The 55,896-nt window shown below is 70.5% G+C and carries 57 protein-coding genes (2 of these 57 cut by a window edge); 20 read left to right on the forward strand and 37 right to left on the reverse strand.

Translation table 11 applies throughout. The annotated features are described in order from the left end of the window. The 4 genes in view from tal to pgl are tightly spaced (at most 4 nt apart) and all read left to right on the forward strand, a layout consistent with a single transcriptional unit that may run on beyond the window. Positions 1-54 carry the end of a transaldolase gene (gene tal, locus NGF19_RS02465; RefSeq protein ID WP_252421813.1) on the forward strand. The gene continues 1,065 nt to the left of window position 1, outside the view, so the window shows 54 of its 1,119 coding nt (coding positions 1,066-1,119); its start codon lies beyond the left edge, outside the window; it ends in the stop codon at positions 52-54. A 4-nt stretch (positions 55-58) separates the two neighbouring features. Next, complete coding sequence (gene zwf, locus NGF19_RS02470; protein ID WP_252421814.1) at positions 59-1,591, forward strand: glucose-6-phosphate dehydrogenase; 1,533 nt, start codon at positions 59-61, stop codon at positions 1,589-1,591. After that, a complete protein-coding gene (gene opcA / locus NGF19_RS02475) occupies positions 1,588-2,658 on the forward strand; it encodes a glucose-6-phosphate dehydrogenase assembly protein OpcA (protein WP_252421815.1) in 1,071 nt (356 codons plus the stop codon). The genes zwf and opcA overlap by 4 nt, the downstream gene beginning before the upstream one ends. Next, positions 2,655-3,437 carry a 6-phosphogluconolactonase gene (gene pgl / locus NGF19_RS02480; RefSeq protein ID WP_252421816.1) on the forward strand — a complete coding sequence of 261 codons (783 nt, stop codon included), beginning with the start codon at positions 2,655-2,657 and terminating at the stop codon, positions 3,435-3,437. The genes opcA and pgl overlap by 4 nt, the downstream gene beginning before the upstream one ends. Before the next feature lie 86 nt (positions 3,438-3,523). Here pgl and NGF19_RS02485 read toward each other — a convergent pair whose 3' ends face one another. From NGF19_RS02485 to NGF19_RS02540, 12 genes are all read right to left on the reverse strand, one after another. After that, positions 3,524-4,369 carry a hypothetical protein gene (locus NGF19_RS02485; protein ID WP_372505552.1) on the reverse strand — a complete coding sequence of 282 codons (846 nt, stop codon included), beginning with the start codon at positions 4,367-4,369 and terminating at the stop codon, positions 3,524-3,526. A 95-nt stretch (positions 4,370-4,464) separates the two neighbouring features. Continuing rightward, positions 4,465-6,117 carry a glucose-6-phosphate isomerase gene (pgi, locus tag NGF19_RS02490; RefSeq protein ID WP_252421818.1) on the reverse strand — a complete coding sequence of 551 codons (1,653 nt, stop codon included), beginning with the start codon at positions 6,115-6,117 and terminating at the stop codon, positions 4,465-4,467. 210 nt (positions 6,118-6,327) lie between these two features. Then, a complete protein-coding gene (locus NGF19_RS02495) occupies positions 6,328-6,663 on the reverse strand; it encodes an RNA polymerase-binding protein RbpA (RefSeq protein ID WP_079060169.1) in 336 nt (111 codons plus the stop codon). A 218-nt stretch (positions 6,664-6,881) separates the two neighbouring features. Next, on the reverse strand, positions 6,882-7,118 hold the full coding sequence (secG, locus tag NGF19_RS02500) for a preprotein translocase subunit SecG (RefSeq protein ID WP_252421819.1): 237 nt from the start codon (positions 7,116-7,118) through the stop codon (positions 6,882-6,884). Positions 7,119-7,287: 169 nt separating this feature from the next. Then, the gene (gene tpiA / locus NGF19_RS02505; RefSeq protein WP_252421820.1) at positions 7,288-8,064 is read right to left on the reverse strand and encodes a triose-phosphate isomerase; all 777 of its coding nucleotides are present in this window, start codon (positions 8,062-8,064) and stop codon (positions 7,288-7,290) included. A gap of 6 nt (positions 8,065-8,070) precedes the next feature. After that, positions 8,071-9,282: a phosphoglycerate kinase gene (locus tag NGF19_RS02510; protein ID WP_252421822.1), complete on the reverse strand. Its 1,212-nt coding sequence runs from the start codon at positions 9,280-9,282 to the stop codon at positions 8,071-8,073. 145 nt (positions 9,283-9,427) lie between these two features. After that, positions 9,428-10,435 carry a type I glyceraldehyde-3-phosphate dehydrogenase gene (gene gap / locus NGF19_RS02515; RefSeq protein WP_252421824.1) on the reverse strand — a complete coding sequence of 336 codons (1,008 nt, stop codon included), beginning with the start codon at positions 10,433-10,435 and terminating at the stop codon, positions 9,428-9,430. Positions 10,436-10,722: 287 nt separating this feature from the next. Continuing rightward, positions 10,723-11,712 carry a DNA-binding protein WhiA gene (gene whiA / locus NGF19_RS02520; protein WP_252421825.1) on the reverse strand — a complete coding sequence of 330 codons (990 nt, stop codon included), beginning with the start codon at positions 11,710-11,712 and terminating at the stop codon, positions 10,723-10,725. Further along, positions 11,703-12,770 carry a gluconeogenesis factor YvcK family protein gene (locus NGF19_RS02525; RefSeq protein WP_252421827.1) on the reverse strand — a complete coding sequence of 356 codons (1,068 nt, stop codon included), beginning with the start codon at positions 12,768-12,770 and terminating at the stop codon, positions 11,703-11,705. The genes whiA and NGF19_RS02525 overlap by 10 nt, the downstream gene beginning before the upstream one ends. Then, positions 12,767-13,771 (reverse strand): RNase adapter RapZ, encoded by a 1,005-nt coding sequence (gene rapZ, locus NGF19_RS02530; RefSeq protein ID WP_252421829.1) that lies wholly within the window; start codon positions 13,769-13,771, stop codon positions 12,767-12,769. Before rapZ ends, NGF19_RS02525 begins: the two co-directional genes overlap by 4 nt. Further along, the gene (gene uvrC, locus NGF19_RS02535; protein WP_252421831.1) at positions 13,768-15,801 is read right to left on the reverse strand and encodes an excinuclease ABC subunit UvrC; all 2,034 of its coding nucleotides are present in this window, start codon (positions 15,799-15,801) and stop codon (positions 13,768-13,770) included. Before uvrC ends, rapZ begins: the two co-directional genes overlap by 4 nt. Positions 15,802-15,921: 120 nt before the next feature. Then, entirely contained in the window at positions 15,922-16,344 is a 423-nt protein-coding gene (locus tag NGF19_RS02540; RefSeq protein WP_252421833.1) for a Rieske (2Fe-2S) protein, read from the reverse strand. Positions 16,345-16,541: 197 nt separating this feature from the next. Here NGF19_RS02540 and NGF19_RS02545 point away from each other — a divergent pair, with 197 nt between their 5' ends. Both NGF19_RS02545 and NGF19_RS02550 read left to right on the forward strand, forming a co-directional pair. After that, positions 16,542-17,453 (forward strand): carbohydrate kinase family protein, encoded by a 912-nt coding sequence (locus NGF19_RS02545; RefSeq protein ID WP_252421834.1) that lies wholly within the window; start codon positions 16,542-16,544, stop codon positions 17,451-17,453. Between the two features lie 149 nt (positions 17,454-17,602). Next, positions 17,603-18,175 carry a YceI family protein gene (locus tag NGF19_RS02550; protein WP_252421835.1) on the forward strand — a complete coding sequence of 191 codons (573 nt, stop codon included), beginning with the start codon at positions 17,603-17,605 and terminating at the stop codon, positions 18,173-18,175. Positions 18,176-18,243: 68 nt separating this feature from the next. On the opposite strand, the gene uvrA is transcribed toward NGF19_RS02550, so the two are convergent. After that, the gene (gene uvrA, locus NGF19_RS02555) at positions 18,244-21,390 is read right to left on the reverse strand and encodes an excinuclease ABC subunit UvrA (RefSeq protein WP_252421836.1); all 3,147 of its coding nucleotides are present in this window, start codon (positions 21,388-21,390) and stop codon (positions 18,244-18,246) included. A gap of 223 nt (positions 21,391-21,613) precedes the next feature. On the opposite strand from uvrA, the gene NGF19_RS02560 reads away from it, so the two are divergent. Both NGF19_RS02560 and NGF19_RS02565 read left to right on the forward strand, forming a co-directional pair. Then, positions 21,614-22,303: a maleylpyruvate isomerase family mycothiol-dependent enzyme gene (locus NGF19_RS02560; RefSeq protein WP_252421837.1), complete on the forward strand. Its 690-nt coding sequence runs from the start codon at positions 21,614-21,616 to the stop codon at positions 22,301-22,303. Positions 22,304-22,340: 37 nt separating this feature from the next. Then, positions 22,341-22,997 carry an MBL fold metallo-hydrolase gene (locus tag NGF19_RS02565; RefSeq protein ID WP_252421838.1) on the forward strand — a complete coding sequence of 219 codons (657 nt, stop codon included), beginning with the start codon at positions 22,341-22,343 and terminating at the stop codon, positions 22,995-22,997. A gap of 42 nt (positions 22,998-23,039) precedes the next feature. On the opposite strand, the gene aroQ is transcribed toward NGF19_RS02565, so the two are convergent. Further along, the gene (gene aroQ, locus NGF19_RS02570; protein ID WP_252421839.1) at positions 23,040-23,513 is read right to left on the reverse strand and encodes a type II 3-dehydroquinate dehydratase; all 474 of its coding nucleotides are present in this window, start codon (positions 23,511-23,513) and stop codon (positions 23,040-23,042) included. 106 nt (positions 23,514-23,619) lie between these two features. On the opposite strand from aroQ, the gene NGF19_RS02575 reads away from it, so the two are divergent. Both NGF19_RS02575 and NGF19_RS02580 read left to right on the forward strand, forming a co-directional pair. Continuing rightward, entirely contained in the window at positions 23,620-24,666 is a 1,047-nt protein-coding gene (locus tag NGF19_RS02575; protein WP_252421840.1) for a S66 family peptidase, read from the forward strand. Between the two features lie 88 nt (positions 24,667-24,754). Next, on the forward strand, positions 24,755-26,065 hold the full coding sequence (locus NGF19_RS02580) for an MFS transporter (protein WP_252421841.1): 1,311 nt from the start codon (positions 24,755-24,757) through the stop codon (positions 26,063-26,065). On the opposite strand, the gene NGF19_RS02585 is transcribed toward NGF19_RS02580, so the two are convergent. From NGF19_RS02585 to NGF19_RS02605, 5 genes are all read right to left on the reverse strand, one after another. After that, a complete protein-coding gene (locus NGF19_RS02585) occupies positions 26,055-27,155 on the reverse strand; it encodes a calcium:cation antiporter (protein ID WP_252421842.1) in 1,101 nt (366 codons plus the stop codon). The genes NGF19_RS02580 and NGF19_RS02585 overlap by 11 nt on opposite strands. 341 nt (positions 27,156-27,496) lie before the next feature. Next, the gene (locus NGF19_RS02590; RefSeq protein ID WP_252421843.1) at positions 27,497-29,449 is read right to left on the reverse strand and encodes a TerD family protein; all 1,953 of its coding nucleotides are present in this window, start codon (positions 29,447-29,449) and stop codon (positions 27,497-27,499) included. Between the two features lie 40 nt (positions 29,450-29,489). Beyond that, positions 29,490-30,068, reverse strand: a complete 579-nt coding sequence (locus NGF19_RS02595) for a TerD family protein (protein WP_252421844.1) — start codon at positions 30,066-30,068, stop codon at positions 29,490-29,492. 152 nt (positions 30,069-30,220) lie between these two features. After that, positions 30,221-32,353 carry an excinuclease ABC subunit UvrB gene (uvrB, locus tag NGF19_RS02600; protein ID WP_252421845.1) on the reverse strand — a complete coding sequence of 711 codons (2,133 nt, stop codon included), beginning with the start codon at positions 32,351-32,353 and terminating at the stop codon, positions 30,221-30,223. A 40-nt stretch (positions 32,354-32,393) separates the two neighbouring features. Further along, entirely contained in the window at positions 32,394-33,263 is an 870-nt protein-coding gene (locus tag NGF19_RS02605; RefSeq protein WP_252421846.1) for an MHYT domain-containing protein, read from the reverse strand. A 278-nt stretch (positions 33,264-33,541) separates the two neighbouring features. On the opposite strand from NGF19_RS02605, the gene NGF19_RS02610 reads away from it, so the two are divergent. Both NGF19_RS02610 and NGF19_RS02615 read left to right on the forward strand, forming a co-directional pair. Further along, on the forward strand, positions 33,542-34,414 hold the full coding sequence (locus NGF19_RS02610) for a glycerophosphodiester phosphodiesterase (protein ID WP_252421847.1): 873 nt from the start codon (positions 33,542-33,544) through the stop codon (positions 34,412-34,414). Between the two features lie 73 nt (positions 34,415-34,487). Beyond that, on the forward strand, positions 34,488-35,042 hold the full coding sequence (locus NGF19_RS02615; RefSeq protein ID WP_252421848.1) for a methylated-DNA--[protein]-cysteine S-methyltransferase: 555 nt from the start codon (positions 34,488-34,490) through the stop codon (positions 35,040-35,042). A gap of 17 nt (positions 35,043-35,059) precedes the next feature. On the opposite strand, the gene NGF19_RS02620 is transcribed toward NGF19_RS02615, so the two are convergent. The 3 genes from NGF19_RS02620 to NGF19_RS02630 all read right to left on the reverse strand — a co-directional run bounded on the left by NGF19_RS02620 (position 35,060) and on the right by NGF19_RS02630 (position 36,814). Then, the gene (locus tag NGF19_RS02620) at positions 35,060-35,422 is read right to left on the reverse strand and encodes a cupin domain-containing protein (protein WP_252421849.1); all 363 of its coding nucleotides are present in this window, start codon (positions 35,420-35,422) and stop codon (positions 35,060-35,062) included. A 68-nt stretch (positions 35,423-35,490) separates the two neighbouring features. Then, positions 35,491-35,925, reverse strand: a complete 435-nt coding sequence (locus NGF19_RS02625; protein WP_252421850.1) for a VOC family protein — start codon at positions 35,923-35,925, stop codon at positions 35,491-35,493. Between the two features lie 94 nt (positions 35,926-36,019). Next, the gene (locus NGF19_RS02630; RefSeq protein ID WP_252421851.1) at positions 36,020-36,814 is read right to left on the reverse strand and encodes a methyltransferase domain-containing protein; all 795 of its coding nucleotides are present in this window, start codon (positions 36,812-36,814) and stop codon (positions 36,020-36,022) included. 184 nt (positions 36,815-36,998) lie between these two features. Between NGF19_RS02630 and NGF19_RS02635 the strand changes: the two genes are divergently transcribed. After that, a complete protein-coding gene (locus tag NGF19_RS02635) occupies positions 36,999-38,123 on the forward strand; it encodes a magnesium and cobalt transport protein CorA (RefSeq protein WP_252421853.1) in 1,125 nt (374 codons plus the stop codon). Between the two features lie 169 nt (positions 38,124-38,292). Here the strand turns inward: NGF19_RS02635 and NGF19_RS02640 are convergent, their stop codons facing one another. Next, a complete protein-coding gene (locus NGF19_RS02640) occupies positions 38,293-38,721 on the reverse strand; it encodes a CBS domain-containing protein (protein WP_252421854.1) in 429 nt (142 codons plus the stop codon). A gap of 126 nt (positions 38,722-38,847) precedes the next feature. Next, positions 38,848-39,489, reverse strand: a complete 642-nt coding sequence (locus tag NGF19_RS02645) for a nucleoside/nucleotide kinase family protein (protein WP_252422213.1) — start codon at positions 39,487-39,489, stop codon at positions 38,848-38,850. A 133-nt stretch (positions 39,490-39,622) separates the two neighbouring features. On the opposite strand from NGF19_RS02645, the gene NGF19_RS02650 reads away from it, so the two are divergent. The 3 genes from NGF19_RS02650 to NGF19_RS02660 all read left to right on the forward strand — a co-directional run bounded on the left by NGF19_RS02650 (position 39,623) and on the right by NGF19_RS02660 (position 42,568). Further along, positions 39,623-40,318: a DUF2293 domain-containing protein gene (locus NGF19_RS02650; RefSeq protein WP_252421856.1), complete on the forward strand. Its 696-nt coding sequence runs from the start codon at positions 39,623-39,625 to the stop codon at positions 40,316-40,318. 185 nt (positions 40,319-40,503) lie between these two features. Then, entirely contained in the window at positions 40,504-40,983 is a 480-nt protein-coding gene (locus NGF19_RS02655; RefSeq protein ID WP_252421858.1) for an anthrone oxygenase family protein, read from the forward strand. A 94-nt stretch (positions 40,984-41,077) separates the two neighbouring features. Next, complete coding sequence (locus tag NGF19_RS02660) at positions 41,078-42,568, forward strand: glutamate synthase subunit beta (protein WP_252421860.1); 1,491 nt, start codon at positions 41,078-41,080, stop codon at positions 42,566-42,568. Between the two features lie 106 nt (positions 42,569-42,674). Here the strand turns inward: NGF19_RS02660 and NGF19_RS02665 are convergent, their stop codons facing one another. The 3 genes from NGF19_RS02665 to NGF19_RS02675 form a co-directional block, all read right to left on the reverse strand. Next, positions 42,675-43,490, reverse strand: a complete 816-nt coding sequence (locus NGF19_RS02665) for an SAM-dependent methyltransferase (RefSeq protein WP_252421861.1) — start codon at positions 43,488-43,490, stop codon at positions 42,675-42,677. A gap of 108 nt (positions 43,491-43,598) precedes the next feature. Further along, positions 43,599-43,853, reverse strand: coding sequence for a DUF397 domain-containing protein (locus NGF19_RS02670; RefSeq protein WP_252421863.1), 255 nt, complete (start codon positions 43,851-43,853; stop codon positions 43,599-43,601). Next, on the reverse strand, positions 43,854-44,714 hold the full coding sequence (locus tag NGF19_RS02675) for a Sco1979 family transcriptional regulator (RefSeq protein ID WP_252421864.1): 861 nt from the start codon (positions 44,712-44,714) through the stop codon (positions 43,854-43,856). A 286-nt stretch (positions 44,715-45,000) separates the two neighbouring features. On the opposite strand from NGF19_RS02675, the gene NGF19_RS02680 reads away from it, so the two are divergent. Then, positions 45,001-45,813: an ATP-binding protein gene (locus NGF19_RS02680; protein WP_252421865.1), complete on the forward strand. Its 813-nt coding sequence runs from the start codon at positions 45,001-45,003 to the stop codon at positions 45,811-45,813. A gap of 5 nt (positions 45,814-45,818) precedes the next feature. Beyond that, positions 45,819-46,262 carry a hypothetical protein gene (locus tag NGF19_RS02685; RefSeq protein ID WP_252421866.1) on the forward strand — a complete coding sequence of 148 codons (444 nt, stop codon included), beginning with the start codon at positions 45,819-45,821 and terminating at the stop codon, positions 46,260-46,262. On the opposite strand, the gene NGF19_RS02690 is transcribed toward NGF19_RS02685, so the two are convergent. The 4 genes from NGF19_RS02690 to NGF19_RS02705 all read right to left on the reverse strand — a co-directional run bounded on the left by NGF19_RS02690 (position 46,252) and on the right by NGF19_RS02705 (position 49,805). After that, entirely contained in the window at positions 46,252-46,953 is a 702-nt protein-coding gene (locus tag NGF19_RS02690) for a DUF899 domain-containing protein (protein WP_252421867.1), read from the reverse strand. The two genes, NGF19_RS02685 and NGF19_RS02690, sit on opposite strands and share 11 nt — an antisense overlap. 543 nt (positions 46,954-47,496) lie before the next feature. Next, a complete protein-coding gene (locus tag NGF19_RS02695; RefSeq protein ID WP_252421868.1) occupies positions 47,497-48,228 on the reverse strand; it encodes a DUF7873 family protein in 732 nt (243 codons plus the stop codon). 41 nt (positions 48,229-48,269) lie between these two features. Next, positions 48,270-49,058: a nucleotidyltransferase domain-containing protein gene (locus tag NGF19_RS02700; RefSeq protein WP_252421869.1), complete on the reverse strand. Its 789-nt coding sequence runs from the start codon at positions 49,056-49,058 to the stop codon at positions 48,270-48,272. Between the two features lie 42 nt (positions 49,059-49,100). Continuing rightward, a complete protein-coding gene (locus NGF19_RS02705; RefSeq protein WP_252421870.1) occupies positions 49,101-49,805 on the reverse strand; it encodes a uracil-DNA glycosylase in 705 nt (234 codons plus the stop codon). 70 nt (positions 49,806-49,875) lie between these two features. On the opposite strand from NGF19_RS02705, the gene NGF19_RS02710 reads away from it, so the two are divergent. Continuing rightward, the gene (locus tag NGF19_RS02710) at positions 49,876-50,574 is read left to right on the forward strand and encodes an RNA-binding S4 domain-containing protein (protein ID WP_252421871.1); all 699 of its coding nucleotides are present in this window, start codon (positions 49,876-49,878) and stop codon (positions 50,572-50,574) included. A gap of 238 nt (positions 50,575-50,812) precedes the next feature. Here NGF19_RS02710 and NGF19_RS02715 read toward each other — a convergent pair whose 3' ends face one another. Further along, entirely contained in the window at positions 50,813-51,268 is a 456-nt protein-coding gene (locus NGF19_RS02715; protein ID WP_252421872.1) for a DoxX family protein, read from the reverse strand. 132 nt (positions 51,269-51,400) lie between these two features. Continuing rightward, a complete protein-coding gene (locus NGF19_RS02720; RefSeq protein WP_252421874.1) occupies positions 51,401-52,081 on the reverse strand; it encodes a class I SAM-dependent methyltransferase in 681 nt (226 codons plus the stop codon). Positions 52,082-52,277: 196 nt separating this feature from the next. Between NGF19_RS02720 and NGF19_RS02725 the strand changes: the two genes are divergently transcribed. Then, positions 52,278-52,550, forward strand: a complete 273-nt coding sequence (locus NGF19_RS02725; protein WP_252421875.1) for a DUF6343 family protein — start codon at positions 52,278-52,280, stop codon at positions 52,548-52,550. 31 nt (positions 52,551-52,581) lie between these two features. Here NGF19_RS02725 and NGF19_RS02730 read toward each other — a convergent pair whose 3' ends face one another. The 4 genes from NGF19_RS02730 to rpsA form a co-directional block, all read right to left on the reverse strand. Further along, the gene (locus NGF19_RS02730) at positions 52,582-52,962 is read right to left on the reverse strand and encodes a tetratricopeptide repeat protein (RefSeq protein WP_252421876.1); all 381 of its coding nucleotides are present in this window, start codon (positions 52,960-52,962) and stop codon (positions 52,582-52,584) included. 86 nt (positions 52,963-53,048) lie between these two features. Further along, a complete protein-coding gene (coaE, locus tag NGF19_RS02735) occupies positions 53,049-53,711 on the reverse strand; it encodes a dephospho-CoA kinase (protein WP_252421877.1) in 663 nt (220 codons plus the stop codon). A gap of 63 nt (positions 53,712-53,774) precedes the next feature. Beyond that, a complete protein-coding gene (locus NGF19_RS02740; protein WP_252421878.1) occupies positions 53,775-54,713 on the reverse strand; it encodes a PAC2 family protein in 939 nt (312 codons plus the stop codon). Between the two features lie 250 nt (positions 54,714-54,963). Further along, a protein-coding gene (gene rpsA, locus NGF19_RS02745; protein WP_252421879.1) for a 30S ribosomal protein S1 crosses the window boundary here: on the reverse strand, positions 54,964-55,896 show its 3' portion. Its footprint extends 561 nt past the window's final position; 933 of the gene's 1,494 nt are visible here — the last part of the coding sequence; its start codon lies off the right edge, out of view; it ends in the stop codon at positions 54,964-54,966.

Genomic DNA, 55,896 nt, shown 5'->3' on the forward strand with positions numbered 1-55,896 from the left:
CTGCTCAAGTCGACCGAGGCGGTTCTCGAGCGCCTCGCCCCCACGGAGGGCTGAACCCGTGACATCCGTACACGGAGCGAATCCGCTTCGTGACGCCGCGGACCGACGGCTCCCGCGTATCGCGGGGCCGTCGGGCCTGGTCATCTTCGGCGTCACGGGCGATCTGTCACGTAAGAAGCTGATGCCCGCCGTCTACGACCTGGCGAACCGCGGTCTGCTGCCGCCGGGCTTCTCCCTCGTCGGCTTCGCCCGGCGTGAGTGGCAGGACGAGGACTTCACCCAGGTCGTCCACGACGCCGTCAAGGAGCACGCCCGTACGCCGTTCCGCGAGGAGGTCTGGCAGCAGCTCATCCAGGGGATGCGCTTCGTGCAGGGCACCTTCGACGACGACGACGCGTTCGAGCGGCTGCGCGGCACGATCGAGGAACTGGACAAGGCACAGGGCACGGGCGGCAACTTCGCGTTCTACCTCTCGGTCCCGCCGAGTTCCTTCCCCGTGGTCATCCAGCAGCTCAAGAAGCACGGCCTGGCCGAGCAGACCGAGGGCGCCTGGCGGCGCGCGGTCATCGAGAAGCCGTTCGGGCACGACCTGAAGTCGGCCGAGCAGCTCAACGCGATCGTGCACGAGGTGTTCGCCCCCGACCAGGTCTTCCGGATCGACCACTACCTCGGCAAGGAGACCGTCCAGAACATCCTGGCGCTCCGCTTCGCCAACCAGATGTTCGAGCCGATCTGGAACCGGTCCTATGTCGACCATGTGCAGATCACCATGGCCGAGGACATCGGCATCGGCGGCCGGGCCGGGTACTACGACGGCATCGGCGCCGCCCGGGACGTCATCCAGAACCACCTGCTCCAGCTCATGGCGCTCACCGCCATGGAGGAGCCCGCCTCTTTCGACGCGGACGCGCTGGCCGCCGAGAAGACCAAGGTGCTCGGCGCCGTCCGGCTGCCCAAGGACCTGGGCCGGGGCACGGTGTTCGCGCAGTACGCGGCCGGCTGGCAGGGCGGCGAGAAGGCGGTCGGCTACCTCCAGGAGGAGGGCATCGACCCCCAGTCGAAGACCGACACCTACGCCGCGATCAAGCTCGGGATCGACAACCGCCGCTGGGCGGGCGTCCCGTTCTATCTGCGGACCGGCAAGCGGCTCGGCCGCCGGGTCACGGAGATCGCGGTGGTCTTCCAGCGCGCCCCGCACTCCCCCTTCGACACCTCCGCCACCGAGGAACTCGGGCAGAACGCGGTCGTCATCCGGGTCCAGCCCGACGAGGGCGTCACCGTGCGCTTCGGTTCCAAGGTGCCGGGTACGTCGATGGAGATCCGGGACGTGTCCATGGACTTCGCCTACGGCGAGTCCTTCACGGAGTCCAGCCCTGAGGCGTACGAGCGGCTGATCCTGGACGTCCTGCTCGGCGACTCCAACCTGTTCCCGCGCACCGAGGAGGTCGAGCTGTCCTGGAAGATCCTCGACCCGATCGAGGAGTACTGGGACAGGCACGGCAAACCCGCGCAGTACCCGGCTGGCACGTGGGGCCCCGTCGAGGCGGACGAGATGCTGCAGCGAGACGGACGGAGCTGGCGCAGGCCATGAAGATAGACCTTACGGACACCACTGCCAGCAAGATCAACAAGGCGCTGGTGCGCGGGCGTCGCGCCGTCGGCACCCCGGCCGTCGGCATGGTGCTCACCCTCGTCATCGTCACCGACGAGGAGAACGCGTACGACGCCCTGAAGGCCGCCAACGACGCCTCGCGCGAGCACCCCTCGCGCACGCTGGTGGTCATCAAGCGCGTCTCGCGTTCCGCGCGCAACCGCACCTCCTCGCGTCTGGACGCCGAGGTGCGGGTGGGCGTGGAGGCGGGCACCGGTGAGACGGTGGTCCTTCGGCTGTACGGCGAGGTCGTCGACCACGCCCAGTCGGTGGTACTGCCGCTGCTGCTGCCGGACGCCCCGGTCGTCGTCTGGTGGCCGGTGAACGCGCCGCTCGACCCGGCCAACGACCCGCTCGGCGCCCTCGCGCAGCGCAGGGTCACCGACACCTACGCGGCCGAGGAGCCGGTGCGGGAGCTGAACGCGCTCGCCCAGGCCTACACGCCCGGCGACACGGACCTGTCGTGGACCCGCATCACGCCCTGGCGCTCGATGCTGGCCGCGGCCCTGGACCAGGTCACCTGCAAGGTCGACGCGGTCGAGGTCGAGGGCGAGGAGTTCAACCCGAGCTGTGAGCTGCTGGCGATGTGGCTCGCGGACCGCCTCGACGTACCGGTGAAGCGCACGCTGTCGGCGGGCCCCGGCCTCACCGCCGTACGGATGGGCACGAGCTGCGGCTCGATCGCCCTGGACCGCGCGGACGGCGCCCTGGCCACGCTGTCGATCGAGGGCCAGCCCGACCGTGCGGTGGCGCTCAAGCGCCGCGAGACGGCCGAGCTGATCGCGGAGGAGCTGCGCCGGCTCGACCCGGACGACACCTACGCCTCGGCGCTGCGCTACGGCGTGGACCGGCTGACCGCCTCGGCGGCGGCCACGGCGGCGAAGGCCCCGGTCGAGGAGAGCGCGGACGAGGACGCCGTCCCGGCCGAGGCATCCGAGCAGGACGCCCCGGCGCCCGCGAAGAAGGCCGCCAAGAAGGCCGCGGCGAAGAAGGCGGCCACGAAGTGAGCGCGCCCCAGCTCGTCGTGCACCGCGACAAGGAGCTGATGGCCCAGGCCGCCGCGGCCCGGCTGATCACGAAGGTCGTGGACGCGCAGAGTTCGCGTGGCTCCGCGTCGGTCGTGCTCACCGGGGGCCGCAACGGCAACGGCGTGCTCGCCGCGCTCGCCGCGGCGCCCGCCCGTGACGCCGTCGACTGGGGCCGGATCGACCTGTGGTGGGGCGACGAGCGCTACCTGCCGGAGGGCCATCCGGAGCGCAATGTCACCCAGGCCCGTGCGGCGCTGCTCGACGCCGTGCCCCTGGACCCGAAGCGCGTGCACGCCATGCCCGCGTCCGACGGCCCGTACGGCACGGACGTGGAGGCGGCGGCCGAGGCGTACGCGGCGGAGCTGGCACGGGCCGCGGGTCCGGAGAACCACGGCGCGGTGCCGTCCTTCGACGTCCTCATGCTGGGCGTCGGCCCGGACACGCACGTGGCCTCGCTCTTCCCCGAGCTGCCCGCGGTGCGGGAGAGCGAGCGGAGCGTGGTCGGCGTGCACGGCGCGCCCAAGCCGCCGCCGACCCGCGTCACGCTCACGCTGCCCGCGATCCGCGCGGCGCGCGAGGTGTGGCTGCTGGCGGCCGGTGAGGACAAGGCGCAGGCCGCGGCGATGGCGCTGTCCGGCGCGGGCGAGGTCCAGGCCCCGGCGGCGGGCGCCTACGGCCGGTCGCGCACGCTGTGGCTGCTGGACGCGGCGGCGGCCTCCGCGCTGCCGAGGTCGCTGTATCCCCCGGCGTCCCCCTGAGGGGCGACCCGGACCGAGCGCACCGTCGAACGCCGGGCGGGCCGGGGCTTCCCGGCCGTCCGGCGTTCGTCTTCACCGCTGCGTCTTCACCGCTGCGGCTGATACGGCGACGGGCCCGGCGCGTACGGATTGCCCGCGTACGGGTTGTTGCCGAAGGGGTTGCCCTGCGGCGGCATCGTCGGCCTGAGCGGGGGCAGGGTCGCCGGGTGCGCGCTCAGCCGTATGCCGTACCGGCTGCGCAGCCGGTGCATCTCCAGCAGGGCTATCGCCGTGACCGTCACGGGCGCGCCCAGGATGAAGACGATGCCCAGGGTGAGACTGAGCCCGTGCAGATCCCCGGTGAGCAGATCAGGAAGGGCCATCAGCCAGGTCGTCACGGTGGCGAGCAGCGGCGGCAGGCAGCGATGCACTCCCGCGGTGCCGAAGAAGTTGCCGGACACATGGACGGCCCCGACGCCCACGAACCAGGTGAGCCAGATCGCCGCGAGCCCGGCGGGCAGCAGGAAGAACGGGCCGCCCGCCTTGCTCAGTGCCCACATCACCACGGTCATGAAGACCGAGCCGATGAAGAGCAGCAGCAGTTTGAGCGAATCCACCAGCGGGGCGCGCAGTTGGCGGACGGTTCCGGTGCGCCGCCAGACGTAGAGCATGGCCCCGACCGTCAACGGCGTGATGACCAGCACGACGAGACACGCCGTCAGCATGTTCGTCAGCATCTCGTCGAAGGCGAACCCGCCCTGTACGACGGTGTAGACACCGACCGCCGCGACCGTGCCGCAGATGATCCGGAAGCGTTTGAGCCCCTCCACCGTGGGATCGAGGGCCGCGGGAACCCATGCCGGATGGAAGACCGCGCGCGCCACTCTCCGAGGTTTGAGACACGTCCGCACGGTCAGTCGCTCGCTGAGCCATCGTCTGCGCGCCTCGGCCAATGCCGCCCCCTACCCTTCGGCGTTCATGATCGCCGAAGAGTCTACGGGAGGGGTGTGACAGCGCCACGCCCCTCCCTGACCAGGCAGGACAGGCCCTAACGGCCCCGCAACTCGCGGTACTTGGCGACGAGGGCCCGGGTGGACGGATCGAGGCCCGGTACGTCGGCGCCCTCGGTGAGGGCGGGTTCGACGCGCTTGGCGAGGACCTTGCCCAGCTCGACGCCCCACTGGTCGAAGGAGTCGATGTTCCAGATCGCGCCCTGCACGAACACCTTGTGCTCGTAGAGGGCGACGAGTTGGCCGAGCACCGATGGAGTGAGGGCGCGGGCGAGGAGGGTGGTGGTGGGGTGGTCGCCCTTGAACGTCTTGTGCGCGACCAGCTCCTCGGGCACGCCCTCCGCCCGTACCTCGTCCGGGGTCTTGCCGAAGGCCAACGCCTGGGTCTGGGCGAAGAAGTTGGCCATCAGCAGGTCGTGTTGTGCCTTCAGCTCGTCGCTCAGCTCGGCGACCGGCTCGGCGAAACCGATGAAGTCCGCCGGGATCAGCTTGGTGCCCTGGTGGATGAGCTGGTAGTAGGCGTGCTGCCCGTTGGTGCCCGGGGTGCCCCAGACGACGGGCCCGGTCTGCCAGTCGACCTCGCGCCCGTCCCTGCCGACGGACTTGCCGTTGGACTCCATGTCGAGCTGCTGGAGGTAGGCGGTGAACTTGGACAGGTAGTGCGAGTACGGGAGGACGGCGTGCGACTGCGCGTCGTGGAAGTTGCCGTACCAGATGCCCAACAGGCCGAGCAGCAGCGGGACGTTGGACTCGGCGGGCGCGGTGCGGAAGTGCTCGTCGACGAGGTGGAAGCCGTCGAGCATCTCGCGGAAGCGGTCCGGGCCGATGGCGATCATCAGCGACAGGCCGATCGCCGAGTCGTAGGAGTACCGGCCGCCGACCCAGTCCCAGAACTCGAACATGTTGGCCGGGTCGATGCCGAACCCGGACACCTCGCGGGTGTTCGTCGACAAGGCCACGAAGTGCTGCGCGACCGCCTCCTGACCGGCCTTCAGCTCGCCGAGCAGCCAGTCGCGGGCCGACGTCGCGTTGGTGATCGTCTCGATGGTGGTGAACGTCTTGGAGGCGATGACGAACAGCGTCTCGGCCGCGTCCAGGTCCCTGGTCGCCTCGTGCAGATCGGCGCCGTCCACGTTGGACACGAAGCGGACCGTGATGTCGCGGTCGGTGAAGGCGCGCAGGACGTCGTACGCCATCGCCGGGCCGAGGTCGGAGCCGCCGATGCCGACGTTGACGACGTTCTTGATGGGCTTGCCGGTGTGCCCGGTCCACGCGCCGGAGCGGACCCGGTCCGCGAAGTCGGCCATCTTGTCGAGCACGGCGTGCACCCGGGGCACGACGTTCTCCCCGTCGACCTCGATCACCGCGTCACGCGGGGCGCGCAGCGCGGTGTGCAGGACCGCGCGGTTCTCGGTGGTGTTGATCTTCTCGCCGCGGAACATGGCAGCCCGGAGGCCGAAGACGTCCCGGGCCGCGGCCAGCTCGCGCAGCAGCCGCAGCGTCTCGTCGGTGACCAGGTGCTTGGAGTAGTCGACGTACAGATCGCCGACCTGGAGCGTGTACCCGCTGCCGCGTCCGGCGTCGGCCGCGAACAGGTCCCGCATCCGCACCTCGCCGAGCTGCTCGCGGTGCTGGGCCAGCGCGGTCCACTCGGGGGTCTGGTCGAGCCTGGTACGGCTGTCTGCGTTCATCTCGGACTTCCGCCTTCTTCCTGGCCTGGGCTGCTGCGTACTCGTCCCACCGCCGCCCCCAAACTAGTTCATGGGCAGGCGTGGTGACGCAACGTCACGCCGTCGGGCCGCGGTGCACCCGGTTGATGAAGCGCCGTCCGGCCGGGGCCGACCACGCCGATCCGGGCAGGAGTCATCGGGAGCACGACTCCTGGATCACGGAGTCAACTCCTAGATCTCGCCCCGCAGTTTGGCGAGCGCCTCGGCGAGGATCGCCTCACCGTCGGCGTCGCTGCGCCGTTCCCGCACATAGGCGAGATGCGTCTTGTAGGGCTCGGTACGCGGCGGGTCCGGCGGGTTGTCCTGGTCCTGTCCGGCCGGAAAGCCGCAGCGGGGACAGTCCCAGGTCTCGGGAACCTGCGCGTCACTGGCGAAGCTCGGCTGGGTCTCGTGTCCGTTGGAGCACCAGAAGGAGATGCGCAGACGCGGCGCGGACTCGCCACGCTCGGCCTCGCCCATCGGCCCCGCCCCGACCCGGCTTCCTCGGATCGCGTTGCCACTTGCCACGGTCGTAACTCCCTGCGTGATGGTGCCGCGAAGCGAGTCGGCGTTCCGCTTCGCTGCGAGCGCCTCAGTCTACGTAAGGCCCAACGCGCGTCCAGCGATGGGAGTTACCCCCGCCTCCAGACGCAAGCCCCATGATAGGCCGCGTCCGAAGACGCGTACCCATCATGGGGCGTTGCGTGATGTACGGTTCCCCGCTTGCCAGGGGCAGGCGAGAGGCGCTAGTGGTTGGCCTTCATCAGGAGGCCGAGCACCACGATGCACGCGAGCCAGAGCAGACCGATCACCACGGTGATCCGGTCGAGGTTGCGCTCGGCGACCGAGGAGCCGCCGACGGAGGACTGCATGCCGCCGCCGAACATGTCGGAGAGGCCGCCGCCCTTCCCCTTGTGCATCAGCACCAGCAGCATCAGCAACAGGCTGAAGACGATCAGGGCGATCGAGAACCCCAAAACCACGGCTGGACCAACTTCCTCGGATTCGGATGGACGACGGGGCCGATACCGTCAGTGAAAACGTCGTGTGGTGAAACGTCGCGTTCCGCAGCACAGTCTCGGCCCCGCAAGGGTACGACGGATCGCCCCTACCGCATACTCGCGACGTGTCGGATCACCGTCGCCGGGGGTCTCACTGGTCCCGGAAGCGGACGATCTTGACGAACTCGTCGGCGTCCAGCGAGGCGCCACCGACCAGGGCGCCGTCGATGTCCGGCTTCGACATGATCTCGGCCACATTGCCCGACTTCACTGAGCCGCCGTACTGGATGCGGACCTGGTCGGCCACCTCCTGCGAGTACAGCTCGGCGACCTTGCCGCGGATCGCCGCACAGACCTCCTGGGCGTCCTCGGAGCCGCAGACCTTGCCGGTGCCGATGGCCCAGACGGGCTCGTAGGCGATCACGATGGTCTCGGCCTGCTCGGCCGGGATGTCCTGGAGACCGCCCTCGACCTGCGTGAGCGTGTGCGCGACATGGTTGCCCGCCTCGCGGACGTCCAGTTCCTCGCCGACACACAGGATCGGGGTCAGGCCGTGCTTGAAGGCGGCCTTGACCTTGGCGTTCACCAGCTCGTCGGTCTCGTGGTGGTACTGCCGTCGCTCGGAGTGACCGATCACCACATAGGCGCACCTCAGCTTGGCCAGCAACGGCCCGCCGATCTCCCCGGTGTACGCACCGATGTCGTGCACCGAGATGTCCTGGGCGCCGTACTTGATCTTGAGCTTGTCGCTCTCCACCAGGGTCTGCACGGAGCGCAGATCGGTGAAGGGCGGCAGGACGGCCACCTCGACGGCCTCGTAGTCCTTGTCCGCCAGGGCGAAGGCGAGCTTCTGGACGTGGGCGATGGCCTCCAGGTGGTTGAGGTTCATCTTCCAGTTGCCCGCCATCAGCGGCGTACGCGTGCTCATCAGGGTTCAGTCCTCCAGTGCGGCGAGGCCGGGGAGCGTCTTGCCCTCGAGGTATTCGAGAGAGGCGCCGCCGCCGGTCGAGATATGGCCGAATGCCGACTCGTCGAAGCCCAGGGTGCGGACGGCCGCGGCGGAGTCGCCGCCGCCGACCACCGTGAAGCCCGGGGTGTCGACGAGGGCTTGGGCGACCGCCTTGGTGCCCTCGGCGTAGTCGGGGTGCTCGAAGACGCCCATCGGGCCGTTCCAGAAGACGGTGGCCGCGTCGGCGAGCTTCGAGGCGTACAGATTGCAGGTCTCGGGACCGATGTCCAGTCCCAGTCGGTCGGCCGGGATCGCGTCCGCGGCGACGGTGTCGGGGTGCGTCGGGGCCTTCTCCTTGAGGTCCGGGAACGCGGGAGCGACCAGCACATCGACCGGGAGCAGCAGTTCGACGCCCTGCTTCTCGGCCCGCTCGATGTACTCGGTGACGGCAGGGAGCTGGTCCTCCTGGAGGAGCGAGATACCGACCTCGTAGCCCTTGGCCTTGAGGAAGGTGTACGCCATCCCGCCGCCGATGAGCAGCCGGTCGGCCTTGCCGAGCAACTGGTCGATGACGGCGAGCTTGTCGGAGACCTTGGCGCCGCCCAGCACGACGGCGTACGGCCGCTTGACGTCGTCGGTGAGCTTCTGCAGGACACCGACCTCGGTGGCGATGAGGTAGCCGGCGTAGTGCGGCAGCCGGGCCGGGAGGTCGTACACGGAGGCGTGCTGTCGGTGCACCGCGCCGAAGCCGTCGCCGACGTAGACGTCCGCCAGGGCGGCGAGCCGGTCGGCGAACTCGCCGCGCGCGCCGTCGTCCTTCGAGGTCTCGCCCGGGTTGAAGCGCAGGTTCTCGATGACCGCGACCTGACCGGGCCGCAGGCCGTCGACCGTGGCCTGGGCGGCGGGGCCGACGGTGTCCTCGGCGAACGCCACGGGCGTGCCGAGGAGTTCACCGAGGCGCTCGGCGGCGGGCAGCAGCGAGAACGCCGGGTCCGGCGCGCCCTTGGGGCGGCCCAGATGCGAGGCGACGATCACCTTGGCGCCCGCGTCGGCGAGCGCCTTGACCGTGGGCAGGACGGCGCGGATACGGCCGTCGTCGGTGATCCGGCCGTCCGCCAGCGGGACGTTCAGATCGGCACGGACGAAGACCCGCTTGCCGTCCACGCCTTCGGCGAGAAGTTCATCGATCGTCTTCATAGAGGGGACTCCTGGGGGAGGGGCTCCTGGGGAGGGGGCTCTTGATCGTACGAGGGGCGGTCGGTCCGCATGTGAGGCAGGGCTCGGACAACGCGGTCGCGCGCTGCCCGAGCCCTGCCTCACATCGACGTGCCTGGTTCGGCGATCAGAGCTGGTTGCCGACGAAGACCGTCAGGTCGACGAGGCGGTGGGAGTAGCCCCATTCGTTGTCGTACCAGCCGATGACCTTCACGTTCTTGCCTTCCTGGACCATGGTCAGGGAGGAGTCGAAGGTGCAGGACACCGGGGTGTTGACGATGTCGGAGGAGACGATCGGGTCCTCGGTGTACGCGAGGAGGCCCTTCAGCTCGCCCTCGGAGGCCTTCTGGAAGGCGGCGTTGACCTCTTCCCTGGTGACCTCGCGGCCGAGTTCGACGACCAGGTCGGTGACCGAGCCGGTCGGGACCGGGACGCGCATGGCCATGCCGTCCAGCTTGCCCTTGAGCTGCGGCAGGACCAGGGCGGTGGCCTTGGCGGCGCCGGTGGTGGTCGGGATGATGTTCTCGGCGGCGGCGCGGGCGCGGCGCAGGTCCCGGTGCGGGAAGTCCAGGATGCGCTGGTCGTTGGTGTACGCGTGCACCGTCGTCATCAGGCCCCTGACGATGCCGAAGTTCTCGTCGAGCACCTTGGCCAGCGGCGCCACGCAGTTGGTGGTGCACGAGGCGTTGGAGATGACGTGGTGCTTCGCCGGGTCGTACTGGTCCTGGTTGACTCCCATCACGATGGTGATGTCCTCGTTCTTGCCCGGGGCCGAGATGAGGACCTTCTTCGCACCGCCCGCGAGATGCTTCGCGGCGTCCTCGCGCTTGGTGAAGACACCGGTCGACTCGACAACGATGTCAACTCCCAGCTCGCCCCAGGGGATTTGGGCCGGGTCGCGCTCGGACAGCACCTTGATGGTGTGGCCGTCCACGGTGATCGTGTCGGCGGTGTGGGAGACCTCCTGCTTCAGCCGTCCCAGGATGGTGTCGTACTTCAGCAGGTGAGCGGTGGTCGCGGTGTCACCCAGGTCGTTGACAGCCACGATCTCGATGTCCGCACCCTGCTCCAGCAGTGCGCGGAAGTAGTTGCGACCGATGCGGCCAAAGCCGTTGATGCCTACGCGGATCGTCACGAAACCGATCTCCTCGTTAGGTACGCCGGTGATCGACGCCGGCGAGGTGTATGGGATGTCCCCGACCGCCTACGACCCTACTCTTCCGAAGCTCCCGAGGTGACGTGGACGGTCATACACAACAGTGCGGTCCGTACCCGCCGGTAGGGGTACGGACCGCACAGGTGGAGGCCTTGCCACCCGATCCGGCGACACCGGACAACCGCCGTTGACCGCCCTCGACCGCCGTCGACTCCACGGGGCCGGGGGCCGGGCGCGCGCGGCGTGTTCCGCGCGGGCCCGGCGCGTCATCCCGCCAGGTTGTCCGCCATCTCCTCGGTGAGGTTGGACTCCGTGCCCGGGATACCGAGGTCCGTGGCCCGCTTGTCGGCCATCGCCAGCAGTCGGCGGATACGGCCCGCGACCGCGTCCTTCGTCAGCGGCGGGTCGGCAAGGGCGCCCAGCTCCTCCAGGGAGGCCTGCTTGTGCTCCATGCGCAGCCGCCCGGCCGCCGCGAGATGCTCGGGCACGTCGTCGCCGAGGATCTCCAGGGCGCGCGCGACCCGCGCACCGGCGGCGACGGCCGCGCGGGCCGAGCGGCGCAGATTGGCGTCGTCGAAGTTGGCGAGGCGGTTCGCCGTGGCGCGGACCTCGCGGCGCATCCGCCGCTCCTCCCAGGCCAGCACGGACTCGTGCGCACCCAGGCGGGTGAGCAGGGCGCCGATCGCGTCCCCGTCCCGTACGACGACGCGGTCCACGCCCCGTACCTCGCGGGCCTTCGCGGCGATCGACAGGCGGCGGGCGGCGCCGACCAGGGCGAGCGCGGCCTCGGGGCCGGGGCAGGTGACTTCGAGGGAGGACGAGCGGCCGGGCTCCGTCAGCGAGCCGTGCGCCAGGAACGCGCCGCGCCAGGCGGCCTCGGCGTCACAGGTGGCCCCCGAGACCACCTGCGGGGGCAGGCCGCGGATCGGACGGCCCCGCCCGTCGACCAGACCGGTCTGGCGGGCGAGCTGGTCACCGCCCGCGACCACGCGCACCACGTAGCGCGAGCCGCGGCGCAGACCGCCGGGCGCCATCACGATCAGTTCGGAACTGTGGCCGAAGATCTCCAGGATGTCCCGCTTGAGCCGCCGGGCCGCCATCGCCGTGTCCAGCTCCGCCTCGATCACGATGCGGCCGCTGACCAGGTGCAGCCCGCCCGCGAACCGCAGGATCGCCGAGACCTCCGCCTTTCTGCAGCAGGTCCGGGTGACGGGAAGCCGGGAGATCTCGTCCTTCACCGCTGCCGTCATCGCCATGGGCCGATCCTTCCATGCATCCGAAAAATACGGTCGTACGCGGCGGCCAACAGCTCTGGGTCGTGCCGCGGGGTTCCGTCGGTACGGGCCACCGGCGCCAGCTCGACCGCGGCTCCGAACCGCTTGGCGGCCTCTTCCAGCAAGGCGCCGTCGGGCACGGCGGCCTGATCGGCCAGCACCACGTCCAGGGCGAGTTTAGGGGCGTGTCGTCCCAAAACCTCCAAATGACGCTGCGGGGAGAAGCCGTCCGTCTCTCCGGGCTGAGGGGCGAGGTTCAAGGACAGCACCCGGCGCGCCTTCGTCTCCATGAGGGCGTCGAGCAGTTCGGGCACGAGCAGATGCGGCATCACCGAGGAGAACCAGGAGCCGGGTCCGAGAACCACCCAGTCGGCGTCCAGGACCGCGGCGACGGCCTCGGGGACGGCGGGCGGGTCGTGCGGCACGACATGCACGGACTGCACCTCGCCGGGGGTGAGCGCGACCGTCGCCTGGCCGCGTACCGTGCCGATCTCCTCCGGGCGCTCCGGGTCGTGGCCCTTGACCAGCGCCTGGAGCTCCAGGGGCACGGCGGACATGGGCAGGACCCGGCCATGGGCGCCGAGCAGCCGGCCGACCAGGTCGAGGGCCTGGACGGGGTCGCCGAGCTGCTCCCACAGGGCGACGATCAGCAGGTTGCCGACCGCGTGGTCGTGCAGATCGCCCTGGGACTGGAAGCGGTGCTGGATGACCCGGGCCCAGGTCTGGCCCCAGTCGTCGTCCCCGCACAGCGCGGCCAGCGCCTTGCGCAGGTCGCCCGGCGGGAGCACGCCCAGCTCGTCGCGCAGGCGCCCGCTGGAGCCGCCGTCGTCCGCCACCGTGACGACGGCGGTGAGGTCGCCGGTGATGCGGCGCAGCGCGGCGAGCGAGGAGGACAGGCCCCTGCCGCCGCCGAGGGCGACCACCTTGGGCTGGGTGCCGCGGCGGCGCACCCGGCCGCCGCGGGCCTCGGCGGGCCGGCCGCCGCGTCCCTCGGGCACCGCCCGGCGCAGCCGCCGCAGCCGCAGCGTTCTTCCGGTCACTCGCGCCCCATGTCCCGGTGCACGACCACGGTCTCCACGCCCTCCGCGGCCAGGCGCGCGGCGAGCTTCTCCGATGTGGCCACCGAGCGGTGCTTGCCGCCCGTGCAGCCGATGGCGATGGTCACATAGCGCTTGCCCTCGCGGCGGTAGCCGGCCGCGATGAGCCGGAGCAGCTCGGCGTACCGGTCGAGGAACTCCTTGGCGCCGGGCTGGTTGAAGACGTACGCGGCCACCTCCTCGTTGAGGCCGGTGTAGGGGCGCAGCTCCGGGACCCAGTGCGGGTTGGGCAGGAAGCGCATGTCGGCGACCAGGTCGGCGTCGACCGGGAGGCCGTACTTGAAGCCGAAGGACATGACGGTGGCCCGCAGCTCCGGCTCCTCCTCACCGGCGAACTGGGCGTCCATCTTGGCGCGCAGTTCGTGCACGTTGAGGCTGGAGGTGTCGATCACGAGGTCGGCGTCACCGCGCAGCTCGCGCAGGAGTTCCCGCTCGGCGGCGATGCCGTCGACGATCCGGCCGTCGCCCTGGAGGGGGTGCGGACGGCGGACGGACTCGAAGCGGCGTACCAGGGCTTCCTCGGAGGACTCCAGGAAGACGATGCGCCGGGTGACGTGCTTCGTCTCCAGGTCGGCGAGGGATTCGCGCAGGTTGTCGAAGAAGCGCCGGCCACGCACGTCGACGACGACCGCGATCCGGGCGACATTGCCCTGCGACCGCGCGCCCAGCTCCACCATGGTGGGGATCAGCGCGGGCGGCAGGTTGTCGACGACGAACCAGCCGAGGTCCTCCAGGCACTTGGCGGCCGTCGAGCGGCCGGCCCCGGACATGCCGGAGATGATCACCAACTCGGGGATGGCCGATTCAGGAACCCCGGGTGCTTCGATACTCACCTGTTCTCCGTTTTCCTGGACCGCCTGCTGTGTACGGTCCTCGCCCGCTTCCTGCTCGGGCGGCCGGTCCTGTGCTGAGCGTTGTTCCGCGCTCCGGTCGTGCTCGGTCATGTGTCCTGCCCCCGTCGTTCGTCCGGGACGCCCGCGGTCACGGGCTCCCCTGAGGAACCCGGCGTCGCCCCGGGCTCCTCCTCTTCCATGATCTCTCCAGTCGCCGTGTTCACGGCGGGTGCGGCCGGGGCCGCCTGAGCGAGGGCCACGGCGATGGTCTCGGCCGTCTTGCGGCCGATGCCGGGAACCTCCTGGATCTGGTCGATTGTCGCGGATCGCAGCTTGCGCACCGAGCCGAAGTGCTTGATCAACGCCTGTTTGCGCGTGTCACCGAGGCCGGGGACGTCGTCCAGCGGACTCGTCCGGACGCGCTTGGCACGCTTGGCCCGCTGGTAGGTGATCGCGAAGCGGTGGGCCTCGTCCCGGACCCGCTGGAGCAGATAGAGGCCCTCGCTGGTGCGGGGCAGGACCACCGGGTCGTCGTCGTCCGGCAGCCAGACCTCCTCCAGGCGCTTGGCGAGGCCGCAGACGGCGATGTCGTCGAGGCCCAGCTCGTCCAGCGCCCGCTTGGCCGCCGCGACCTGCGGCTGCCCGCCGTCCACCACGACGAGCTGCGGCGGGTAGGCGAACCGCTTGGGCCGCCCGTCGTCCTCCGTCAGGGCCTGCTCCTGCGCCCACTCCCCCGTCTTCTCCTTCTCGGCGAGGTAGCGCTTGAAGCGGCGGGTGATCACCTCGTGCATGGACCGGACGTCGTCCTGGCCCTCGAAGCCCTTGATCTGGAAGCGGCGGTACTCGCTCTTGCGCTGGAGCCCGTCCTCGAAGACGACCATGGAGGCCACCACGTCCTCGCCCTGGAGATGCGAGATGTCGTAGCACTCGATCCTGAGCGGGACGCTGTCCAGGTCCAGGGCCCCGGCGATCTCCTCCAGGGCGCGCGAGCGCGTGGTCAGGTCGGAGGCGCGCTTGGTCTTGTGCAGCGCGAGGGCCTGCTGGGCGTTGCGCTGCACGGTCTCCATCAGGGCCTTCTTGTCACCGCGCTGCGGGATGCGCAGCGACACACCCGCCCCGCGACGGCCGGTGAGCCAGTCCTGTACGGGTTCTATGGGATCGGGCAGGGCCGGGACGAGGACCTCCCTGGGCACGGAGTCGCCCGTCTCCTCGCCGTAGAGCTGCTGGAGGGCGTGCTCGACGAGGGCGCCCGTGGTGACGTCCTCCACCTTGTCGGTGACCCAGCCGCGCTGGCCGCGGACGCGTCCGCCGCGCACGTGGAAGATCTGTACGGCCGCTTCCAGCTCGTCCTCGGCGACGGCGATGAAGTCGGCGTCGGTCGCGTCGGTGAGTACGACCGCGTTCTTCTCCATGGCCTTCTTCAGGGCCTCGATGTCGTCGCGCAGCCGGGCGGCCCGCTCGTACTCCATCTCCTCGGCCGCCTCCCGCATCCGGTGCTCCAGACGGCGCAGGTACGTTCCCGTACGGCCGGCCATGAAGTCGCAGAAGTCCTCGGCCAGTTCGCGGTGGTCCTCGGGGGAGATACGGCCTACGCAGGGCGCGGAGCACTTGCCGATGTAGCCGAGCAGACAGGGGCGGCCGGTGCGGGCGGCGTTCTTGAGGACACCGGCGGAGCACGTGCGCACGGGGAAGACACGCAGGAGCAGGTCGACCGTGTCGCGGATGGCCCAGGCGTGTCCGTACGGCCCGAAGTACCGCACGCCCTTGCGCTTGTGACCGCGCATCACCTGGACCCGCGGGATCTCCTCGTTCATCGTCACCGCGAGGTACGGGTAGCTCTTGTCGTCGCGGTACTTGACGTTGAACCGGGGGTCGAACTCCTTGATCCAGGTGTACTCGAGCTGGAGCGCCTCGACCTCCGTGGACACCACGGTCCACTCCACGGACGCGGCCGTGGTGACCATGGTGCGGGTGCGCGGGTGGAGGTTCGCCAGGTCCTGGAAGTAGTTCGCCAGCCGCTGGCGCAGGCTCTTCGCCTTTCCGACGTAGATCACCCGGCGGTGCTCGTCCCGGAACTTGTAGACCCCGGGGGAGTCCGGGATCTGTCCCGAGGCGGGGCGGTAGCTGGAGGGGTCGGCCATGTCTCACACCCTACTGGCGGGGGCCGACAGCGCGGCGAGCCTGTGGACAAGGCACGAGCGGGCCTGCACGGGCCTGTGGACAAGGCGGCCGGCCGCTCGCCGACCGGGCGCCCCGAGGCGTCAGGCCGCCGGGCCCGCCATGATCTTGCCGTTCTTCACCGCTACGGACAGCTCGGTCAGCGGCACCGTGGCCGGTGTCTGGAGGACCTTGCCCGTGGTGGCCTCGAAGCGGCTGTGGTGGCAGGGGCAGACAAGGGTCGTGCCCGACAGCTTGTTGATGGGGCAGCCGCCGTGCGTGCAGATGGTGCTGTACGCCTTCAGGGAGCCGTCCGCGGCCCGGCTCACGACGACGTTCTGGTCCTCGTAGAGCTTGGCCCCGCCCTTGGGCACCTCGTTCTCGGCGCCCAGGTCGACCGGGGCGGTCGGCAGGGCGGGCGCGCCGCTCTCACCGGGCGAGCAGGCCGTGACGGCGAGCCCGGCGACCGGGGCGAGCGCCGCCCCACGCAGGACGGTACGACGGGTCGCGGAGGGTCGGGTGGACATGAGGTCTCCACTGGTCGGGGCCGATGCTCGCCGAAGCGGCGGCGTACAGCGACGATACCGGGGGCGCTTTCGCCGCCGGGGGCCGGGGCAGGGGGCCGCGGAGCACCTGCGGGGACGTAGAGTCGACCACCCGTCGAGGAGCAGGGCGGGCCTGTCCGCGGCTGCGCCCGACCCCCTTTCGAGAAGGGACCCGTCTCGTGATCGTCGTCGCCGGTGAGGCCCTGATCGACCTGGTCCCCCAGGGCACGGGCGCCCTCGCGCCGCTGAGGCCGGTGCCGGGCGGCGGCCCGTACAACACCGCCGTCGCGCTCGGCCGCCTCGGTTCCCCCACCGCCTTCTGCTCCCGCACCTCCTCCGACGCCTTCGGTGAGGCCCTGCTCGCCGGGTTGCGCGAGGCGGGCGTGGACGTCTCGGCCGTGCAGCGGGGCCCCGAGCCGACGACCCTGGCCCTCGCCACGCTCGACGAGAACGGCTCGGCCGCGTACTCCTTCTACGTCGAGGGCACCGCCGACCGGCTGTTCACCGCCCCCGCGGGCCTTCCCGACGGCACCCGCGCGGTGTCCTTCGGCACCTGCTCGCTCGTCCTGGAACCGGGGGCCGACGCGTACGAGGAGCTGATGCGCGACGCCGCCGCACAGGGCGTGTTCACGACGCTCGACCCGAACATCCGCGCGGGGCTGATCCCGGACGCGGACGCCTATCGGGCCCGCTTCAGGCGCTGGCTGCCCTCGGTGTCCCTGCTCAAGCTCTCCGCGGAGGACGCGGAGTGGCTGGGCGGCACCCCGCGCGCGTGGCTGGAGGCGGGCCCCGCGGCCGTGGTGATCACCCATGGCCGCGACGGGCTGACGGTCTTCACCCTTGACGGGGCGGAGCACTCCGTACCGGGGGTGCGGGTCGAGGTCGTGGACACGATCGGCGCCGGGGACACGGTGAACGCGGCCCTGCTGCACGGGCTGGCCGCCCGTGGCGCGCTCTCCCCGGCGGCGATGTCCGGCCTGGACTCCGACGGCTGGACGGATCTGCTGCGCTTCGCCGCCCGCGCTGCGGCGATCACCTGTTCCCGGGCCGGTGCGGAACCGCCGTACGCGGCCGAGCTGACGGGCGCGTGACGCCACGCGTCGCCTGGAGGTGCCCGGCCGGGTCCGAGGGCGCGCTCTGAATCGAACGTACCAACGCGCTGTGGGCTGATCGTGGCCGTGTCGCTCCCGGCGTCGGCGTGGTCTCGCCCGCCGTTCTCCGCTTCCCGGACGGTTGAGGCATGACTCAGGACATCTCCCCGCAGACCACCGCAGCTCCCGCGCTCCCCCTGTCCCCCGGCGCCTGGGCGCTCGACCCGCTGTATTCGTCCGTCGGCTTCACCGTCCGCCATCTCGGGATCGCCAAGGTGCGGGGACGCTTCACCGCGGCGACCGCGGACCTGTACGTCGGTGGGACGGCCGCCGACGTGGTGGTGAGCGCGGAGATCGCTCTCGCCTCCCTCGACACCGGGAACCCCGACCGTGACGCGCACCTCCGCGGCACCGGACTCCTCGATGTCGAGCGGCGTCCGACGATGACGTTCCGCTCGACCAGGATCCGCGGTGAGGACGCGGACTGGTCGATGGAAGGGGACATGACGCTCGGGGGCGTGACCCGTCCGGTGACGTTCGCCGTCGAGTTCGGCGGGCTGGTGGACTCTCCCGTGGACGGGAGGAAGCGTGCCGGGTTCGAGGCTGCGGGCGAGATCCGGCGCAGTGACTTCGGGCTGGACTTCGGGGCCGGGCTGCTCGGTGATGTGGTCAAGGTCCAACTGGATCTGCAGTTCACCGAAGCACAGGGGCAGGGCGGCTGACACTGCGACGAGCGGCGCCCCACGGGGAGTTCCCGTGGGGCGCCGCTCGCTCGGCGACTCTTCCGGCGTCAGGCCTTGCGCGCCCGCGCGGTCTTCGCGGCTGCCGCCTTCTTCGTCGTACCGGCCGCCTTCTTGGTCGCCATGTTGTTGGCGGTCTTCACCGCGGCCTTCTTCACCGCAGCCTTCTTCACGGCGGTCTTCTTCGCTGCGGCCGACTTCACCGCAGCCTTCTTCACGGCGGTCTTCTTCGCTGCGGCCGACTTCACCGCGGTCGTCTTCACCGTGGCCGTCTTCTTCGCCGTCGACGCGGCTGCGACCGCCTTGCGGGCCGTCGTCCTGCGCGAGGACTTCACCGGGGCCGCGTCGCTGACACGATCGGCGCCGAGGATCTCGCGCAGGAACTTGCCCGTGTGGCTGGTCGGGACCGCGGCCACCTCCTCGGGCGTGCCCTCGGCGACCACGAGGCCGCCGCCCGCACCGCCCTCGGGTCCCATGTCGACGACCCAGTCGGCGACCTTGATGACGTCGAGGTTGTGCTCGATGACGATGACCGTGTTGCCCTTGTCGACCAGGCCGGAGAGCACCTTGAGGAGCTTGCTGATGTCCTCGAAGTGCAGACCGGTGGTCGGCTCGTCCAGCACGTAGACCGTGCGGCCGGTGGAGCGCTTCTGCAACTCGCTGGCGAGCTTGACGCGCTGGGCCTCACCGCCGGACAGCGTGGTCGCGGCCTGGCCGAGACGGACATAGCCGAGGCCGACGTCGTTGAGCGTCCTCAGATGGCGGGCGATCGCCGGAACGGCCTCGAAGAAGTTCATCGCCTCCTCGATCGGCATGTTGAGGACCTCGGCGATGGACTTGCCCTTGTAGTGGACCTCCAGCGTCTCCCGGTTGTAGCGGGCGCCGTGGCAGACCTCGCACGGGACGTACACGTCCGGGAGGAAGTTCATCTCGATCTTGATCGTGCCGTCGCCCGCGCAGTTCTCGCAGCGACCGCCCTTGACGTTGAAGGAGAAGCGGCCGGGCAGATAGCCCCGGACCTTCGCCTCGGTCGTCTCGGCGAACAGCCTGCGGACGTGGTCGAACACACCGGTGTACGTGGCCGGGTTGGACCGCGGCGTGCGGCCGATGGGCGACTGGTCGACATGCACGACCTTGTCGACCAGGTCGTCGCCGTCCACGCGTGTGTGCCGTCCGGGAACGTTCCTCGCGCCGTTCAGCTCACGGGCCAGGTGCGTGTACAGGATGTCGTTGACCAGCGTCGACTTGCCGGATCCGGACACGCCGGTGACGGCCGTGAACAAGCCCAGCGGGAAGGACACGTCGATGTCCTGGAGGTTGTTCTCGCGCGCGCCGTGCACCGTGAGCTGCCGGGAGGCGTCGCGCGGGCGCCGGATGTCCGGCAGCGGGATCGACTTCTTGCCCGACAGATACTGACCGGTCTGCGACTCGCTGTTGGCGAGCAGCCCCTTCATGGAGCCGCTGTGCACGACCTTGCCGCCGTGCTCGCCCGCGCCGGGGCCGATGTCGACCACCCAGTCGGCGACCTTGATCGTGTCCTCGTCGTGCTCCACGACGATGAGCGTGTTGCCCATGTCGCGCAGCCGGACCAGGGTCTCGATCAGCCGGTGGTTGTCCCGCTGGTGCAGGCCGATGGACGGCTCGTCGAGGACGTAGAGCACACCGACGAGGCCCGAGCCGATCTGCGTGGCCAGGCGGATGCGCTGGGCCTCACCGCCGGAGAGCGTGCCGGCCGCGCGGTTCAGCGACAGATAGTCCAGGCCGACGTCGACCAGGAACCGCAGCCGTTCGTTGACCTCCTTCAGGACCCGCTCGGCGATCTTCTTGTCCCGGGCGTCGAGCTTCAGCCCCCGCAGGAAGTCCGCGCAGTCGCTGATCGACATGGCGGAGATCTCGGCGATCGACTTCTCCATGAGCGTGACCGCGAGGACGATCGGCTTGAGGCGCGTGCCCTCGCACGTGGGGCAGGGCACCTCGCGCATATAGCCCTCGAAGCGCTCCCGGCTGGCGTCGCTCTCGGCCTCGCTGTGCCGCCGCTTCACGAAGGGGACGGCGCCTTCGAAGGCCGTCGTGTAGACACGCTCGCGCCCGTACCGGTTGCGGTAGCGGACCTCGATCTGTGTCTTGTGGCCCTGGAGCAGCGCCTTCTTGGCGCGCTGCGGCAGTCCCGCGAAGGGGATGTCGGTACGGAATCCCAGCGCGTCCGCGAGGGCGCCGACGAGGCGGCCGAAGTAGTCCTTGGTGTGTCCGTGCGACCAGGGGTGGATGGCGCCCTCGTCGAGGCTCTTCTCCTCGTCGGGCACGATCAGTTCGGGGTCGACCTCCATGCGCGTGCCGATACCCGTGCAGTCGGGGCAGGCGCCGAAGGGCGAGTTGAAGGAGAAGGAGCGGGGCTCCAACTCCTCGAAGGACAGATCGTCGTACGGGCAGTAGAGATGCTCGGAGTACATGCGCTCGCGCTCGGGATCGTCCTCGGGGAGGTCGACGAAGTCGAGCACGACCATGCCGCCGGACAGACCGAGCGCGGTCTCCACGGAGTCGGTCAGACGGCGCTTCGCGGAGTCCTTGACCGTGAGGCGGTCGATGACCACCTCGATGGTGTGCTTCTCCTGCTTCTTCAGCGTGGGCGGGTGGGAGAGCTGGATCGTCTCGCCGTCCACCCGCGCGCGGCTGTAGCCCTTGGTCTGGAGGTCTGCGAAGAGGTCGACGAACTCGCCCTTGCGCTCCCGCACGAGCGGCGAGAGCACCTGGAAGCGGCTGCCCTCCGGCAACTCCAGCACCCTGTCCACGATGGCCTGCGGCGACTGGCGCGAGATCGGGCGAGCGCACTCGGGGCAGTGCGGCTTGCCGATGCGCGCGAAGAGCAGCCGCAGGTAGTCGTAGACCTCGGTGATCGTGCCGACCGTCGAGCGCGGGTTGCGCGAGGTCGACTTCTGGTCGATGGAGACCGCCGGGGAGAGACCCTCGATGAAGTCGACGTCCGGCTTGTCCATCTGCCCGAGGAACTGCCGCGCGTACGAGGACAGCGACTCGACGTAACGCCGCTGGCCCTCGGCGAAGATCGTGTCGAAGGCCAGCGAGGACTTGCCCGACCCCGACAGGCCCGTGAAGACGATGAGCGAGTCACGTGGCAGGTCGAGCGAGACATTCTTCAGATTGTGCTCGCGCGCGCCACGGACGATGAGACGGTCGGCCACGCCGGTCCGCACCTTTCTTGAGAGAAGCGACAGGGGCGAGGCCCCCGTCTTTCCCAGACTAGGGGGAGCCACTGACAACGCCGGTCGGATTCCTGAGGTTCACAACACTCCCCGGCCATCCAGCATGCCCGACGCCGGACCCGACCATATAGCACGTGCATTCGATTTGCGGGCCTGGTCGGAATCCTTCACCCGAAGGAGTGGTGAGGCTAGGGTCGGCGTCATGATTGATCACGCGCGCGACCTGGCCTCTGTACATGCCGCGACCGAACGACTGCTCCTCGCAGTCGGCGAACTGGACAACGCGGCGTTGGCCGAATCGTCACGGCTGCCCGGCTGGGCCCGCGGCCATGTCCTCGCTCACCTCGCGCGTAACGCGGACGCGCTCGTGAACGTCCTCGAGGGACGTCCCATGTACGTCTCCGCGCAGGCCCGCGACGCGGACATCGAGCGGGACGCCTCGCGCCCCCTGGACGTCCAGCTCGCCGACCTGCGCGAGAGCGCGGCCCGGTTCCGAGCGGCGGGGGCGGCTCCGGCGGACTGGTCGCGCACGGTGGAGCTGCGCAACGGCGTCACGGACGCCGCGGCCCGGGTGCCGTTCCGGCGGTGGGGCGAGGTCGCACTGCACCATGTCGATCTCGGGATCGGATTCGAGCTGGAGGATCTTCCCGAGGAGTTCGTCCTGCGGGAGATCGACTTCCTGGCCGCGCGGTTCAGCGGGCACAAGGACCTGCCCACGACCGGACTGGCCGCCACCGGCGAACAGGTCTGGACGACCGGCGGCGGCGCCGAGAGCGGCTCGGTCGCCGTGCGCGGGGCCGCGCCCGAGCTGCTCGGCTGGCTCGCGGGCCGCCGCGACGGAACCGCGCTGAGGGTCGGGGGCGGACCGCTGCCGACGCTTCCCCCGCTGTAGCCGACGGGCACCCCGTCACCCGCTATAGGCTGCCCTCATGACGTACAGCGGAGCGGTGAAGGTCGGCGGCCCTGCCGATGTGCACGAGCTGCAAGACCTGATGATCACGAAGATCGCGGTCGGCCCGATGGACAACAACGCCTATCTGCTGCGCTGTCGGGCCACCGACGAGCAGTTGCTGATCGACGCGGCCAACGACGCGGGGACGCTGCTGGGCATGATCGGTGACGACGGCATCGCGTCCGTCGTCACCACCCATCGGCACGGCGACCACTGGCAGGCACTCGCCGAGGTCGTGGCGGCCACACACGCGCGTACGTACGCCGGACGCGAGGACGCCGAGGGCATCCCCGTACCGACCGATGTCCCGGTCGACGACGGCGACACGATCCGCGTGGGGCGCGTGGAACTCACCGCGCGCCATCTGGTGGGCCACACCCCGGGTTCGATCGCCCTCGTCTACGACGACCCGCACGGCCACGCGCATGTGTTCACCGGGGACTGCCTCTTCCCTGGCGGTGTGGGCAACACACACAAGGACCCCAAGGCCTTCGCCAGCCTGATCCGCGATGTGGAGACGAAGATCTTCGACGTGCTTCCGGACGAGACCTGGGTCTATCCCGGACACGGCAACGACACCACGCTGGGCGCGGAGCGACCGCATCTGCCGGAGTGGCGCGCGCGGGGGTGGTGAGCACCCCGGGGGCCTCACGCCCCGGGATTCACGCCTCGGTCCTCACGCCTCCGTCCGCGCCGCACCCGCCAGCGTCGCGACCCGCTCCACCGCGAACGCGTACCCCTGCACGCCGCACCCGGCGATGACCCCGTCGGCGCGCAGGGAGACGTACGAGTGGTGCCGGAACTGCTCGCGCTGGTGGATGTTGGAGATGTGGACCTCCACCACCGGCAGTCCGTCACAGGTGTTGAGCGCGTCGAGGATCGCGACGGACGTGTGCGAGTAGGCGGCCGGGTTGATCACGATCCCGGCGTGGTGCAACCGCGCCTCATGGATCCACTCCACCAACTCGCCCTCGTGGTTGGACTGCCGGAAGTCCACCGAACCTCCGTACGCTGCCGCCGCCTTCACACACAGGGCCTCGACGTCCGCGAGCGTGTCGGAGCCGTAGATCTCCGGCTGGCGCTGCCCGAGGAGGTTCAGATTGGGGCCGTTGAGAATCATGATCGGGGCGTCGGCGAGGGTGCGAGGCACAGTTCCTCCGGTCCGTTCGGGTCTGCCGGCCCAGTGCGGACCGCTGCACAACAGCCCCTGGTTTATCACGGTGCACCGACGAGACGACGGCCACTAGCCTCTGGCCATGACGCACCTCACGTACCCGCCCAAGCCCGTGCCCGGCGACCGGGTCGCCGTCGTCTCGCCTGCCTCCGGACTCCCCGGCATCCTGCCGCTCCCCTACGAGTTGGGCCTCGATCGCCTGCGCACCGAGTTCGGCCTCGACGTGGTCGAGTATCCGACGACCCGGAAGATGGGGGCGACCCCGCAGGAGCGAGCGGACGATCTGCACGCGGCGTTCGCCGACCCGACTGTCAAGGCCGTGATCGCCTCGATCGGCGGGGACGACCAGATCACCGTACTGCCGCTGCTGGACCGGGAGTTGATACGCGCCCACCCCAAGCCGTTCTTCGGGTACAGCGACAACACCAACCTGCACGCCTTCCTGTGGAACACGGGCGTGGTGAGCTATCACGGCGGCAGCGTCATGTGCGAGTTCGGCCGTCCCGGCGCCATGGCACCGCTCTCCGCAGAGTCGCTGCGGGCCGCGCTCTTCACCTCCGGGGAGTACGAGTTGAGGCCGGCCGACCGCTGGCGCGACACCAGCCGGGACTGGAGGGACCCGGCGACGTTCGACGCGGAGCCGGAGACCCGGCCCGGCTCGGGCTGGACCTGGCTGAACGCGAACCGGTTGGTCGAGGGCCGCAGTTGGGGCGGCTGCCTGGAGGTCCTCGGCATGCTGCTCATGGCCGACCGGGAGATCGCCCGCGATACGGCGGTCTACGACGGCGCCGTGCTCTTCCTGGAGACGTCGGAGGAGATGCCGAGCGGCGAGGAGGTCTTCCGCACCCTGCGGAGCATGGGCGAGCGCGGGGTGCTCCAGCGCTTCCCCGCCCTGCTCATGGGCCGCCCGAAGACCTGGTCGTTCGAGCAGCCCAACAGCCCGGAGGAGGGCGCCCGTTACGCGGCGGAGCAGCGGGAAGCCGTCCTGCGCGCCCTGAAGACCTACGCTCCCGACGCCATGGTCGTCTTCGATGTGGACCTCGGACACACCGATCCGCAGGTCGTCATCCCCTATGGAGGCACCGTACGCGTGGACGGTCCCGCCCGGCGCATCACCGTGACCTACTGATCCGGGCGCACGCCCGCCCGCCGACTCGCCCGTGCCGAGCCTCCGCACGCCCCCGTAATCGCCGATCACCGTGGGTAGTTGACGCGGCATGCACGATGTACGCACCGTAAGGAATCCTTCCTTGCTCCGGCTCGCCGCCGCCTCGCTCGCCGGGACGGCCATCGAGTTCTACGACTTCTACGTCTACGGGACCGCTGCCGCTCTGGTCCTCGGACCGCTGTTCTTCCCGACGGTCTCGCCGATGGCCGGCACGCTGGCGGCCTTCGGGACCTTCGCGGTCGGCTTCGTGGCGCGCCCGCTCGGCTCGGCGCTGTTCGGCCACATCGGAGACCGGCGGGGGCGCCGACCGGTCCTCGTCGCCTCCCTGCTGCTGACCGGCACCGCGACGGTGGCGGTCGGCTGTGTGCCGACGTACGACACGATCGGCGTGGCCGCTCCTGTCCTCCTGCTCGTCCTGCGCTTCCTCCAGGGGCTCGGGCTGGGCGGTGAGTGGGGCGGCGCGGTCCTGCTGGCCACGGAGCACGCTCCGCCCGGACGGCGCGTGCTGTGGTCGAGCTTCCCGCAGATCGGCCCACCGCTCGGCTTCCTGCTGGCCAACAGCGTGGTGCTGGGGCTGTCGGCGACGCTGTCGGACGCACAGTTCGCCTCCTGGGGATGGCGTGTTCCGTTCTGGGGGGCGGGTGTGCTCGCGGCGGCCGGACTGTGGCTGCGCAGCTCGCTCGCCGAGAGCCCGCGCTTCCTGGAGATCGACGACCACGCGCGCGTGCCGCTCGCCGAGGTCGTGCGCGGCCACTGGCGGCTGGTCCTGCTGACGGCAGGCGCCCTCGCGGTCGGGTACGCGGTCTTCTACACCGTGACGACCTGGTCCCTGGCGTATGCGACGGAGCGGCTCGGCGTGAGCCGTCCGGTCATGCTGACCTGCGTCATGGCCACCGTCGTCGTGACGGGAGCCCTGACCCCGCTGCCGGCGCTCCTCGGCGACCGCTACGGGCGGCGGCCCCTGTGTCTGGCGGGCTGTGCCGGTGTCGTCCTGTGGACGTTCCCGATGGTCGCGCTGCTCGCGACGGGTGAGCCTCTGCTGATGTTCCTGGGCTTCCTCGGAGCCATGCTCGCCCTCCTCATGATGTTCGCCGTGATCGCCGCGTATCTGCCGGAGCTGTACGAGCCTCGGCTGCGCTGCACGGGCGCGGCCGTGGGCTACAACCTCGGCGGAGTGCTCGGCGGCGCCCTCACCCCGATCGTGGCCACCGCCCTGGCCGAGCACGGCGGCCGGGTCCCCTGGGGTGTCGGCGCCTATCTGACGGCCATGGGCCTGCTCAGCCTGGGCTGCTTCGCGCTGCTGCCGGAGACCCGCCCCGCTGTCGCCGCGGCCCCGAAGGCCACGCCGTCTACGGGTTGACCGCCAACTCCAGGTAGGCCGCGAACAGCACCATATGAACCCCTCCCTGAAGGGGAGTCGCGCGTCCTGGCACCACCGTCAGGGAGCTGACGACGATGGTCAGGGCGAGCAGCACCATATGCAGCGGGCCGAGGCCGAGCACGAGCGGTCCGGACAGCCACAGGGACGCCAGCGCGACGGCGGGGATGGTCAGGCCGATGCTGGCCATCGCGGAGCCGAGGGCGAGGTTGAGGCTCGTCTGGACCCGGTCGCGGCGCGCCGCTCGCACGGCGGCGATCGTCTCGGGCAGCAGCACCAGCAGCGCGATGATCACGCCGACGACCGCGGGTGGCATACCGGCGGCTGTCACCCCGCTCTCGATGGTGGGTGAGACGCCTTTGGCGAGTCCGACGACTCCGACGAGCGCGGTGGCGAGCAGGGCCAGACTGGCGACCGCGGTGCGGGTGGACGGTGCCTCGGCATGGTCGTCCGCGCGGATCACCTCGCCCTGCCGGGTGATCGGGAGGAAGTAGTCACGGTGGCGCACGGTCTGGGTCGTCACGAAGAGGCCGTACAGCACCAGTGAGGAGATGGCGGCGAAGGTCAGTTGCGCCGGGGAGAACTCCGGGCCGGGCTTGCTCGTGGTGAAGGTCGGCAGCACCAGGCTGAGGGAGGCCAGCGTCGCGACGGTGGCGAGGGCGGCGCCGGTGCCCTCGGGATTGAAGACCGCGGTCTTGTGGCGCAGGGAGGCGACCAGCAGGCTGAAGCCGACGACGCCGTTGCACGTGATCATCACGGCCGCGAAGACCGTGTCGCGGGCCAGCGTCGCGCTCTTGTCGCCGCCGTCCAGCATGAGGGTGACGATGAGCGCCACCTCGATGATCGTGACGGCGACGGCGAGCACGAGCGAGCCGAAGGGCTCACCCACGCGGTGCGCGACCACTTCGGCGTGGTGCACCGCCGCCAGCACGGCTCCCGCGAGGAGCACCGTCACCAGAGCGACCAGCGCGCCCGGCAGCTCCCTCCCCCAGGTGAAGATCAGCATGACGACCGCGACCACCGGCACCACGGCTGTCCACCGCGCAGTGAGTGACCGGAGCCGAACGATCATGTTGCGATCCTGACAGACACGGACAGCGAACGCATTCCAGAACGCGTGCCGGGCCGCAGTCCGGGCCGGTCATGGTCGGCGATCAGGGCGCCGGGGTCCACGGTCATCGGGGCCCACAGGGTCACGGGAACATCCACGGTTGCCTCCGGCAGTACGCACGGTCGTTTCCACTGGAGGTCTTCTCCGCCCGCCCCGAACGCACGGCGCGGGCGGCTCATGGCTCCCCTCCGTGCGCACAAGACTACCCGAATCACCAAGAGAAGGTAAAGAGCTTGGCAAAGGAAATGCCAAATCCCCTGTTCAGGAAGGCTTTACTCGCCCTTGAGGTTGACCTTGCTCGGTCAGCGGTTCCAGGAATGCCGGGCCTGACCGACCTGGGTGAGCACCTGCTGGAGCACCTGGCTGCCCGGCGGAACCCGCGGCGGCTCGTACGTCCAGGCATGCCCCACCCAGGGGTCCGCGAGGTGATCGTCGGGCACCGGGGTGAGGCGCAGCAGCGAGCGCCAGAGCGGGTCCAGCAGCGGTCCGTAGGCAGCCGCGTCCTCGCGGTCGGCGACCATCATCAGATGGACACCGACGGCCGGGCCCTCGTCCGCGAGGTAGCGCAACTGTGTGACCGCCCGGTCGTCGAAGCCGTGCGGGAAGTCGTTGACGATCAGGAGGTGTTCCGCCGTGTCGAGGTCGGGTGGCAGTGAGTCGGGTGCGCCGGCGCGCACCGCCATCTGCACCAGGTCGACGCGCCGCGTGAGCCGGGTCAGCGCATCGGCCACCCCTGCGGCTCCGACAGCGGGCGCGGCAGCGAGCACACCGGACTGCACGAGGGGTGCGAGCGCCGGGGCGCCGGAGCCGGACGCGTCGATGACATGGACCGAGAACTCGCCGGGCGGGTAGACGGCGAGCAGCCGCGCCGCATGCGCCACGGCAGTGTCCAGCGCGAGACGGCGTGACTCATCGGCGTCGACGAGCGCGCCGGTGACGGCGGAGCGACCGCTGTCGATCCACAGTCCGCGCTCCAGCGGCAGCCTGACCAGCATGGGAACGCGCAGGCTCTCGCTCTCGGGCAGATGCAGATCACCGAGACGTACGGCCATGGGGATCTCCATCGGTACCCGATAGCTGTGCCAGACGGGGTTGTCCCAGCGCGCGATGGCCGGGGGCAGCGCGGGCTCGACGACCTCGGCCTCGGCGATGAGCTGGGTGAGATCCCGATCGAGCGCGGCCCTGGCCTGATTGACGAGTTGGTCGTGCTTGGCCTCGGCCGCCGCGCGGGCGGCGTCGCCCTGCCCGCCGATGCGGCTGCGCGGGTCGGACAGGATCTTGTCCAGCTCCTGCTCCCTGCGCGAGTCGGCGAAGTCCACGGCGCTGCGGTACGCCGCCACCGTGCGCGCCAGGTCCTCGAACATGCCCCAGACCTGGTTGTAGAGCCGTTCCTCCATGGACCACCCGGTCGCGTCTCCCGCGACGGGCTGGACGGGCGCTCCGGGCGGGGCCGGGGCGGCGGTCGGCGGAGGCGCGGCGCTCCGCCGGCCGGGGTGGGTGTAGTCGATCGGGCCGCCGGAGGCGAGTGACGCACCGGCATCCGGCGCGCCGGCGTCGTAGGGAGATGCCTGCTGCGGCGCGACGGTCGGCTCCTGTCTCGGCGGTTCGGGGCCCAGAGGCCCCTGGGTCGCGCCGGGGGCCGCCGCCTGCCGCGTGCGGTCGGCCTCGGGTACGCGCGGCGGGGGCGGGGCGACCGAGCGGGCCAGTCCCTGGACCACCGCTTCGTGGATGCTGTCCGCGAGGTGCGCGGCTTCGGTCAGGCCCTGGTCGGCGAGGAGTGCGGCGAGGCCTCCCGCATAGCCCTGGCCGACCGCGCGCACCTTCCAGGCGTCCTGTCTGCGGTAGAGCTCGAGGGCGATGACGGCGGACTCGGAGTCCAGGCCGGTGATGGTGTAGCTGGCCACCTCCGAGCCGTCCAGGCCGGTGACCGCGACGAAGGGGGCGGCGAGGACGCCGAACCGGGCCGGGCCACCGGTCCCCTGCGGCAGGGCGAGCAGCACCGTGACCCGGTCCACGCCCTGCGGCAGGGCATCCAGGTCGAACGCCAGCCGGTGATCGGCCGCGGCCTGCCTGGACACCTCCAGGCCCGGCAGTACGGGCGTACCCGGATGGGCCACCCAGTCGATACCGCGCACCGCGCCCTGGTCGTCGCTGAGCGTGGCTCCGGCCACGATCGGCTTGCCGGCCGACACCCGGACCTCGAGTCGGGTCCGGGGCAGCGGATGGTTCTGCCCCCGGACCAGCTCGGCCGTCATCGTCTCGTCCCCCCTGCGTCGCTCTGGTGTACCCGGCCTCCTACAGATGGGGCAGGATCGCCGGCATCAGGTCCTGGAAGGTACGGCCGTTGGCAGCGGTGCCCAGGGCCGTCATCGTCCATCCCGTGCCCGTGCGGTGCACCTTGGCCATGATCTGCGCCGTGTACGGACCGCCGCCCGCCAGCGTGTACCGGGCCAGCTCCTGGCCGTTGGTCTCGTCGACGAGGCGGCAGAACGCGTTCTGCACCTCCTGGAACGTCTGGCCCGTGAAGGAGTTCACGGTGAAGACGATCTGGTCGATGTGGACCGGGACGCGCTGGAGGTCGACGAGGATCGCCTCGTCGTCGCCGCCCTGGCCCACACCGCCGACGAGGTTGTCCCCGGTGTGGCGCACCGAGCCGTCGTCGCTGACCAGATGACGGAAGAAGACCACGTCCACGGGCTGCTTGTCCGCGAACAGCACGGCCGAGGCGTCGAGGTCGATCTCACGGGTGCGCGAGCCGAACAGGCCGCGCCGGGGGGCGGCTTGCCAGCCGAGCCCCATGCGCACCGCGCTCAGCGTGCCTCCGTCGTTCTTCTGCAGACTGATGGCCTGACCCTTGGTCAAGTTGACGGTCACGCGCTGTTCCCCTCTCGAGCGGTCCCCAGTTGGTCGCGGACTCCGCGGCTATCAGAACCCTACGCAGCGGCACTGACAGTGCCGAACCCCGGCCCGTGCATTGTGGCGTTCTTGCAACACACCGCGCACGCAATCGGGGTCCGGCCGCGGCGTCAGGCCAGGCCCGCTTCCTTCATCTGGCGCAGTTCCTTCTTCATCTCGGAGACCTCGTCGCGCAGCCGTGCCGCGATCTCGAACTGCAGGTCCGCCGCGGCGGCGCGCATCCGTTCCGTCAACTCCTCGATCTGCCCGGCCAGTTCGGCCGCCGGACGGTCGGTCGGGACCGTCTCCTTGGCCTTCGCGGCCTTGCCGCCCTTGGCCGCCCTGCCGCTGCCCGAGGGCACGGGCGCCTTGGCACCCTTGGCGTCCTTCGCCTTGCGGTACCCCGTGCCGAGCAACTGCTCCGTGTCGACGTCCTCGCGGGCGATCTGCGCCACGATGTCGTTGATCTTCTTGCGGAGCGGCTGCGGGTCGATGCCGTTCGCGGTGTTGTACGCGACCTGCTTCTCACGGCGGCGGTTGGTCTCGTCGATGGCCTTCTCCATCGCCGGGGTGATCTTGTCGGCGTACATATGGACCTGACCGGAGACATTGCGCGCGGCCCGGCCGATGGTCTGGATCAGCGAGGTGCCCGAGCGCAGGAAGCCTTCCTTGTCGGCGTCGAGGATCGCCACGAGAGAGACCTCGGGCAGGTCGAGACCCTCGCGGAGGAGGTTGATGCCGACCAGGACGTCGTACTCACCGGCGCGCAGCTCACGCAGCAGCTCCACACGGCGCAGGGTGTCCACGTCGCTGTGCAGATAGCGCACCTGGATGCCCAGTTCGAGGAAGTAGTCGGTGAGGTCCTCGGCCATCTTCTTGGTGAGGGTGGTGACCAGGACGCGCTCGTCCTTCTCGGTGCGCTTGCGGATCTCGTGCACCAGGTCGTCGATCTGGCCCTCTGTGGGCTTGACCACGACCTCGGGATCGATCAGCCCCGTGGGGCGGATGATCTGCTCGACCTGACCGTCCGAGCGCGAGAGTTCGTACTGTCCGGGGGTCGCCGAGAGGTACACCGTCTGGCCGATGCGCTCCTGGAACTCCTCCCACTTCAGCGGGCGGTTGTCCAGGGCGGAGGGCAGCCGGAAGCCATGCTCCACGAGGGTGCGTTTACGGGAGGCGTCGCCCTCGTACATCGCGCCGATCTGGGGCACGGTCACGTGCGACTCGTCGATGACGAGCAGGAAGTCGTCCGGGAAGTAGTCGAGGAGTGTGTTCGGCGGGGAGCCGGGCGCACGGTCGTCGAAGTGCATCGAGTAGTTCTCCACGCCCGAGCACGTGCCGATCTGGCGGAGCATCTCGATGTCGTAGGTCGTCCGCATCCTCAGGCGCTGCTCCTCCAGGAGCTTGCCCTGCTTCTTCAGCTCGGCCAGGCGCTCGTCCAGCTCCTGCTCGATGCCTCTGACGGCCCGCTCCATGCGCTCGGGTCCCGCGATGTAGTGGGAGGCCGGGAAGACGTAGAGCTGCTGGTCGTCGCTGATGACCTCGCCGGTGAGCGGGTGGAGCGTGGAGAGGGCCTCGATCTCGTCACCGAACATCTCGATGCGGACGGCCAGCTCCTCGTAGACCGGGAAGATCTCGATGGTGTCGCCGCGCACCCGGAACGTTCCGCGCGCGAACGCCACGTCGTTGCGCGTGTACTGGATGTCGACGAAGCGGCGCAGCAGCTCGTCACGGTCGATCTCGTCGCCGACATTGAGGCTGACCATGCGGTCCACGTACTCCTGGGGAGTACCGAGGCCGTAGATGCAGGAGACCGAGGCGACCACGACGACGTCCCGGCGGGTGAGCAGCGAGTTCGTCGCGGAGTGGCGCAGCCGCTCCACCTCCTCGTTGATCGAGGAGTCCTTCTCGATGTAGGTGTCCGACTGTGGGACGTATGCCTCGGGCTGGTAGTAGTCGTAGTACGAGACGAAGTACTCGACGGCGTTGTTCGGCAACAGCTCGCGGAACTCGTTGGCCAATTGGGCGGCCAGCGTCTTGTTCGGCGCCATCACCAGGGTGGGGCGCTGGAGCTTCTCGATCATCCACGCGGTGGTGGCGGACTTGCCGGTGCCGGTCGCGCCGAGCAGGACGACGTCCTTCTCTCCCGCGCGGATGCGCTGTTCCAGCTCGGCGATGGCCGTGGGCTGGTCACCGCTCGGCCGATAGGGACTGACGACCTCGAAGGGCGCCACCGTGCGTTCGATCTTTGAAACGGGCCGCATGTCATCCACCGTACGGCGCCGCACTGACAACAGGGACGGCTCACCGGTTCTGCGGGGTGCGCACGCGCCGGGGCGCCCTACGTCGGCCCGCGCGGGACACCGGGCGCCGGCCGCCGTGGGTGGCCTCGGGATGGGCCGGGACACCGGGCTTGCGCTCCACGGGGGTCCAGGCGGGCTTGCCCATCACCATCAGCGGGTCGAACAGCACCACGACGCCGGCCAGGCACAGGAAGGCGAGCGGGCCGATCACCAGCGGGGCGAGCAGGGCGACGGGCGAGTCTCCACCGGGGGCGTCGGTGGCTGCGGCGTGCAGATGGACGCTGACGGCGGCCATGCCCATGTAGTGCATCCCGCTGACGGCGAGGCCCATGAGGAGGCTCGCGCCGACGCTCCACAGGAACCCGCGGATCTGTCCGGCCGCCCACAGAGCGGCGGTGGCTGCCACGACCGCGACGGCCACGGAGACGGCGACGGTGGCGGTGTTGTACTCGAGCACACCGTTCAGGCGCATCCCGGCCATGCCCAGGTAGTGCATCGAGGCGATGCCCAGTCCGGTGATGGTACCGCCGGTGAAGAGCGCCACCCCGGTGGCTCCCCGGTAGCCGACGATGAAGACGCCGATACCGACCATGAGGACGGCGACGCCGAGACCGGCGAACATGATCGCCCTGTCGTAGTGGACGGCGGTCTGTTCGACGCTGAACCCCGCCATGGCGACGAAGTGCGTGGTCCATATGCCGGACCCGATCGCGGCCGAGCCGAGGGCGAGCCAGCCGGCCCGCCAGGAGTGGGTGACCAGCATCGATCTGGTGATGCAGCGCAGACCGAGCGCGCCGCCGAGACAGGCCATGAGGTACGCCACCACCGGTGTGACGAGTCCGTACCTGAAGCCGTCGACCGTGCCTTGCATGCGCGGCGCCCTTCCCACCCTGATGCGTCTCTGCATTCCGGAACTGCCCCCGTCCCCAGGACCGTGAGGACGGTCAGGGTTGTCGAGAGAGTATGACCCCCACCGGAATGGTCGAATGATTTTCCGGCAAAGAATCACGCCCCCGCCCCACACGTGCGGCGCCTGTGCGCAGTTTTGGGTGACTCCGGGCAAATCCGTGGCCGCTTCCCCTCGATTCCGTTTGACTCTCTGCTGTCACGCTGATGCTGTACGTCATCGCTCTGACGCAAGGAGTACGCATGTACGCGCGCGTTGTCGTCGTCGCGACCCTCGCGGTCCTCGGGCTCGGTGTCGGCCTGCTGCCCACGCCCCCCGCGGGTGCCGCGGGCGGTGACGGTCCGGTGGTCGTCGCCCATCGCGGCGCCTCCGCGTACGCGCCCGAGAACACCCTGGCCGCCGTCGACCGGGCCGCCGCCATGGGGATCGGCTGGGTCGAGAACGACGTGCAGCGCACCAAGGACGGCCGGCTCGTCGTCATGCACGACGACACGCTGGAGCGCACGACCGACGTCAAGCGCGTGTTCCCGCACCGGGCGCCCTGGCGGGTGAAGGACTTCACCGCCGCGGAGATCGCCCGCCTGGACGCCGGCCGTTGGTTCGGCACCCGGTACGCGGGCACGCGCGTACCGACGCTGCGGCAGTACATGGAGCGGTTGTCGCGTCACCATCAGAAGCTGGTCCTGGAGATCAAGAGCCCCGAGCTGTATCCGGGCATCGAGCGCGAGACCCTCGAGCTGCTGGCCGACGAGGGCTGGCTCGACGCCGAACACCTCAGGAACCGGCTGGTCGTCCAGAGCTTCAGCGCCGCCAGTGTGCGGAGGGTCCACGCCCTCCGGCCGGGGATCAGGACCGCCTTCCTGGGCACGCCCAAGGCGTCGGAGCTACCGGCGTACGCGCGGTTCGCCGATCAGATCAACGCGGCGTACACGAAGCTCTCGGCCCGCTACGTCTCCGCGCTGCACGCGGTCGGCGGCCCGCACGGCAAGCCGCTGAAGGTCTGCGCCTGGACCGTCAACACCGCGAGCGACGCCCGCCGGGTGGCCGGGTTCGGCGTGGACGGCATCATCACGAACGCCCCCGATGTGGTGCGCGCAGCCGTCAGTTCCCCCTGAGCCGGGCGTGCGCCGCGGGGTGCGTACGCACGACTCCGACGGCGTTGTCAGTGCCGCGCCGTACGGTGGGCGCATGGACAGTCATGGGCAGTACGAGCAGCAGGTGGTGTGGACCGTCACCGCCACGGACATCGGTCCGCTGCTGCTGGCCGCCACGCGCGACGGCCTGGTGAACGTGGTGTTCCACGCGACGGACGCCGTGCGCGACAGAGCGCTGGAGCGGCTGGCGTCCCGGCTCGGCGCGGAGCCCGTGGAGGACCCGGGGTCCCCGCTGCTGGCCGAGGCGATACGCCAGGTGGTGGCGTACTTCGCGGGTGAACGCCGCGACTTCGCACTCCCGCTGGACTGGTCCCTGATCGCCGGGTTCAACCGCCAGGTGCTGCGCGAGCTGGCGTCCGGAGTGCCCTACGGCACGGTGGTGGGGTACGGCGACCTGGCCGACCGGGTAGGGCAGCCGGGCGCGGCTCAGGCCGTGGGCGCGGCGATGGGCGCGAACCCGCTGCCGGTGGTGGTGCCGTGCCACCGGGTGGTCGAGAGCGACGGTGGCATCGGCGGGTTCGGGGGCGGGCTGGAGACCAAGCGGAGGCTGCTGGCGCTGGAAGGGGTGCTGCCGGAGCCGCTGTTCTGAGCCCGCGGGCCCGGCGCTCAGAGACTGATGTGGTAAGCCTTGCGGAGCGTCTCGTGGACCGTCCAGGTCGTACGGTCGCCCTCGCGCAGGATCGCCACATCACCCGGGCCGACCTCGAGGACGTCACCGCCCTCGACCTCGACGGTGGCGCGACCGCTGACCACCACGAACAGTTCGTTCGCCTCGGTGTCGGTGACGACACCCGGCGTGATCTGCCAGATGCCGCGCACCTGCTTGCCGTCGGAGGAGTCCCAGAGCACCTTGCCGGTCACGACCGGGTCCCCGGAGACGATCTGGGCCGGGTCGAGCGGCTCGGGCTCCAGTTCGGCGTCAGGGATGTGCACGGCGAAGGACGGGGCGGTCTGCGTCTGTGTCGTCATGGCCGGCCACCTTAGCCGCAGGTCCTCGCCGCTCACCGCCCGGGTACGGCCGGCGCCGTCGGCGCCTGTTACGCGTAGTGGCGTGCCTCGATGACGTTCCCGTCCGGGTCGCGGAAGTAGAAGCTGCGCCGGGCCGGGCCACGGGCGCCGAAGGAGTCGTACGAGAGGTCCGAGACGGGAACGGCCCGGTCCTCCAGGCGGGTTCTGAGGGCCTCGAACCCGTCCCCGCTCAGGGACAGGCACACATGGTTGACCGGGTGCCCGGCGCTCTCGGCGGCTCCGGGGAGCATCTTCATGCTCTCCATGAGGGAGAGCGGGGCGAGATCGAGGATGGACTCCTCGTTGATCCGGACCGAGGGGAACGGTGCCTTGCCCGCGGCGAATTCATCGACCCTGACGGGCTCCAGGCCGACCGTCTCCTCGTAGAAGCCCGCGGCGGCGACCGGGTCCCGCACCCACAGGACGACATGATCGAGAACGAGGCGTGGCGTGGTGTCGGTCATGCCTCCAGGCTGATGCCGTCTTCCCCCCGCGCGCAAGGTCGCCGGGATCGCGCGGAACACCGAAGGGCGCTGTGCCCGCCCGGCCGCTGCCCTGCTACTCCTTGCGCCCCCATGCCGAGATCATCGGTGCCGTCGCCAAGTCCATGGTGCCGGAGGCGACATGGGACAAATGCTGGTCGATCTCCTCGTCCGTGGCAAGGTCCGCGGCGACGAGCCGGTCCCGAATCTGACGGACCGTGGCGGCTTCGAGGGCCGAACAAGCCGGTGAGGCGATGGGGAAGGACGCGTCGGCCGCCACATGGCGCAGGCCCGCCTCGCGGAGCAGACGCGGGAGCCTGCGGCCGTACGAGAGGTCGGCGCCGCGGTCGGCGAGGAGCTTGCGGAAGCCGGTGCGCAGGCGGTTGGCGAGCCGTTGCTCGGGGCCGTACTCGTCCGGGCAGGCGAGCGGCTGGAGTGCCGGATCGGCGTCCTCGAGCAGCAGCCAGCCGCCGGGCCGCAGCGCCTTGATCATCGATCTCAGCGCCCGCTCCCGATCCGGTACGTGGACGAGGACGAGCCGGGCGTGGACGAGGTCGAAGCCCTCCTCCGGCGGTTCCTCCGCTCCCACGTCATGGGTGCGGATCTCGATCGGGGGGTGCGCTGCGGCCGCGGCCCACGAGGTGTCGATGTCGGTCGCGAGCACCTTGCCGGTCGGTCCGACCTTCTCGGCGAGCCAGGAGATGACGGAGGTGCCACCGGCGCCGACCTCCCAGCAGCGCCCGCCGGGTCCGATGCCGAGGTCCTCGATGTGGCGGAACGTCGTGGCGTCGAAGAGCGTGGACAGCGCGTCGAACCGTTTGCCCGCCTCGGTCTGCTGGTTGTCGAGGAGATACCCGTCGGATCGTGTCATATGGGAATCATCCCAGGGCACGCCGCCCGGCCCGCGGAGAGGGTCTCTCCACGCCCATGCGGCCTCGTAGAACGGAGCGGAACATTCCGTTCCCACAGGCTTTCCCGAGGCTCGGGCCGGGCTGGCAGACTGATTTGCGGCGGCGCGGAAGGCGGCGCGAGGAGATCCACGCGAGGAGATCCAGATGTCCATGGCAGGGAATCTGCGGAAGGTCGCGGGCCTCGGCGCGGTCGGCGGCCTCCGCAAGGTGGCACGGTTGGCGCGGCGTCGCACACGCGTCGACCTGAGTCACCCCGCCCGGTCGCCGCTGGGCTCCGCGGTGGTCAACTGCGTGACGTACCAGGACGGCGTGCGCGTCGGCGGCGGTGATCTGGTCAGGGCGATCGAGCGGGTCCGCAGGAGTGGCGAGGGATTCGTCTGGCTCGGGTTGAACGAGCCGACGCAGCAGGAGTTCGCGGGCATCGCCGAACTCCTGGACCTGCATCCGCTGGCGGTCGAGGACGCGGTGGAGGCGCACCAGCGCCCGAAGCTGGAGCGTTACGGAGACACGCTGTTCGCGGTCCTCAAGACCGTCTGTTACGTGGAGCACAAGGAGTTGACCGCGACGAGCGAAGTGGTGAACACCGGCGAGATCATGGTGTTCCTCGGCGCCGACTTCGTCGTCACGGTGCGGCACGGCCGGCATGGATCGCTCGGTCCGCTGCGGGAGGAACTGGAGGCCGTCCCACACCAGTTGACCAAAGGGCCCGCCGCGGTGCTGCACGCGATCGCCGACCGGGTGGTGGACGAGTATCTGAGCGTCACGGACGCCATGCAGGCGGACATCGACCAGGTCGAGACGGATGTGTTCACGGAGAACGGGGCACGCCTGGACCCGGGCCGCATCTACCAGCTCAAGCGTGAACTGCTGGAGCTGAAGCGGGCGGTGGTGCCGCTGGATCGCCCTGTCCAGGAGCTGGCCACCCGGCCGATCCGAGGGATCGCCCCGGAGATACAGGCGTACTTCCGCGACGTCTCCGACCATCTGCAACGGGCCATCGAGCAGATAGCCGCCTTCGACGAACTGCTCAACTCGATCCTGCAAGCGCATCTCGCGCAGGTGAGCGTCGCACAGAACGAGGACATGCGGAAGATCACGGCCTGGGCCTCGCTGATCGCGGTGCCCACCATGGTCACCGGCATGTACGGCATGAACTTCGATCACATGCCGGAGTTGCGCTGGAAGTTCGGCTACCCGCTGGTTCTGGGCGTGATAGCCGTCGCCTGTCTCGTCCTGTACCGGGGGTTCAAGCGCAACGGCTGGTTGTGATCTCGGCGCGCCCCTCCCCGGGTGCGTACGGCTCCCCGAGGGCGTACGGCGCTCCTGGCTCGTGGTTGGTCGACGGCTGTCGGCCGGGTAGGACGGTGTCGACGGCTGCCAGTCCGGGCGGGCGGTCGCGCGTCCGGCCGGGCAGGGAGCGGTCGGCAAGCGGACGCGGTCAGCGCGTAGCGCTCTTCGCGTAGACGCTTTCGACCCATTCGGCGAGCTGACCCTCCGTCAGATGCTCGGCCAGGTCGGCTTCGCTGATCATGCCGACGAGGCGCTTGTTCTCGATGACGGGAAGCCTGCGGATCTGGTGCCCTTCCATTTCCGTGAGCACCTCGCCGATGTCGGCGTCCGAGTCGATCCAGCGCGGCGTGCCCTGGGCCATCTCGCCCGCGGTGATACGCGAGGGGTCGTGGCCCATGGCCACACAGCCCACCACGATGTCGCGGTCGGTGAGGATGCCGCAGAGCCGTTCGTTCTCGTCACTGATGGGCAGCGCACCGACGTTGAGTTCGCGCATCAGCTGGGCGGCGCGGTCCAGGGTCTCGTGAGCGGGGATCCACTGGGCACCGCGGTGCATGATTTCTCCGGCGGTGGTCATGAAGTACCTCCTGGGCCCGGAAGGCCGGCGCGGCACGGGACGCACCGCATGTCCCGACGCCCTTCATTCTCTCCGTGTCATGAAGGGAACGCACCCGGAGCGCGGTGAGGCGGGAGCCTCGCGGGCTCAGCCGCTCCAGGCGGGGTGGCGCGGGTCGTCCGCGCGGATCAGTACGTCGGCGGTGGCACCCGGATCCGTCTCGGTCTCGTAGCGCTCGAAGGCGGGGAGGGTCCAGTGCTCGGACTCGGGGGTGTGTCGGCGCAGGGCGCCGGACGAGAGCCGTACATGGACGCTCAGGTCGAAGGGGAACCAATGTCGCAGCAGGAGAGGACCATGGAGCAACAGAAGTCCGCCTGGCGGGAGTTGGACGTAGGGGCTGCGGGTGGCGCGGTCGGTGAGCGGGTCCCGGAGGTCGGGCAGGACACGGCCGTCGCCGCCTGGTTCGAGGGGACCGAAGACCTCACGCCACAGCGCGCTGGCGTCGAGCCACCCGTCGTAGTAGGCGTCGGGGTCGCGATGGCCGTGCTCGAAGCGCAGGGAGGCCGGGCGCAGGAAGCCCTCGGCGTCGACGACGAGGGAGGAGCGGCCCCGTATCCGCAGTGCGTCGGACACACGCCGGGCGAGGTCGCCGGGGCGTGCGGCCGGGGCCCCGTCGAAGGCGATGCGCGGCCAGGGGCTGCCGTCGTCGGGGCTCAGGTCGAGCAGCCGGTCGGCGAGGAGGTCGCCGAGCCGTTCCCAGGTGATCGCTTCGAGTCGCACACGGCCCATGATGCCGTGCCGCGACGGCGGATCTGCGGCGCGGCCGGTGACGGTGCGCGCGAGAGGGTCGACGCGCGGCGGAGTGGACGGTCCGGCCGGGGCCGCCGCGGTCGTCGTGCCGCGGAACGGGAAGGAAGCGGTCATGGCGCGGACCTCAACTCCCCCTCCCTTCAGCGGACTTCTCGTGTACCAGCCGATCCGGCGGCGGCACTGCGCCGCGTGCCGGAGCGGGCCGTTGTCCCTGTTGGTACGGGAGCAGGGGGCACCGTGGTGTCTGGACTGCGCGGAACTCGGTCATCTGGTGTTCCTGCCGCGGGGCGACACCGCGCTGACCCGGCGCTCGCAGCAGGCGAGTGCGTTGTGGACGGTGGTGGTGCGGTTCGACCGGCGCCGCGGCCGGTACGAACGGCAGGGGGTTCTCGTCGAGGAGGCCGCGCTCGCCCTGGCCGAGGAGCAGTGCCTGGCGGACGCGGAGGCGCGGCGCAGACGACGGATACGGGACGCGCGTCGGCGGGCAGCGCAGGACACGCGGTTCACGGAGGCGTTCGCGCGCGAGGTCCAGCGGCTGTTTCCCGGGTGCCCGGCGGAGCGGGCGCGGGCGATCGCGGCGCATACGTCGGTGCGCGGCAGCGGGCGGGTCGGGCGCAGTGCGGCGGGCCGGGCGCTGTCGCCGGAAGCCGTGAGCGCGGCGGTGCGGGCGTCCGTACGGCACCTGGAGACGCCGTACGACCGGCTGCTCATGGACGGGGTGCCACGGCCGGAGGCGCGGCGGCGCATCGCGGAGGGGGTGGAGAACGTGTTGCGGGAGTGGAGGCAAGCGCTCCATGAGACCTCGTGAGGCCGGGCCGCGCGGGCAGCGGCGGACACGCTGTGCGCATGGCCCGTCCGGCGCGCGCACGGATACCGGCGCGCGCACGGATACCGGCGCGCGCATGGATATCGGCCTCGTACGCGGCTTCGCTGGTGATCGCGCGCTGAGACCGGAAGGATCTCAAGGGTCGAAGGATCGAAACGGGGGTTCACATGATCGAAGGGCCGTACTTCACGCTGACCGTGCTGGGGGCACTCGGGACGGGGCTGATGGCGGGGGTGTTCTGCGCGTTCTCGACGTTCGTGATGAGGGGGCTCGGTTCGCTGCCGCCGACCAAGGCGGTCGCGGCGATGAACGCGATCAACCGAGCGGCGCCGAGACCGGCGTTCATGATCGTGTTCGTGGGGTCGGCGGTGCTGTGCGCCGTGCTCGCGGTGGTGACGTTCGTGGTGTGGCCCGAGGGCGCCACGGTCGAACTGCTCGTGGGAAGCGGCCTGTATCTGATAGGCGCCTTCGGGGTCACCGTCACGGCGAACGTGCCCCGCAACGCCGCGCTGCTGAAGCTGGAGCCCGGTTCCGAGGAGGCGAACGCCTACTGGCGCACGTACCTGCGCGAGTGGACGGTCTGGAACCACGTCCGCATGGTCGCGTCGGCGGGTGCGACGCTGTCCTACGTCCTCGCCCTCACCTGAGCCGGGTCACGGTCACGGTCGCGGTCGCGTCGTATGACGGCACGAGTCGTATCGTGGCACGAAGAGACCCCTACGCGTACGCAAGGGGAAGGCCATGGCCGATCCCAAGGGTTTCCTGACCACACCCCGTGAGGAATGGCCCCGCCGCCCCGTCGAGGAACGGGTGCACGACTGGGACGAGGTGTACGTCCCCGGTGCGCTGCTGCCGATCATCAGCCGTCAGGCGAACCGGTGCATGGACTGCGGGGTTCCCTTCTGCCACGCGGCCTGCCCGCTCGGGAACCTGATCCCCGAGTGGAACGGCCTGGTCTCGCGTGAGGACTGGCGGGCGGCGAGCGAGCGGCTGCACGCCACGAACAACTTCCCGGAGTTCACGGGGCGGTTGTGCCCCGCGCCGTGCGAGGCGGGGTGTGTACTGGCCATCGACCAGCCCGCGGTCACCATCAAGAACGTCGAGGTGGCGATCGCGGACCGGGCCTGGGAGGAGGGGTTCGCGCCGCCGTGTGCACCGGAGCGGCTGTCGGGGCGGACCGTCGCCGTCGTCGGATCGGGACCGGCCGGGCTCGCGGCGGCCCAGCAGCTCACACGCGCCGGGCACACGGTGGCGGTGTACGAGCGCGCGGACCGCGTCGGAGGGCTCCTGCGCTACGGGATACCGGCGTTCAAGATGGAGAAGCGGCATCTCGACCGGCGGCTGCGGCAGATGCGCGCCGAGGGGACGAAGTTCCGTACGTCGACGACCATCGGGAGGGACATAGGAGCCGAGGAGCTGCGGGCTCGCTACGACGCCGTGGTGATCGCGACGGGCGCCACCGCCTGGCGTGAACTGGACGTGCCGGGGCGGGAGTTGGCCGGTATCCAGCAGGCGATGGAGTATCTGCCGCTGGCCGACCGGGTGTGCGAGGGGGACCTGGAGGTCTCGCCGCTGTCGGCGGCCGGCAAGCATGTCGTGATCGTGGGCGGCGGGGACACCGGCGCGGACTGTCTGGGCACCGCGGTGCGCGAGGGCGCCGCGTCCGTGACCCAGCTCGACATCTATCCGCAGCCGGAGGCGGAACGGGACGAGGTCGGCGAGCCCTGGCCGACGTATCCGAAGGTCTACCGGCTCTCCGCCGCGCACGAGGAGGCGCGTGATCTGCGGACGGCGCCCGCGGCGGACGCGGATGCCAGGCTCTTCGCGGCGTCCACGCTCCGCTTCACGGGGGACGCGGACGGGCATGTGCGGGAGCTGCACCTGGTCGAGGTGGACGAGCGGCGCCGGCCGCTGCCGGGCTCCGGGCGGACGCTTCCCGCCGACCTCGTACTGCTCGCGCTCGGCTTCTCCGGGCCGGACCGCGCGGACGGTCTCATCGACCAGCTCGGGCTCGCGCTCGACCCGCGCGGAACGATCGCGCGCGACGAGGACTTCGCGACGAACGTCCCCGGCGTGTACGCCGCCGGGGACGCCGCGCGCGGGCAGTCGCTGATCGTCTGGGCGATCGCGGAGGGGCGGGCCGTGGCCGCGGCGGTGGACCGACGGCTGATGGGCGGGGTCTCGCACCTGCCGGCGCCGATCGGGCCGTACGACCGGCCGATGGGGGTGTAGCGCGGTCGTACGGGACCCGTCACGCGGTCGTGCGGGACCAATCACGCGGCTGTACGGGACCCGTCCCCACGTCCCTACAGGCATCCGGGCTTTCGCTGTCCCGGAACTACGGCGTGCGGGCCACCGCCCCGTAGCCGGGAATGACTCCGTCGTCCTGGCCGGGAACCGGTTCGCCCAGCTCCGGGTGCCATCGGTGGACCACCTCGACGCCGGGTGCGACGAGGTCGAGTCCGTGGAAGAAGCGGGCGAACTCGTCGCGGGAGCGCAGCGCCAGCGTGATCCCCGCCGCCCTGAGCTTCTCGGTCGCCGCCGCGGACACCTCCGGTGTGAAGTCGGCTGTGGCGTGGGTCATCACCAGATAGCTGCCGGAGGGCAGTTCGGCCAGCAGCCGGTCGACCAGTTCGTGCGCGCCCTCCTCGTCGGAGACGAAGTGCAGCAGCGCGACGAGGGAGAGCGCCACGGGCCGATCGAAGTCCAGGACCCGCTTGGCCCCCTCGACCACGGCGGCCGGGTCGCGCACATCGGCCTGCAGATACTCGGTCGCGCCCTCGGGGGTACCGCGCAGCAGGGCCTCCGCATGAGCCAGCACGATCGGGTCGTTGTCGCAGTAGACGACGCGCGCGTCGGGTGCGACCTCCTGGGCGATCTGATGAAGGTTCGGCTCGGTCGGGATGCCCGTGCCGATGTCGAGGAACTGCCGCACTCCGTTCTGGGCCAGCCAGCGCGTGGCCCGGTGCATGAACGCGCGGTTGACCCGCGCCATCACCGGCACCCTCGGGTCGAGGGTGAGCATCTGCCGGCCCATCTCCTCGTCGACGGGGTAGTTGTCCTTCCCGCCGAGGTACCAGTCATACATCCGTGCGGGGTGCGGCGTACTCGTGTCGATGACGACTGCGTTCCGGTCGGAACCCTGCCCGGTCATAGGGAACTCCGTAATCCTCTGGGAGAGTCGAGGAAGTCGAGGAAGTCGATGATCAAGTCAATGCCAAGGTGATGGTGCGGATAACAAGATCGCTCAGCAGCAAGGGAGTTACGAGAGCAGGAAGTCGGCCTCCCCTGCCTTGGCCCCCTGGATGAACGCGGTCATCTCGTCGGAGGTGTAGATCAGCGCGGGCCCGTCCGGGTCGGTGGACTGGCGGACGGCGATCCGCCCGTCGGCGAGCTTCATCGCCTCCAGGCAGTTGCCGCCGTTGCCCCCGCTCCACGGCTTGTGCCAGCCCTCGCTGCCCAGTTCACGGGCGGGCATGCCGTTGTAGACGCGTTTGCGCGACGTGATGCGATCCATTTACAGCTCCTTGCGGAGATCCTCCAGGATCTCCTTCGTGCGTTGTGCCGTAGCGGCCTGGGCCGCCATGCGGTCCATGACCTCGAGGTGGGTCGCCACCTCGGCGCGCGCGTCCAGATAGACGGCACCGGTCAGGTACTCGCTGTAGACCATGTCCGGCAGTTCTGACATGGCAAATCGAAACAGGACGAAGGGTCCGTAGGTGCCCGGATGCGGACCCGAGGAGAACTCGAGTACCTGGAGCGTCACATGGGGCAGTTCGGTGACTTCCAGCAGCCGTTCGACCTGGGCGCGCATGACCTCTGGGCCGACAACGGGGCGGCGCAGCACGGTCTCGTCCATCACGGCCCAGATACGGGGCGCGTCCGCACGCGTGAGCAACTCCTGGCGCTGCATGCGCAGCGCCACATGCCGCTCTATGTCCTCGGGCCTGGTCTGCCCGATGGCACCCGACGTCAGGACACCCCGGGCGTAGGCGTCGGTCTGCATGATGCCGGGCACGAAGTGGGGCTCGTACTGGCGGATGAGCGTGGCGGCGCCCTCCAGGCTGACGTACATCGAGAACCAGCCCGGCAGGATGTCGTGGAACCGCTGCCACCAGCCCGGCTTGTTGGCGTCCTCGGCAAGCTGGACGAAGGCCTCCGCCTCCTCCTCGCCCACCCCGTACGACTTCAGCAGCAACTGAAGGTAGGGGATCTTGAGGGCGACCTCGGCCATCTCCATACGGCGGACCGTGGCGGGGGCGACCCGCAGGACGCGCGCGGCCTCCTCGCGCTTGAGTCCGGCACGTTCGCGCAGGTCCAGCAGGCGCCGTCCGAGAACGACCTGGCCGACCGTCGGCGCCGACCGCGGCTCACTCATCTCGCGCCTCCTCCCTTCCTCCGTTGCCTGACCAACCTCCGGCGCCCCGGCAGCCAAGACGGCGCCGTTCGAACCCTTTTCGCACCGTTCCGCGCCCGCGTTCGATTTCGACCGGCGGGCCCTCGACGGGGCCCCGGACGCGAAGTCCGTACCTCAGATCCCAACTGGCGCCGCTCGGCGTGCTGTTGCGAGCAGTGTGCCACGACGATTCTCGAAGTCACACTGCACTCTGCAATTTTCAGAGTGACTCTTGCCAAGTGTCCACGCCGGGGCGATAGTGGCAAGCGTGATTCCGTCCGCGCCGTTAGGAACAGATGCCGCCGCAGACCGGTTCGACCCGGCCGGCGCCACAGGGCTGCGCCCTGGCGTCGCACTGCGTCGATTCCGCTTCGAGCTGGCCGCCCACCCGCAGTCCGTCGCACGGGCCCGGCAACTGACGCGTGCCCGGCTGACCGGGTGGTCGGTTGGCGAGGACGCGTGCGACACGGCGACCCTGATCGTGTCCGAACTGGTCACCAACGCGATCGTGCACACCGCCGGAGCCTCCGTCGTCTGCGAGCTGCAGGACGAGGGCGGCATGGTGCGCATAGCCGTACGTGACGAGGGATGCGCTCCGGATGAGCCGCACCCCGTACCGCAGCGATGCGCGGAGGAGCACGGCCGAGGACTGCTTCTCGTCGAGGCCCTGTCCCTGGCCTGGGGAACTCAGAAGGCGGGGGCCGGACTGCTGGTCTGGGCGGAACTCGCGCGGGCGACCGATCAACGGACGGCTGACCAGCGGACGACGGGTCAACGGACTACTGACCAGCGGGCGACCGGTCAACCGAATACTGACCAGCGGGCGACCGACCGACGGACAACCGGTCAACCGAATACTGACCAGCGGGCGACCGACCGACGGACCATCGATCAGCGGGCGACCGGCGAGTGTTCCATCCCGGCGCAGCCGTCCCGGGACCTGTCGTGTTCCGGCGACAGGTCCCGGGCGATCGAGGCCGCCCCGGCACGCTACGACCTCGGCTGGAGCGCGAAGAAGCCCCCGGCGGACGGCCAGGGATCCCGGACCGACGCGTCCTGGACCGGAACCGAATGGGTGTGAGGGACATGCGGTCGGCCACAGGAGTCCCCGGCACCACGGCCGTGACGCTGAACTCACTGGTCCGTCTCGGCCGGACCCGCCGGGCGTCCGGACCGGCCCGGCGGCTCCCCCTGCCCGAGGACATGGCGGTGCCGCTCGGCTGCGACGCGGTCGCCGTGCCCGCGGACTACGGACCGCTGCTGCTGCCCCGGCTGCCACGGGTCGGGTGTGTGTTCGCCGACCGGGCCGAGTGGTGGTGGATCGTGCCGTCCGACTCGGACATGGCCCTCGACTGGCCCGAGCCCGCGCGGTACGCCCCCGGCGCGCTCGTCCCGGACACGCCGATCCTTCCCGGGCTCATCCACCGGCCGCACGACACCATGCCGTACACCCCGCCGATCCCGCTCTATCTCACCCTGTGCCGGATCACGGGTACGCCGCCGACGTGGTCACGCCCGATCAGCGCCTGACCTCGTACTGGTACTCGTCGTGGAAGCGGATCGACGCGCTGCCCGCGGGTGCGCCCAGGGCCGATGCCCGTCCCCGGGGCTGCTCCCACTCCTCCTGCCGCCCCAGGGCCGTGAGGTCGAGCAGGCTGGTGGTGGAGCCGAGTCCGTCGAGGCCGCGCTCGTACGTCGAGTAGGTGTGGAAGACCCGGTCGTGGTCCCGTAGGAAGCAGCTCACCCCGGGCCGCTCGACCGACTCGCCCGCGCGGTCCACGGTCACCTGGAAGTCGTGGTTGAAGAGTGTGCCGTAGGACGAGTACCAGGGCATGGTCCAGCCCAGGCGTGCCTTGAAGGGCAGGATTCGGGTGTACGGGGCTCGTGACACGACGGCGAACGACGTCCCGCGCGCGTGCAGATGCGCGAGGTGCCCGATCTGGTCGAGGAACGCCGCGCACCTGCGGCAGCCCTCGTCCCACTCGGGCGCGAACATGTAGTGGTACACCACGAGTTGGTGCCGCCCCTCGAAGGCTTCGAGGAGAGTGGCCTTGCCGTCGCCGCCTTCGAACACGTACTCCGTGTCGACCTCGACCATCGGCAGCCGCCGCCGCTCGGCGTTGATCGCGTCACGCGCGCGCGTGGCCGCCTTCTCCTTGGCGAGCAGTGCCTCGCGCTCGGCCCGCCACTCCTCGCGCGAGACGATCTCCGGAAGCGTCATCACCCCTCCATGGAAGTCCGTTCTCAAGGGTGGACTGCCTTGGGAAGCGGAACTCATCGCTCGCGCGCGGGATTTCACACGGCGCGATGTCATGGGCCCCTGCGTGGGTGTCCCGGCTCGGGTCCGGGCGGAAGTTCCTCGGAACGGGAGCGGGCCCGAGGGCGGTAGCCGGCCCCCGGACCCTGTCGATGCCGCCATGTGGCACGCCGGCACGTTCGAGAACCCAGGTCAGTCGTTATGCCGCCGCGTCCTGCCTTTGGACCACCGCACATCGAGCTGCGCGGGCTGGACTTGAACCAGCATCTCGGCGTACTGGGGCCTGGGCCCGGTCGATCCGGCGCTCGGCGGCGAATACTGAGTCTGGAGCAATAGTCTGAGATTGATCGCGGTCTGCCTCTGCCATTGGGCTACCGCGGCCGGAAGATGTGCCGCGGGGAGGGGTCGAACCTCCACTGGAACCGCGCCGTCACGACAAGCTTCAGCTTCAGCTTGCGCTCCTCGCGCACCCCGGCCGGCCTTGTGGCGGCCGGGGAGTTCTTGAGGCTACCCGAACAGGTAGCCGAACACGGCGTCCCCGACCCGCTGGTCGACGACGTCCACGCCGTTCGCCTCCTCACGGGCGAACTTGACGGCCTGCTGGAGCTTCTCGACCCGGTCGAGCAGTTCGTTCACACGCCGCGCGGGCAGGGCACCGGAGAACTTCACCGTGGTCCAGTACCCGACGGGCACGTCCTCGTAGTACACCTCGACCTGAGCCGGGTGCTTCTCGGTGGCCTCCGCCTTCACGTGGTTGCGGGGCACCTTCTTCGTACGCAGCGTCCGCACCGGCTCGGTCTTCCACGCGTCGGTGGACGGGTCCTGCGTCCAGGACTCGGAGGCGTCGAGGATCGGCAGCTTGCGGACGAAGGTGTTGAGGTCGACGAGCTGCTTCTCCAGGAAGAGCAGATACGCCACGGGGGCATCGGCGACGAGCACGCGCCCGTCCACCTTCACATCCGCCTTCGCCGTGCAGTTGGCCCAGTCCTTCGTGGCGGTCACGTCGAACAGCCGCGTGAGCGTCGCCGCGGTCTGCCGCAGTACGTCCTCGGCCTGTACCTGAACCCGCGTGGATTCGGACGGCAGTTGCTCGCCCTCCTCGTCCTTCGGCTGGTACGTCCGCGAGATCCCGGCGAGCAACGCGGGCTTCTGCAAGCCGTGGTGGGCGGCCGTCAGGTCCTGATGGCTCCTGGACTTGATGCCCTTCTCGACTGCGATGATCTGATTGAGTTTCGCCACGTCACAGACCGTAGCAACACGAAGGCCGAGGTTTCGAACGATTATCGGTCCGCGGTCGCGCGCGTGGCGGAGAGGGCTTCCTCGAAGAGGTCCTCCGCCGACGCGAGCGCCTGCACGAGCGTCTCGGGGCGGCTCGTCAGCCCCGACACGATCCCGTCGACGCGCCGCAGCCCCGCCCGCTCCAGCAGCCGCTTCTCGTTGGTCACCCATTCCCCGCGCGCCGCGAGCACGGCGTGGCCCGCGTGCGTGGCGGCCGTGGCAAGGGCTCCGGCGACCTCGGTCAGGCGGCCCTGCGGGGCATGGTTGGCCTTCGCGTACGCGAGGGTGGCGCGGGCCGTGCCGTACCAGCGTTCGGGGGCGGAGGCGCGCAGCTTCTCCGGGTACGTCCGCGGGCGCGGGAGCGTGCCCCGCAGGACACGGTTGACGGCGAGTTCGGCCACCAGCAGGTACGTGGGGATACCGGCGAGGTGGAAGAGCAGCGGCTCCACCTGGAAGCGGCCTTCCGCCGCCTCCGCCACCTGGTGTTCCACGACGTCGAGATCGCGGTAGTGGACGTCGACGCGGCGGCCCTCGATGGTCAGCCACGCGCCGCCGTTGAAGACTCCGCCGCCCCAGCCGCCGATCTCCGAGACCTCGCCGGGCCAGCCGACGGCCCGCAGGTCGGCGGGGTCGAACTCCGGGCCCCGGTAGTAGACGGCCAGATCCCAGTCGCTGTCCGGGCCGTGCGTGCCCTGCGCCCGGGAGCCGCCGAGAGCGACGGCGCACACCCCGGGAAGAGCGGCAAGCCGGTCCGTGACACCCTCCAGGAACGCCTCGTCGTCCGTACTCATCGCCCGCCCATCTCCCCTTCTCCTCCGCGCAGTTACGAAGGCTCACTGTAGCTCAGTGACGGGCAGCCCCGCGGTGACGGCCGCCGTGCGCAGGACCTCCCGCAGCATCTCCGAGGTGAGTCGCCCGGTGAAGGTGTTGCGCTGGCTGACGTGGAAGCAGCCGAAGAGGTCCAGGCCCTCCAGCGCGACCCGGGCACCGTGGCCGAACGCGGGGCGCGGCCGGGGGATCGACCAGCCCGCCTCGTCCAGCGCGGTCAGCGCGGCCTGCCAGCCGAAGCCGCCGAGCGCGACCACGCACCTGAGCGACGGCCGCAGCAGCCGCAACTCCTGTACGAGCCACGGTCGGCAGGTGTCCCGCTCCTCGGGCGTCGGCTTATTGGCGGGCGGAGCGCAGTGCACGGGCGCGGTCACGCGCACGCCGTACAGCTCCAGACCGTCGTCGGCGGACACCGAGGTCGGCTGTGACGCGAGGCCCACGGCGTGCAGTGCCGCGTACAGCACGTCCCCGGAGCGGTCTCCGGTGAACATCCGCCCGGTCCGGTTGCCGCCGTGGGCCGCGGGCGCGAGACCGATGACGAGCAGCCGGGCATCGGGCGGTCCGAAGCCCGGGACCGGCCGCCCCCAGTACGTCCAGTCGGCGAACGCGGGGCGCTTGGTACGGGCCACCTCCTCGCGCCACGCGACCAGGCGCGGGCAGGCGCGGCATCCCGTGATCCGCTCGTCGAGCGCGGAGAGGCTGCTGTCCATGCCTCCACGGTAGGCCGGGCGGCGGCAAAACCCGTCGGATCGGCCTGGCGCCGAGAGCTAAGGTCGGACCATGGCTTTCGAAGGTGCGCACGACGACAGGGCGGACGGGTCCGAGCAGGCCCGTACGACCACGGCGTCCCGGGACCGTGAGACGGACGGGCGGGGCTCCGGTACGGACGGGGACGGCGCGGTCCGTGAGGCCGCACCGCAGGGCGCGTCGCAGGGCTCCGGCGACCCGGCGGCGGCCGACCCCCGGACCGCCGCCGCGGTGGCAGCCGCCGAGGCGGCGGGGCCGTCGAGCGGCGAGAGCGTGCGCATCGACAGTTGGATCTGGTCCGTGCGGCTCGTGAAGACCCGCTCGATGGGTGCCACCGCCTGCCGGGGCGGGCATGTACGGCTGAACGGCGAGCGGGTGAAGCCCGCCCACTCCGTGCGCGTGGGTGACGAGGTACGTCTGCGGCACGAGGGCCGGGAGCGGATCGTGGTCGTCAAGCGCCTGATCCGCAAGCGGGTGGGCGCCCCGGTGGCCGTGCAGTGCTACATCGACAACAGTCCGCCCCCGCCGCCCCGCGAGGCCGTCGCCCCTGCGGGCATCCGCGACCGCGGCGCGGGCCGCCCCACCAAGCGGGACCGCCGCGACATGGAACGCCTACGCGGCCTGGGCACACCCCCGGGCGTCGACTCCGACACCGAGGGCAGGCCCGAGGGGCGGGGCCGGTCCGGCGACCGGGGTCGGTCCCGGGGACGGGGCGGAACCGGCGGGCTCTGAGCACGGAGCCCGCAGCCACGGCGTGGACCGCCCCGCCAGGCAGCCCTACCGGGGCCCGTACCCACCCCGCCGGGCAGCCCTGACGGAGTTCTACCGGCGGACCGCGGATCGGGTGCCGGGCCCGGCGGCGGGGGCGAACCGGCGGGCTCTGAGCGCGGGACCCGCAGCCACGGCCTGGCGCCCTGCCGGGCAGTCCTACGCGAAGCCCGTACCGGCGGACGGAGACTGGTGGACGGAGTCAGGCGCGGCGGCGTATCAGTCGTAGCAGCTCCGCCGCCCCGGCCCGGCGGGTCGCCGCGATCAGGATCAGCGGGACCATCAGGATCAGCGGGGTCGCCGCGTTCTCACCGTCGAAGGCCGTGAGCTGCATGATGAACGCGCCCACCATCAGCGCGGACAGCGCCACCGCCGCGACCGACGCCAGCGCGGGGATCAACAGCCCCACCGCACCGGCCAGTTCGAGCAGACCGATGGTGTACATCCCTCCGCTCCCCCAGCCCATCCGGTCGAAGGACTCCACAGCCGACGGGTGCGCGATCAGCTTGGGCAGCGCGCTCGCGACGGCGAAGAAGAGCGCGAGCGCGATCTGCACCGTGCGCAGAGAGATCTCGGCGCGACGGCTCCTTCGGTGACCGCGGCTCTCCGTCACGGAAGCGGGGGCGGCAGGGGTGACGGGAGCGGTGGTCTCGGACACGCGGTCCTCCTGTGAGAAGTGGTTCCAAGGAGTTGTACTGACGCAGGGGTAGACCCGCCCACACCCCTCAACTCACCGGTCTCCAGCAGGATTTCCCATCCGTATCACCTTCCCGTCCCCCCGCTCGGCCGACTACTTCATCGGCACCGCCCGCACCCAGATCCTGTCCTCCGTCAGATACCGGTCCACCTCCAACCCGGCCTCCCCGAGCGCCTCTTCGAACTGCTCCCGGCTCAGCGGTCGGGACAGGAACGTCTGTGTCCATGTGACATCAGGGAACACATACTCCGCGCGCACCGAGTCGACGCCGTCGCCCACCGGCTGCGCCGAGACCATCCGTAGCGTGAAGCCGCTCGGGTCGACTCGCTCGCGCGGCAGGTTCGTGTGGTAGTCCTCGCCCTCTCGCTGGATCAACACACAGCCGCCGTCCGCCACATGGCGTGCACACGTCCTCAGCAGGCCTCGCCGCACCTCGATGTCTCCCGCGTGCACCAGGAACGACGCGAGCATCACGACGTCGAAGGTCTCGCCCAGGTCGAGGTCCTCGATCGGGCTGCATATCGTACGCGTGCCGCGCACCCGCTCCAGCATCTGCGGCGACTCGTCCACCGCCGTGACCGTGAAGCCGCGGTCCAGCAGCGGGTGGGTCATCCGCCCGACGCCGCAGCCCAGCTCCAGGATGCGCGCGCCGGGCGGCACCGCCGCGGCGATGATGTCCGGCTCGTCCCTGACCGGCAGCCGCGTATACAGATCGACCGCGCAGCCGTCCGGCGTGATCGCGCCGGGGCCCGTTCCTTCGTATCCCTCTCGCATGTTCTGTCTCATGCCGGTCCAACGGCCGGTCCACGGCGCCCAGTTCCCCCTCACCCTTCACTCGATGGAGTGAAACGTTCGATGAGGGAACTCCTGCTCGACCGACAACGGATGTCGGTCACGGTGACCCTCCCGATCCGGTGGCCCCGACCTGGTGAACCCGTGCCAGGGGGGTACCCGCAAGGGAGGAGCAGTGATGATGATGCGTACAGGCAGTGAACCGGCGACAGCACGCAGTGCCCTGCGGGTGCGCTTCTGGCTGAGTGTGTGGGGCCTGGCCTGGGCGAGTTTCGGAACGATCGCGTTCGCGCTCATCGGGCAGACCGGCTGGGCCATCGCGTGTGGCGTCCTGTGGCTGGTCGTCACCGTGGACATGGTCATGATCGTGCGGCACATACGCCAGGGTCCGCACTGGCAGCCGGGCCGCGACGTCCCGCCGTACCTCCCCCCGAGCGACCGCCGCCGCTAGCGACCGCCGCCGATAGCGGGGCAGGCGGCCCCTACGACTCGAAGCGCGCCGCCTTCACGTACTCGGGGTTCGGGTCCAGCGCCGCCGCCAGCCGGAAGTGACGCGTGGCCTGCTCCGGGCGCCCCTGGCGTTCGTAGGTGCGGCCCAGCGCGAAGTGCGCGAACGCGTTGTCCGGCTCGCGTTCCAGCACGATGCCGAACTCCAGCTCCGCGGCCCGTAGTTGCGCCGCGGCGAAGAAGGCGCGGGCACGCAGCAGCCGCGCGGCCGTGTTCTCGGGGTGCGCGGCTACGACCCCGTCGAGCAGCTTCACCGCGCCGCGCGGGTCCCGTGCGGCGAGCAACTGCTCCGCGGCGCGGAAGCCGATGACATGCGTCCGGGGTGTGGGTCCGGTCGGTTCGCTGGTCTCGGGCACAGCGGAGTCCTTCCCTTGCTGCCCCGGTTCAACGCCCGCGGCGCCGACCGCTATTCCTGCGCCGACCGCTGTTCCCGCGTCGACCGCTATTCCTGCGCCGACGGCTGTTCCGGTGCCGACGGCTGTTCCGGTGCCGACCGCTGTTCCGGTGCGCGCCGCGCCCTGCGCGCGAGGTCGTCCCATACGTCCCTCACGCGCTGCCGCAGCCGCTCCAGGGGGACGTCGTTGTCGATGACGATGTCCGCGATCTCCAGGCGCTTCTCGCGCGTCGCCTGGGCGGCCATGCGCGCGCGTGCGTCCTCCTCGGTCATGCCACGCAGGCGGACGAGGCGGTCGAGCTGCGTCTCGGGGGCGGCGTCGACGACGACCACGACGTCGTAGAGCGGGGCGAGGCCGTTCTCGGTGAGGAGGGGGACGTCATGGACGACCACGGCGTCCTCGGCGGCGGCGGTCTCGAGCGCGCGGGAGCGGGCGCCCACCAGGGGATGCACGATCGAGTTGAGGACGGCGAGCTTCTCCGGGTCGGCGAAGACGATGGCGCCCAGCTTGGGGCGGTCCAGGCTGCCGTCCGGCGCGAGGACGTCCGGCCCGAAGGCCTCGACGACCGCCGCGAGCCCGGGAGTTCCGGGCGCGACGACCTCGCGCGCGATGCGGTCCGCGTCGATCAGTACGGCCCCGTACTCCACGAGGAGCCGCGACACCTCGCTCTTGCCGGCCCCGATCCCGCCGGTCAGGCCCACGGACAGCATGACCGCGCCTCCCTCTCCTGAACCCCGCTGCGGCGGGGCTCCCTGGCTCGGCAGCCTATCGGATCAGCTGTCCCGCTCCCGTTCCGCCAGGAAGCGCTCGAACTCCTGGCCGATCTCGTCCGCGGACGGGATCTCGACAGGCTCGGCGAGCATGTTGCCGCGCGTCTCCGCGCCCGCGGCGGCGTCGTACTGGTGCTCGAGACCCTGCACGAGCGCGACGAGTTCCTCGTCGCCCTCCCGGATCTGCCGGTCGATCTCCGTCTGTGTGCGGTACGCGTCCGTGCGCAGGGAGTGGGCGATATCGGGGAGGACGAGCCCCGTCGCGGCCGTGATGGCCTCCAGGACGGTCAGCGCGGCGTCCGGATACGGCGAGCGTGCGATGTAGTGCGGGACGTGCGCGGCGACGCCGAGGACGTCGTGTCCGGCTTCCATGAGCCGGTACTCGACCAGGGACTCGGCGCTGCCGGGGACCTGTGCCTCCTCGAAGGGGCTGCGGTGGCCCGGCACCAGGTCGCTGCGGTTGCCGTGCGGGGTGAGGCCCACGGGCCGGGTGTGCGGCACGCCCATGGGGATGCCGTGGAAGTTCACCGCCAGCCGGACCCCGAGGCGCTCCACGATCTGCCGGACGGCCGCGGCGAAGCACTCCCACTCCACGTCCGGCTCGGGCCCGGAGAGCAGCAGGAAGGGCGCCCCGGTGACGTCCTGGACCAGCCGTACCTCGATACGGGGCACCTCGTAGCCGGTCCAGCGGTCCTGCCGGAAGGTGAGCAGGGGACGGCGGGCCCGGTAGTCGACGAGCCGGTCGTGGTCGAAACGCGCCACGGCCTGGTGGGGCAGGGCGTCGAGCAGCCGGTCGACGATCTGGTCGCCGGTCTCGCCCGCGTCGATGTACCCGTCGAAGTGGTAGAGCATGACCAGTCCGGCCGACTCCTGGGCGAGCGCCATGTCGACGGCGGCCAGGCCCTTCGGCTCCCATGTGTACAAACCCTGCGGATCAAGCACTGTAGACCGCGCCTCCTCGTGTCGTACTGCACAACAGAGGCCAAGGCCTGGTCATTCCCGTCCGCCGCTGCGCGGTCACGGCCCGTCAGGTGCCCGCGTACCGGCCGTCAGGGGCCCGCGCACTGCCATCGGGTGCTCGCGTACGTGCCGTCCGGCGGGGCCGGGGGCCGGAAACACGACTGTGGGCCCGCCCCCACAGGGGGACGGGCCCACAGTCGATCGGCTATAGCCAAGCCTCAGCGGCTAGCGATCAGCTCTGGCCGCCGGCCAGCTTCTCGCGCAGGGCCGCCAGGGCCTCGTCCGAGGCCAGCGCACCGGAGGTGTCGCCACCCTCGGAGGAGTACGAACCGCCGCCGGACGCGGCCGGAGCGGCAGCCTCGCCACCCTCGGCGGCAGCCTGGGCGTCCGCCTCGCGGGACTTGACGACCTGCTGCTGGTGCTGCTCGAAGCGGGACTGCGCCTCGGCGTACTGGCGCTCCCACTCCTCGCGCTGCTTCTCGTAGCCCTCGAGCCAGTCGTTGGTCTCGGGGTCGAAGCCCTCGGGGTAGATGTAGTTGCCCTGGTCGTCGTAGGACGCGGCCATGCCGTACAGGGTCGGGTCGAACTCGACCGCCATCGGGTCGGCACCGAAGGACTCGTTGGCCTGCTTGAGGGACAGCGAGATCCGGCGACGCTCGAGGTCGATGTCGATGACCTTGACGAAGATCTCGTCGTTGACCTGGACGACCTGCTCCGGGATCTCCACGTGGCGCTCGGCCAGCTCGGAGATGTGGACCAGACCCTCGATGCCCTCGTCCACGCGGACGAACGCACCGAACGGAACCAGCTTCGTGACCTTGCCGGGCACGACCTGGCCGATCTGGTGGGTGCGGGCGAACTGCTGCCACGGGTCTTCCTGGGTCGCCTTCAGCGACAGGGAGACGCGCTCGCGGTCCATGTCGACGTCCAGGACCTCGACCGTGACCTCCTGGCCGACCTCGACGACCTCGGAGGGGTGGTCGATGTGCTTCCAGGACAGCTCGGAGACGTGGACCAGACCGTCGACGCCACCCAGGTCCACGAAGGCACCGAAGTTGACGATCGAGGAGACCACACCGGAACGGACCTGACCCTTCTGGAGGGTCGTGAGGAACGTCTGGCGGACCTCGGACTGGGTCTGCTCCAGCCAGGCACGGCGGGACAG

The organism is Streptomyces macrolidinus (assembly GCF_023887685.1).
GTDB lineage: Bacteria > Actinomycetota > Actinomycetes > Streptomycetales > Streptomycetaceae > Streptomyces > Streptomyces macrolidinus.

Coding starts and splice junctions, on each gene's coding strand:
- NGF19_RS02580 (WP_252421841.1), top strand. CDS start 24,755: ATGCACGATGTACGCACCGTAAGGAATCCTTCCTTGCTCCGGCTCGCC.
- NGF19_RS02705 (WP_252421870.1), bottom strand. CDS start 49,805: ATGGACAGCAGCCTCTCCGCGCTCGACGAGCGGATCACGGGATGCCGC.
- NGF19_RS02615 (WP_252421848.1), top strand. CDS start 34,488: ATGGACAGTCATGGGCAGTACGAGCAGCAGGTGGTGTGGACCGTCACC.
- NGF19_RS02725 (WP_252421875.1), top strand. CDS start 52,278: ATGATGATGCGTACAGGCAGTGAACCGGCGACAGCACGCAGTGCCCTG.
- NGF19_RS02710 (WP_252421871.1), top strand. CDS start 49,876: ATGGCTTTCGAAGGTGCGCACGACGACAGGGCGGACGGGTCCGAGCAG.
- NGF19_RS02645 (WP_252422213.1), bottom strand. CDS start 39,489: ATGGGCCGTGTGCGACTCGAAGCGATCACCTGGGAACGGCTCGGCGAC.
- NGF19_RS02560 (WP_252421837.1), top strand. CDS start 21,614: ATGATTGATCACGCGCGCGACCTGGCCTCTGTACATGCCGCGACCGAA.
- tpiA (WP_252421820.1), bottom strand. CDS start 8,064: ATGAGCACGCGTACGCCGCTGATGGCGGGCAACTGGAAGATGAACCTC.
- NGF19_RS02605 (WP_252421846.1), bottom strand. CDS start 33,263: ATGCAAGGCACGGTCGACGGCTTCAGGTACGGACTCGTCACACCGGTG.
- NGF19_RS02670 (WP_252421863.1), bottom strand. CDS start 43,853: ATGGATCGCATCACGTCGCGCAAACGCGTCTACAACGGCATGCCCGCC.
- opcA (WP_252421815.1), top strand. CDS start 1,588: ATGAAGATAGACCTTACGGACACCACTGCCAGCAAGATCAACAAGGCG.
- NGF19_RS02665 (WP_252421861.1), bottom strand. CDS start 43,490: ATGACCGGGCAGGGTTCCGACCGGAACGCAGTCGTCATCGACACGAGT.
- NGF19_RS02640 (WP_252421854.1), bottom strand. CDS start 38,721: ATGACCACCGCCGGAGAAATCATGCACCGCGGTGCCCAGTGGATCCCC.
- NGF19_RS02590 (WP_252421843.1), bottom strand. CDS start 29,449: ATGACGGCCGAGCTGGTCCGGGGGCAGAACCATCCGCTGCCCCGGACC.
- pgi (WP_252421818.1), bottom strand. CDS start 6,117: ATGAACGCAGACAGCCGTACCAGGCTCGACCAGACCCCCGAGTGGACC.
- NGF19_RS02660 (WP_252421860.1), top strand. CDS start 41,078: ATGGCCGATCCCAAGGGTTTCCTGACCACACCCCGTGAGGAATGGCCC.
- NGF19_RS02625 (WP_252421850.1), bottom strand. CDS start 35,925: ATGACCGACACCACGCCACGCCTCGTTCTCGATCATGTCGTCCTGTGG.
- NGF19_RS02540 (WP_252421833.1), bottom strand. CDS start 16,344: ATGTCCACCCGACCCTCCGCGACCCGTCGTACCGTCCTGCGTGGGGCG.
- NGF19_RS02585 (WP_252421842.1), bottom strand. CDS start 27,155: ATGATCGTTCGGCTCCGGTCACTCACTGCGCGGTGGACAGCCGTGGTG.
- uvrB (WP_252421845.1), bottom strand. CDS start 32,353: ATGCGGCCCGTTTCAAAGATCGAACGCACGGTGGCGCCCTTCGAGGTC.
- NGF19_RS02690 (WP_252421867.1), bottom strand. CDS start 46,953: ATGACGCTTCCGGAGATCGTCTCGCGCGAGGAGTGGCGGGCCGAGCGC.
- NGF19_RS02620 (WP_252421849.1), bottom strand. CDS start 35,422: ATGACGACACAGACGCAGACCGCCCCGTCCTTCGCCGTGCACATCCCT.
- NGF19_RS02655 (WP_252421858.1), top strand. CDS start 40,504: ATGATCGAAGGGCCGTACTTCACGCTGACCGTGCTGGGGGCACTCGGG.
- rapZ (WP_252421829.1), bottom strand. CDS start 13,771: ATGACCGAGCACGACCGGAGCGCGGAACAACGCTCAGCACAGGACCGG.
- NGF19_RS02565 (WP_252421838.1), top strand. CDS start 22,341: ATGACGTACAGCGGAGCGGTGAAGGTCGGCGGCCCTGCCGATGTGCAC.
- NGF19_RS02635 (WP_252421853.1), top strand. CDS start 36,999: ATGTCCATGGCAGGGAATCTGCGGAAGGTCGCGGGCCTCGGCGCGGTC.
- NGF19_RS02675 (WP_252421864.1), bottom strand. CDS start 44,714: ATGAGTGAGCCGCGGTCGGCGCCGACGGTCGGCCAGGTCGTTCTCGGA.
- NGF19_RS02510 (WP_252421822.1), bottom strand. CDS start 9,282: ATGAAGACGATCGATGAACTTCTCGCCGAAGGCGTGGACGGCAAGCGG.
- coaE (WP_252421877.1), bottom strand. CDS start 53,711: ATGCTGTCCGTGGGCCTGACCGGCGGGATCGGGGCCGGCAAGAGCGAG.
- NGF19_RS02550 (WP_252421835.1), top strand. CDS start 17,603: ATGACTCAGGACATCTCCCCGCAGACCACCGCAGCTCCCGCGCTCCCC.
- NGF19_RS02700 (WP_252421869.1), bottom strand. CDS start 49,058: ATGAGTACGGACGACGAGGCGTTCCTGGAGGGTGTCACGGACCGGCTT.
- NGF19_RS02720 (WP_252421874.1), bottom strand. CDS start 52,081: ATGCGAGAGGGATACGAAGGAACGGGCCCCGGCGCGATCACGCCGGAC.
- NGF19_RS02685 (WP_252421866.1), top strand. CDS start 45,819: ATGCGGTCGGCCACAGGAGTCCCCGGCACCACGGCCGTGACGCTGAAC.
- whiA (WP_252421825.1), bottom strand. CDS start 11,712: ATGGCGATGACGGCAGCGGTGAAGGACGAGATCTCCCGGCTTCCCGTC.
- NGF19_RS02650 (WP_252421856.1), top strand. CDS start 39,623: ATGGCGCGGACCTCAACTCCCCCTCCCTTCAGCGGACTTCTCGTGTAC.
- NGF19_RS02630 (WP_252421851.1), bottom strand. CDS start 36,814: ATGACACGATCCGACGGGTATCTCCTCGACAACCAGCAGACCGAGGCG.
- uvrC (WP_252421831.1), bottom strand. CDS start 15,801: ATGGCCGACCCCTCCAGCTACCGCCCCGCCTCGGGACAGATCCCGGAC.
- NGF19_RS02610 (WP_252421847.1), top strand. CDS start 33,542: ATGTACGCGCGCGTTGTCGTCGTCGCGACCCTCGCGGTCCTCGGGCTC.
- NGF19_RS02575 (WP_252421840.1), top strand. CDS start 23,620: ATGACGCACCTCACGTACCCGCCCAAGCCCGTGCCCGGCGACCGGGTC.